This window comes from Streptomyces sp. NPDC030814, assembly GCF_055572155.1.
Genome location: NZ_JBVIDX010000027.1, coordinates 40315 through 96653, shown reverse-complemented (window position 1 = coordinate 96653; position 56339 = coordinate 40315). Strand labels below are relative to the sequence as shown.

Here is a 56339-nt window from a genome sequence, read left to right as displayed (position 1 = left end):
TCCTCAAGCCCTTCACCTTCGCGACCCTGCGCGACCGGCTGATCCGCTACGCCGAGTTCCACGCGGCGGCCGGCGAGGCCAGCGGCCAGGACGAGGTGGACCGCGCGCTGGCGACCCTGCGGGCACCGGGCCCGGCCGCCCTGCCCAAGGGCCTGAGCGCGCCGACCCTGGAACGGGTCACCGTCGCCCTCCGGGACACCGCGGGGGGTCTGACCGCGGCCGGTATCGCCGAGGCCGTGGGCATCTCCCGGATCACCGCCCGCCGCTATCTCGAACACCTGGTGGACGCGGGCCGGGCGAGACGCGAACCGCAGTACGGGCAGGTGGGACGGCCGGAACTGGTGTACCGCTGGGTGCGCCAGGAGTAGCCGGCCGCGGGGCGAGCCACTGCAGACTCATTGACCTGACTAGACCATTCCTCGTACGGTCACCGGGCACCCACCCAGGCCACCATGTCGTAGCCAGCAGGAGGTCGTGCCCGTGCGCCCCACCGCACCCCCCAACTCCCTCCGCTCCCCCTTACGCCTCCTCCTCGTCGCCGCCGTCGCGGTCAGCGCGCCCGGTGCCCTCGCCGCCTGCGGCAACGGTTCCGGCAGCGACCCGGACACGGTGGAGGTCTCGTACAAGCAGTCCACGGACAACTCGGTCCGGGTCATGGACACCTTCCTCGGGGACGTGAAGAGGCAGTTCGAGAAGACGAACCCGGGCAAGAAGGTGAAGCTCGTCCCGGTCAAGGCCCCGGACTCGGAGTACTACACCAAGGTCCAGCAGATGCTGCGGTCCCCGAAGACGGCCCCCGACCTGGTCTACGAGGACACCTTCCTCATCAACTCGGACATCACGAGCGGCTATCTGAAGCCGCTGGACGACTATCTGGCCGACTGGAAGGACTGGGACCGGTTCATCGACACGGCCCGGGCCGCCGCGAAGGCCGAGGACGGGAGGACGTACGGCGTCCCGGACGGCACGGACACCCGCGGACTCTGGTTCGACAAGGCGATCTTCGCGAAGGCCGGTCTGCCCGCCGACTGGCAGCCGAGGACCTGGGACGACGTCCTGTCCGCCGCGCGCACCATCAAGCGGAAGGTCCCCGGCGTCGTCCCCCTGAACGTGTACACGGGCAAACCCGCGGGCGAGGCCGCCACCATGCAGGGCTTCGAGATGCTGCTCTACGGCACCGAAGGGGCCACGGACGACGGGGGCGATCCCCTCTACGACGAGAAGTCCAAGAAGTGGAAGGCGGGAACCCAGGGCTTCAAGGACGCGCTGGCCTTCGTGGAGACAGTCTACCGGGAGAAGCTGGGCCCGGACGTCTCCGACGCCCTCGACCCGAACATCGCGACCCGGGTGCGCGGCGAACTCCTCCCGGAGGGGAAGCTCGGCATCAACCTCGACGGCTCCTGGCTCCCGCAGGACTGGCTGCCCGGCAGCGGCCATGAATGGCCGGACTGGTCGGAGAAACTCGGCCTCGCCGCCATGCCCACGCAGAACGGCCAGGCACCCGGCAGGGTGAGCATGTCCGGCGGCTGGACCTGGGCGATACCCGCGAAGGCCGCCAACCCGGACCTCGCCTTCGCGTTCATCAAGACGATGCAGACCAAGGCGAACGCCCAGAAGTGGTACATCGCCAACTCCGGTATCGCCGTCCGGGAGGACGTCGCCGAGGACCCGGCCTACGCGAAGGCCCGGCCCGGCCTGGAGTTCTTCACCGATCTGGTGGCCCACACCCACTACCGCCCCGCCTACCCGGCGTATCCGAAGGTCTCCACCGCCATCCAGGAGGCGATGGAAGCCGTGACGACGGGCGACGCGTCGGTGGCCGAGGCGGCCGAGAAGTACGACGAGGAACTCAGAGCGGCCACGGACGACGAGGTGATCGAGGAATGACCGGCCGCTCATGACGCGACGACCGGGCCGCCCGCCGCACCCCGCCCTCCGCTCCCTCACCCGAGCTCTCCCCGTCACCCCCGCGACCCTCCTCCTGCTCCTCTTCCTCGCCGGGCCCATCGCCTACTGCGCCTACATCGCCTTCACCGACCTCCAGCTCACCGGCCAGGCCGAGGACTCCTTCATCGGCTTCGAGAACTTCCGCACGGCCTTCGGCGACGAGGCCTTCCTCGACGCCGTGTGGCTGACCCTCGTCTTCACCGTCGTCTCGGCGCTGCTGGGCCAGAACACCCTCGGTCTGGCTCTGGCCGCGCTGATGCGGCGCGCCTCGAAACCCGTCCGCACCCTCGTCGGCGGCATCGTCATCACGGCGTGGGTGCTGCCGGAGGTGGTCGCCGGCTTCCTCCTGTACGCCTTCTTCCGCCGCGAGGGCACCCTCAACGCCGTCCTGGAGTGGCTCCGTCTCCCCACCCAGAACTGGCTGTACACGCTGCCGATCCTGGCGGTCTCGTTCGCGAACGTCTGGCGGGGGACGGCGTTCTCGATGCTGGTGTACTCGGCCGCGCTCAACGAGATCCCGAAGGAGATCACGGAGGCCGCGGAGGTTGACGGCGCGGGCGGCCTGCGCCGCCTGTGGCACATCACCCTCCCGATGATCCGCCGCTCCATCGGCACGAATCTCATGCTCATCACCCTCCAGACGCTCTCCGTCTTCGGGCTGATCTGGGTGATGACGAGAGGCGGCCCCGGCGGCAGGAGCCAGACGCTCCCGCTCTTCATGTACGAGGAGGCCTTCCAGAAGAGCATGATCGGCTACGGCACGGCGGTCGCCCTGCTGCTCCTGGTGGTGGGTTCCCTCTTCTCGGCCGTGTACCTGCGGCTGCTGCGGACGGAGGTCTGACCCGGTGCCGAGAAGAACCCGTACACCCGCCTCGCGCAGGACCCGGCGCCGCCGGCTGACCGCCGACGCCGGACTGGTCGTCGTGGCCGCCGCGTTCGTCCTGCCCCTGGCCTGGGTGGTCCTCTCGTCCGTGGACGCCCACGCCGACCTCAGGGTCCGGCTCCCGGACGGTGTGACCCTCGCCAACTACGAGGCGGTCCTGACCCCGGACATCACCGTCACCCCGCTGCTGAACAGTCTGCTCCTGTGCGGCGGCGGCACCGCGCTGACCGTGGTGTGCGCGGCCCTCGCCGCCTATCCCCTGTCCCGTTTCCGCTCCCGTCTGAACCGCCCCTTCCTGCTGACGATCCTCTTCGCGACGAGCCTCCCGATCACGGCGATCATGGTCCCGGTGTACGCCCTGTTCGTGCGGGTGAATCTGATCGACACCCACGAGGGCACGATCCTCTTCTTCGCCGCCTCCCAGCTCCCCTTCGCCATCTGGCTGATGAAGAACTTCATGGACGGTGTGCCGAAGGAGCTTGAGGAGGCGGCGTGGACGGACGGTGCCTCGCCCTTCCAGTCGCTGCTGCGGATCGTGCTGCCCCTGATGGGGCCCGGCGTCGCGGTCGTGACCGTGTTCTCGTTCGTGATGATGTGGGGCAACTTCTTCGTCCCCTTCATGCTGCTGCTCACGCCGGAACAGATGCCGGCCGCCGTGAGCATCAACGAGTTCTTCGGCAACAAGGGGACGGTGGTCTACGGGCAGTTGGCGGCGTTCTCGGTGATCTACTCGACTCCGGTGATCCTGCTGTACGTGGGCGTGGCGCGGCGACTGGGCGGGGGTTTCGCACTGGGCGGGGCGGTCAAGGGCTGACCCCGGAAGCGGGCGCGGCCGCCGGCACCCGCTGCCCGCCGTGCCTCTCGTCCAGCACCCCGCCCGGAACGACGTCCGTGACGTCCCACGTCACTCGGACCACAAGAATCACAGAACCCGTAGGTTCCCACAATCCGTGATTGTGGCCGAACAGCCTGTAGTCACCGCAGTCCCGCGCCCCTACGTTGTGCGCGTGCACCGACGCTCAGCCCGTGAACGGCAGCCCCAGCACCCGCACCGTCGACCGACACGTCCGAGCCCCGATCCGATCCGGACCCCGGCCCCTGAGTCCGGCCCGTACGGAGAGCCGGACCTCCGAGCCCCCACCCCACCGTTCGACACCGCCGCCGCCCGCAGACTCCGCGCCGCCCTCGGCATGGGACCCGAGCACGTCGCCTACGGGATGCGGTCCTCGTACGGTCTCCCCTATGTCACGCCGGACCTGGTGAACGCCTGGGAACGGGGCACGGTGGCCCCCACAGGCCCCGAACTCACCGCCCTCGCTGGTGTGTTGTGGTGCTCACCTAGCGAACTCTTCGGGACGCCACGGACGTTGCGCGAGCACCGCATGGCCCGGGGGACGGCCCCCGAGGACGTCGCCCGCGTGATCGGCGTGGACCTCTCCGCCTACCTCCACATGGAGATGACCGGTGAATGGCACGGCACCGACCGGCAGTCCGCCGCCCTCGCCGACCTGTTCGACCTCTCGCTCCCTGAGCTGGTCGTCGTCACCGGACGCGAGGCGCGGCTGGCCGAGCTGCTCCGCGACGCGGTCGCCAGCCGCTGGCAGGCGTACGTCCGGCCGGCCGCCAAACTGCTGTCCCTCGACCGGCGTGTGCTGGAGGACGTCCTCCGCGAGATGCACACCGACTACCAGGGCCGGATGACCGCCCGGCTCGCCTGGGCGGGTGGCACCACCGTGACCGGGGCCGGTGACGCCGGCCGCGACCATCTCGACCGGATCGTCGACCACTTCTGGTCACTGGTCCGGCGAGCGACGGCCTACTAGTGCACTACTGGTGCCGCGACCGGAGAGGTGTGCCGGACAGCTCGCGGCGCCCGGTGAACCTTTCCGGTCACAGCACTGGCCGGCCGACGGCCATGGCCTGCTCCGCGGTCTAGAAGACCGACTCCGCCTCGTCCATCCGGTCCTTCGGGACCGTCTTCAGCTCGGTCACGGCCTCCGCGAGCGGCACCATCACCACGTCGGTGCCCCGCAGGGCGGTCATCCGGCCGTACTCACCCCGGTGCGCGGCCTCGACCGCGTGCCAGCCGAAACGCGTGGCGAGCACCCTGTCGTACGCGGTCGGGGTGCCGCCCCGCTGCACATGGCCGAGGATGACCGGCTTGGCCTCCTTGCCGAGGCGGCGCTCCAGCTCGTACGCGAGGGCGGTGCCGATGCCCTGGAAGCGCTCGTGGCCGAACTGGTCGATCTCGCCATGGCCGTAGTCCATCGAGCCCTCGGCGGGATGGGCGCCCTCGGCGACGCAGATGACGGCGAACTTCTTCCCGCGCGCGAAGCGCTCCTCGACCATCTTGACCAGGTCGGCCGGGTCGAAGGCGCGCTCGGGCAGACAGATCCCGTGCGCGCCGGCGGCCATCCCGGACTCCAGGGCGATCCAGCCCGCGTGCCGGCCCATGACCTCGACGACCATCACGCGCTGGTGGGACTCGGCGGTCGTCTTCAGCCGGTCCATCGCCTCGGTGGCGACCCCGACCGCCGTGTCGAAGCCGAAGGTGCGGTCCGTCGACGAGATGTCGTTGTCGATGGTCTTGGGCACGCCGACGACCGGCAGCCCGGCGTCACTCAGCATCCGCGCCGCCGTCAGGGTGCCCTCGCCGCCGATCGGGATCAGGACGTCGATACCGAACTGGTGCGCCATGTCCTGCGCGTTCTCGCAGGCCTCGCGGAGGCGGTCGCGCTGAAGGCGGGAGGAGCCGAGGATCGTGCCGCCCCGGGCGAGGATGCCGCTGACGGACTCCAGGTCGAGGGCCCGGTAGCGGCCGTCGAGCAGCCCGGCGTAGCCGTCCTCGAAGCCGATGACCTCGTCGCCGTACTGGGCGACCGCTCGGTGCACGACCGACCGGATCACTGCGTTCAGGCCCGGACAGTCGCCGCCTGCGGTCAGAACTCCGATACGCATCGTGCTGTGTCTCCTGCTCGTCCTGCTGGGTGCTGGTACTTGTGAGCCGATCCGATTGTTTCACGCCTCGCAGGGGGCTGCCGCGCCCGCGGAAACCGCCTCGGGCCGCTCGCGGGGCCGTCCCCCGCCCCGCCGACCTGATGGGCGCCTTATCCACCCCCGGAGGTATTGTCAAGAGGGTTTCCGTCCGCCGCGGCGGTGATTTCCGCACACCCGTGGTACCCCGCGGGGAAACCCCTCGAAGCGCCACCGAAGTACCCCTCGCAGCACCCACCGAACCCGACATGAAACGGAGAGCCCACGTGACGCGCAGCGTGTACGTGACCGGGATCGACCGCGGCGACGGCCGCCAGGTCGTCGAGCTGGGGATCATGGAACTCCTGACCCGCCAGGTCGACCGGGTGGGGGTGTTCCGGCCACTGCTGCACCACGGCCCGGACCGGCTCTTCGACCTGCTGCGCGCCCGGTACCGGCTCTCGCAGGACCCGGCCACCGTGTACGGCATGGACTACCACGAGGCATCCACCCTCCAGGCCGAGCACGGCACGGACGAGCTGGTGTCGGCCCTCGTCGACCGGTTCCACACGGTGGCGCGGGACTACGACGTCGTCCTGGTCCTCGGCACCGATTTCGCGGACACCCAGTTCCCGGACGAGCTGTCCCTCAACGCCCGCCTCGCGAACGAGTTCGGGGCGTCCGTGATCTCCGTGGTGGGCGGTCGCAAGCAGACCGCCGATTCGGTGGTCGCCGAGACGCACAACGCGTACCGCGCGTACGAGGGCCTCGGCTGCGATGTGATCGCCATGGTGGTGAACCGGGTCGCGCCCGCCGACCGGAACGAGATAGCCGACCGGCTCACGGACTCCCGGCTCCCGCTGCCCGTGCCCTGCTACGTGCTCCCGGACGAGCCCGCCCTGTCGGCGCCGACGGTCGCGCAGATCACCCACGCGCTCGGCGGCAAGGTCCTCCTCGGCGACGACTCGGGGCTCGCGCGTGACGCGCTGAACTTCGTCTTCGGCGGGGCGATGCTGCCGAACTTCCTCAACGCCCTCACTCCCGGCTGTCTCGTCGTCACCCCCGGCGACCGCGCCGACCTGGTCGTGGGCGCCCTCGCCGCCCACAGCGCGGGCACCCCGCCGATCGCCGGTGTGCTGCTCACCCTCAACGAGCGGCCCAGCGACGAGGTCCTCACCCTGGCCGCGCGGCTCGCACCCGGCACCCCGGTGGTCGCCGTGGAAAGTGGCTCCTTCCTCACCGCCTCCGAACTCTTCTCCATGGAGGGGAAGTTGAGCGCGGTCACCCCGCGCAAGGCGGAGACCGCGCTCGGGCTCTTCGAGCGGCACGTCGACACGGCCGAGCTGCGCGGCCGGGTCTCGGCGCCCAGCAGCGACCGGATCACCCCGATGATGTTCGAGCACCAGCTGCTGGAGCAGGCCCGTGCCGAGCGGCGCCGGGTGGTCCTCCCCGAGGGCACCGAGGAGCGCGTGCTGCACGCGGCCGAGGTGCTGCTGCGGCGCGGGGTCTGCGACCTCACCCTCCTCGGTCCCGTCGACCAGATCCGCAAGAAGGCCGCCGACCTGGGCATCGACCTCGGCGACAGCATGCTGGTGGACCCGGCGACCTCGCAGTGGCGGGACTCGTTCGCGGAGAAGTACGCGCAGCTGCGCGCCCACAAGAACGTCAGCATCGAGCTGGCGTACGACGTGGTGTCCGATGTGAACTACTTCGGCACGCTGATGGTCCAGGAGGGGCTCGCGGACGGCATGGTGTCGGGGTCCGTGCACTCCACGGCCGCCACCATCCGGCCGGCCTTCGAGATCATCAAGACCAGGCCGGACGCGGGCATCGTCTCGTCGGTTTTCTTCATGTGCCTCGCCGACAAGGTGCTGGTCTACGGCGACTGCGCGGTGAACCCGGACCCGAACGCCGAGCAGCTCGCCGACATCGCCGTCCAGTCCGCCGCGACAGCACAGCAGTTCGGGGTGGAGCCGCGGATCGCGATGCTGTCGTACTCCACGGGGACGTCCGGCTCGGGCGCCGACGTCGACAAGGTGCGGGAGGCCACCGAGATCGTCCGCTCCCGGCGGCCCGACCTGCTGATCGAGGGGCCGATCCAGTACGACGCCGCCGTGGAGCCCAGTGTCGCGGCGACCAAGCTGCCGGGCTCCGAGGTCGCCGGCCAGGCCACCGTGCTGATCTTCCCGGACCTCAACACCGGCAACAACACCTACAAGGCGGTGCAGCGCTCGGCCGGCGCCCTCGCGGTCGGCCCGGTGCTGCAGGGCCTGCGCAAGCCGGTCAACGACCTGTCCCGGGGCGCCCTGGTCCAGGACATCGTCACGACCGTCGCCATCACCGCCATCCAGGCCCAGACCCCCGCGGCCAAGTGACCCCCACCGACGACAGAAGGCATTCGACCACCGTGACCGCCACCCGCGTCCTCGTCCTCAACTCCGGCTCCTCCTCGGTGAAGTACCAACTGCTCGACATGCGGGACAGCAGTCGGCTGGCCGTGGGCCTGGTGGAGCGCATCGGGGAGCAGAGCTCCCGGCTGAAGCACACCCCGCTGACCGACGGGGGCGAGCCCCGGGAACGCACCGGCCCGATGGCCGACCACTCGGCCGCCCTGAAGGCCGTCGCCGAGGAACTCGCCAAGGACGGGCTGGGCCTCGACTCCCCGGAGCTGGCCGCCATCGGGCACCGCGTGGTGCACGGCGGGCAGAGCTTCACCGCGCCGACGGTGATCGACGACGCCGTGCTCGCCGAGATCGAGCGGCTGATCCCGGTGGCGCCGCTGCACAACCCGGCGAACCTGACGGGCATTCGTACGGCTCAGGCGCTGCGCCCGGATCTGCCGCAGGTCGCCGTGTTCGACACCGCGTTCCACACGACGATGCCGGAGTCCGCGGCGCGCTACGCGATCGACGTGGAGACCGCCGACGCCTACCGGGTGCGCCGCTACGGCTTCCACGGCACCTCGCACGCGTATGTCTCCCGGGCCACGGCGGCGTTGCTGGGCAAGGCGCCGCAGGACGTGAACGTCATCGTGCTGCACCTCGGCAACGGGGCGTCCGCGTCGGCCGTGCGCGGGGGCCGGTGCGTCGACACCTCCATGGGGCTGACACCTTTGGAGGGGCTCGTGATGGGTACGCGCTCGGGAGACATGGACCCGGCCGTCATCTTTCATTTGATGCGCGTTGGCGGAATGTCCACGGACGAGATCGACACTCTCCTCAACAAGAAGAGCGGTCTGATCGGGCTGTGCGGCGACAACGACATGCGGGAAATAAGCCGGCGTATCGACGAGGGCGACGAGCGGGCGAAGCTCGCCTTCGACATCTACATTCACCGGTTGAAGAAGTACATCGGCGCCTACTGCGCGGTACTCGGCCGGGTGGACGCGATCGCGTTCACCGCGGGGGTCGGCGAGAACGCGGCACGGGTGCGGGAGGCCGCCCTCGCGGGCCTGGAACCGCTGGGCCCGGCGGTGGACGCCGACCTGAACGCCGTACGGAGCGACGAGCCGCGGCTGATCTCGCCGGCCGGTGCCCGGGTCGCCGTCGCGGTGGTGCCGACCGACGAGGAGCTGGAGATCGCAGCACAGACGTACGCCCTGGTCGACAGATGAGCAAAACAGTCGGGAAATACACGCCGGTAACACGACTGAGCGCATAGCCGCCCATGTGCATTCCGCCAGACGGAATATTCCGCAGCGAAACAAACCGATAGGATCGTCCCCATGCGCCGTTCGAAAATCGTCTGTACTCTCGGCCCCGCGGTCGACTCCCACGAGCAGCTTGTCGCCCTGATCGAAGCCGGCATGAATGTCGCCCGCTTCAATTTCAGCCACGGCAGCCACGCCGAGCACCAGGGCCGGTACGACCGGCTCCGGGCCGCGTGCGCCGAGACCGGCAAGGCCATCGGTGTCCTCGCCGACCTCCAGGGCCCCAAGATCCGTCTGGAGACCTTCGCCGAGGGTCCGGTGGAGCTGGTGCGCGGTGACGAGTTCACCATCACCACCGAGGACGTGCCGGGCGACAAGCACATCTGCGGTACGACGTACAAGGGCCTGCCCGGTGACGTCTCCGCCGGCGACCAGGTCCTCATCAACGACGGCAACGTCGAGCTGCGGGTCATCGAGGTCGACGGCCCGCGGGTGCGCACGGAGGTCGTCGAGGGCGGCGTCATCTCGGACCACAAGGGCATCAACCTGCCCGGCGCCGCGGTGAACGTGCCCGCGCTGTCCGAGAAGGACGTGGAGGACCTCAGGTTCGCCCTGCGGATGGGCTGCGACCTGGTGGCGCTCTCCTTCGTACGGGACGCCGACGACGTGCAGGACGTCCACAAGGTGATGGACGAGGTGGGCCGCCGGGTCCCGGTCATCGCCAAGGTGGAGAAGCCGCAGGCGGTCGAGAACATGGAGGACGTCGTGATGGCGTTCGACGGCGTGATGGTCGCCCGTGGCGACCTGGCCGTCGAGTACCCGCTCGAGAAGGTCCCGATGGTGCAGAAGCGGCTCATCGAGCTGTGCCGCCGCAACGCCAAGCCGGTGATCGTGGCGACCCAGATGATGGAGTCGATGATCACCAACTCCCGCCCCACGCGCGCCGAGGCGTCCGATGTCGCCAACGCGATCCTGGACGGGGCGGACGCGGTCATGCTGTCGGCGGAGTCCAGTGTGGGCGCGTACCCGCTGGAGACGGTCCGCACGATGTCGAAGATCGTCGCGGCGGCCGAGGAGGAACTGCTCTCCAAGGGCCTCCAGCCGCTGGTGCCGGGCAAGAAGCCGCGCACGCAGGGCGGTTCGATCGCCCGTGCGGCCTGCGAGATCGCCGACTTCCTCGGCGGCCGGGCGCTGGTGGCCTTCACGCAGTCCGGTGACACCGCCCGCCGGCTGTCCCGCTATCGCGCCTCCCAGCCGATCATCGCGTACACCACCGACGAGTCGACCCGGAACCAGCTGGCGCTCAGCTGGGGCGTGGAGTCGCACGTGGTGCCGTTCGTGAACAGCACCGACGAGATGGTCGACCTGGTCGACCACGAGATGCTCAAGCTGGGCCGCTTCAACGAGGGCGACATCGCCGTCATCACCGCCGGCTCGCCCCCCGGTGTTCCGGGCACCACCAACATGGTCCGGGTGCACCACCTGGGCGGCGGCGCCCGCGACTGACGCCGACGCCGTACGACAGCACCGAGGGCGCCCCCTGCGAGCAGGGGGCGCCCTCGGTGTGTTGCGGCTCCCGGACGGGTCCGGTACGGCGCCGGGGGGCTGTACGCGGTATCAGTCGGTGGTGAACTGGTGCAGCCCGGGCACCGTGAGCGTGCCGCCGAACTGGCCCGCCTGGACGACCTTCACCTTGGTGAAGTAGATCAGCGGGATGTTCAGCGGCGGCGGGTGCTTGGGATCGAAGGTCACCGGGATCAGACCGAGCAGATTGCCGGAGATGCTCTCGGTGTACATGATCGTTTTTCCGTCGCGGATCGTGGACGTGCTGCCCTTGCGGGCCTGCACGTGATAGGTGACGCCGGCCTGCTTGTCCTCGACCGTCTGGTGGAGGTCGCCGATGTCGGTGCCGTCGGAGATGACGTACTTCAGCACCTCCTTGACCGAGCCGTCGGCGGTCCGCACCTTGACGATGCCCTGGTAGTCGGCGCCCTTCAGCAGCAGGGAGCTGGCGTTCAGGTACCAGGGGTCGTTCGGCAGCGCGGGGATGCCCCTCTCGACTCCGCTCTCGTCCTCCGTGGCGACCGGGCAGTCGTCGGCGTTCACCTTCTCGCTCGGCGACGGGGTCGGGCTCGGCGTCGTGGTGACGTCGCCGCCCGTGTCCTCGGCGTCGTCCTTCGTGTCCTTCACCGTGTCGGTGACGTCCTTGGCCGTGTCGGTCACCTTGTCGGTGGCGTCGTCGGCGGTGTCCCGGGCGTCCTTGCCGGAGTCCTTCCCGGCGTCGGAGCCGGTGTCCCCGGCGGTGTCGTCGGAGGCGGAGGGGGACGGGGTGGTGGACGGCTCGGGAGTGGTGTCGGCGGTGTCGTCCTCGGGCACGAAGATGTCCTCGAGCGCGTCGCCGATGTCCTCCAGGACGTTGCCGCCGCCCGCCTCCTCGGAGGGCGTGGGCGCGGGGGTGTCCGTGGTGTCGGAGGCGGACTTGTCGGCGGGGTCCGTGGTGGACTCGTCCACGTCGGCCTTGTCGTCGGAACCTGAATCCGACGAAGAGGAGTCGTCGTCCGCGGAGTTGTCGCCCGACGCCGAGTCGCCGGCGCCTTCGCCGGCGCCGGTGGAGGTGTCCTCCTCCTTCGTGCCCTCGTCCGTGGACGTGTCGTCGCTCTCCGGGGCGGAGGCGGACGGGGTGGGCGTGGGCGAGGCGGAGGTGTCCGTGCCCTCCTCGGCGGCTTCCAGGGCCGCCACGCAGTCCTTGTACTCGTCGGCGGTCAGACTCTGCTTCGTCGGGTCCTCGGCGCGGGCCAGGGTGGGCGTGAAGCCCATGCCCATGAGGACCGCCGTCGGCATCGCCGCCAGGGCTATCGCCTTGCCCGCCGGCACGTTCAGCCGGGTGAGAAGGGGCTTCTTGGGCGCCGCGTGCCGCGGTCCGGTTCTCGCACGGGACTCTCCCACCGAAGTCCCGTGGGTCACCTTGTCAGCCGGCACTGTGCCTCCCGTTCGTCCCGTTCGTGGGGGTGGTACCTGACAGGTCGTCGCCCTCGCCGTGCGCCGCCCCGCTCGTGGAGTCCGCCGTCGCGGGCTCCGGGGCGTCACCCTTGGTCAGGGGAACCGCACCTGGTTGTGCCGTGTTCTGAGGGGCCGTGTCCTGGGCAGCCGTGCCCCGGGGGGCCGGAGTGTGCGTCGGCGTCTTGTAGGTGGACGACACCCGCTCCTCCTCCTGACCGGGCGCCCAGGCGATGGCCAGCGCACCGCCGATCAGGGAGAGCAGGAAGCCGAAGCCGAAGCCGCCGAGGTTGGAGACCGGGATGGACACGAGCGCCAGGAGGATCGCCGCCGTACCGGCGAAGGTGCGTACATGCCGCTGGAACCACAGACTGATCCCGAGCACCACCAGCAGCACGCCGATGATGAGCGAACCCGCGCCGCCCGTCGTCGACATGGCGAGCGTGAGGTGACCGATCTGCAGGTTCGCGTACGGCAGGTACATGATCGGGAAACCGCCGAGCAGTACCAGAAGGCCCGCCCAGAAGGGACGAGAGCCCCTCCAGTCGCGGAAGCGCCGCCGAAAGGCGCGGAGATAGTCTTCGTTCTGCCCCGTTGACTCGGCGCTCATGGACAACAGCTCCCTGGAACGGTGTTGCTGTGAGAAGTTCGCGTACGGCACGTAGTACGAGGCGCGCGTACGGGAATTCACGTACGGAGATGGCGCGCGGGACGCCCCGCGCCGCCAGAGGGACGGGCGGGCGAAGAAGCGCAGGCCCCCTCACCCGCCCAGGGAGTGCTTAGTAGCACTCCACGGTGCCCTTGTGGAGCGACATCTTGAGGTTGCTCAGCTTGAAGGTTCCGGCGGTGGTCGCCCACGCCGTCTGCTTCACGTCGCTCAGCGTGGCCGAGTCGGCCTGCTGGGCGAACCCGTAGGGGTTGGCCTGCTCCGAGCCGCCCTTCATGCCCGGACCCTTGTTGGCGTCCTTGGCCGCTACACCGATGTCGATGTTCTTGAAGACGGCATCGGCCGAGAGGTCCTCGACGTCGATGTAGAGGTTCTCGGCCTCGACCTTCTTGCCACCGGTACCGGCGGTCAGCTTGAGGCTGACGCTACCGAGGAACGGGACACCGGGGGTCACGACCGACTGGCACATGTTGGTGATCGACGCGCTCTTGAACGCCGAGACGGCGACGGGGTGAACCGTCTTCTCGCCCTTGAGGGTGTAGCCCTCGTCGAGCGCCCCGTACTGCGAGAAGCCCTGACCTTCGAGCTGACCCGCCGTCACCTTGAACGACTGTCCCGACACACTGAACGACGCGGCAAGAGCGCCCTGCGCGAGGGCGACACCTATCGCTGCCGTGGCGGCGACGCTGGGCACCATGACCACAGCGAACCGCTTCCATCTGGTCCCGCCACGCACCTGGGACTCCATATTTCCTCCTTCTCGGACGTACATCTCCTGACACCGGCTCGCCCGTTGACTGCGGCTCGGCCGGGCAGGGATGGGAGAAGTGCTACGTCCTCGGGAATGGGGAGCGCCCGCGCTCTGCAGCGCCAAAGCGCCCGAGTCACCGGCGATCACCCCCGAGCGACAACCACTGGTCGCGCCTGACACGCATCACGCACAACCTGCTGGACAGGCTCCGCCGTTGAGCGGAGACCCCCCTGCCCAAGAGCCGGCGCCACTGTCGCCGGCTCTACTCGGTGGGGACCCAGAAAACCCGTTGACCCGACTGGCCGGCGGGGAACGGGATTGGACCGAGCGTCGCCGATCGTGGTGCATTCTGGCCGCCCCCGCAAGGGGGTTCGTTACTCGCTAGTAACGGACGGATAACCGAACAACGACCCATTGGCATCGGGGAGCGACCCTGGGTCGCCCCCAGTGAGGCGACAGAGTGGTTGACAGTCGGACAGAGTCCGACACATCGACGCGGTTCTCTTACTGCCAGTAACAGCAGCTGATATTACCAAGATTTGGTAAAGCGCGGCCAGGATGTCGCCGTGTCGCCAAATCTCTTACTCCGCCAACACGCGTTGCGGCACATCACAGCCGTGCGCCCACGCCGAAGCGTGGGCGCCCAGGGAGAACCGGAACGCGCCGACACGGCACGCCCCGGAGCCCGCCTCAGAACAACGCCCGCGCCAGCGCCCGGCGGGCCGCGGTCACCCGCGGATCGTCGGACCCGACGACCTCGAACAGTTCGAGCAGCCGCAGCCGCGCGGTCTCCCGGTCATCACCCGCCGACCGCCGGACCGTCTCGACGAGCCGCCCGAAGGCGTCCTCCACATGCCCGCCCACGAGGTCGAGGTCGGCCGCCGCGATCTGCGCCTGCACATCGCCGGGCTTCTCCGCCGCGGCCTTGCGCACCTCCTGCGGGTCCACGCCCTGCACCCGCTGGAGCAACTCGGCCTGCGCGAGGCCCAACTTGGCCTCGCTGTTGCCCGGGTCGTCACTCAGCACGTTCTTGTACGCCTGCACGGCGCCGCCGAAGTCGCCCGCGTCCAGGGCCTGTACGGCGGCGGCGAGCAGGTGGTCGTAGGGGCCGGCCGGGATCTGCGGGGACGGCTCGACGGCACCGGACTCGGCGTCGGGGTCGACCACGAGGCCGGTGAGGCCGAAGCGTTGCTCGGCGACCTGCACGAGCTGGTCGAGGGTGGCGCGGATCTGCTGCTCGGGGGCGGCACCCTGGAAGAGGGGCAGTGCCTGCCCGGCGACGACGGCGAACACCGCGGGGATCCCCTGGATCCCGAACTGCTGCATCAGCATCTGGTTCGCGTCGACATCGATCTTGGCGAGGACGAACTTGCCGTTGTAGTCGACGGCCAGCCGCTCCAGCACGGGGCTCAGCTGCTTGCAGGGCTGGCACCACTCGGCCCAGAAGTCGATGACGACGGGCACCTCGGCGGAGCGCTGGAGAACCTCCCTCTCGAACCCGGCCTCATCGACGTCGATGACCAGGTCGGCCGGGGAGACCGCTCCCGCGCCGCCCTGCCGGGCCGCGTCGGCACGCGCCTGCTCCGCCTTCGCCTTGGCCTCCTGGGCCGCCTTCACCGCGGCGAGGTCGACGACTCCGCTCATGGACATGTTCCGTGGCTGCATGAGTACATCCTCCCCCCTCCGGGCGCGCGCGTGAAAAGCGTCGCGAAGCCGACCGTCCCCATCGTGCCCGAGCTTTCGCTACGACCCGTAGCGTAACTGCACCCGCGACTCCTATGTACCCAGCCCGCGGTGATCTGGCTCACGGCGCCGGGCACGACATACGGGGACGGCGAAGAACGGCCGGATATGGTCGGCGGCATGCAGAGCCGCACCCCTGCCTCCCGCGCCACGGGGCGCCCGCGCAGTGCCACGGCGGACGCCGCGATCCTGGCGGCCACCCGGGAGGCTCTCGTGGAGCTGGGCTGGTCGAAGCTGACACTGGGCGACGTGGCGACGCGCGCCAAAGTGGCCAAGACGACCCTCTACCGCCGCTGGGCGGGCAAGAACGAGCTCGTGGTCGACGCGGTGGCCGAACTCTTCGACGAGCTGGAGATCCCCAACCGGGGCAGCCTCGCGGCGGACATCGAGGGCGTGGTGCTCCAGTTCGCGGCGATCCTCGCCCGTCCCGAGGCCAGGAGCGGCCTGATGGCCGTCATCGCCGAGTCGACCCGCGACGACGCGCTGCGCGAACGCATCCGCACGTCCATCGTCGAACGTCAGAAACGACTGGTCCTGGAGGGCCGCACCCGCGCCCAGGCCCGCGGTGAACTCCCCCCGGAGTCCGACCCCACGACCGTCGACCTCATCTTCGACGTCGTGGCCGGCGCGGTGGTCCACCGCACCCTGGTGAGCGCGGAACCGGCCGACGAGCAGTGGGTCCGCGCCTTCACCAGGCTCCTGCTGGTGGGCCTGGGCGGGACGACGGACTGAGGGGATGCGGGGGACCGTGACGACCGGCCACCACACCCCCCCTCGGCACACGGCGGCGCCCAGTGCGCCGACGGGCAGACGTTGCCCGCCGGGGCGCTAGAACCCCGCCGGCTCCGTGTACACCCCCCACTCGTCCCGCAGCGCCCCGCAGATCTCGCCCAGCGTGGCCTCCGCGCGGACGGCGTCCAGCATCGGTCCGATCATGTTCGACCCGTCCCGGGCGGCGCCGAGCATGGCGTCCAGCGCGCGCCGCACCGCCGCGTCGTCACGGGCGCTCTTGCGCCCGGCCAGCACCCGCACCTGCTCGCGCTCGACCTCGTGACTGACCCGCAGGATCTCCAGGTCCCCGGTCACGGAGCCGTGGTGGACGTTCACGCCCACGACCCGCTTCTCCCCCTTCTCCAGGGCCTGCTGGTAGCGGAAGGCGGACTCCGCGATCTCCCCGGTGAACCAGCCGTCCTCGATGCCGCGCAGGATCCCGGAGGTCATCGGCCCGATCGGATGCCGCCCGTCGGGGTGGGCCCGCAGCCCCCGCTCCTTGATCTGCTCGAAGATCTTCTCCGCGTCGGCCTCGATACGGTCCGTCAGCTGCTCGACGTACCACGAACCACCCAGCGGGTCGGCGACGTTGGCGACGCCGGTCTCCTCCATGAGCACCTGCTGCGTGCGCAGCGCGATCTCGGCGGCCTGCTCCGAGGGCAGCGCGAGGGTCTCGTCCAGCGCGTTGGTGTGCAGGGAGTTGGTGCCGCCGAGGACCGCGGAGAGCGCCTCCACCGCCGTGCGCACCACGTTGTTGTACGGCTGCTGCGCGGTCAGCGAGACACCGGCGGTCTGGGTGTGGAACCGCAGCCACTGGGCCTTCTCGGTCCGCGCCCCGTACACGTCACGCATCCAGCGCGCCCAGATCCTGCGCGCCGCGCGGAACTTGGCGATCTCCTCGAAGAAGTCGACGTGCGCGTCGAAGAAGAAGGACAGCCCCGGCGCGAACACGTCCACGTCCAGCCCGCGGCTGAGGCCCAGCTCCACGTACCCGAAGCCGTCGGCCAGCGTGTACGCCAGCTCCTGCGCGGCCGTGGCCCCGGCCTCACGGATGTGGTAGCCGGAGACGGACAGCGGCTTGTACGCGGGGATGCCGTCCGCGCAGTGCTCCATGAGGTCGCCGATGAGCCTGAGGTGCGGCTCGGGCTGGAAGAGCCACTCCTTCTGGGCGATGTACTCCTTGAAGATGTCGGTCTGCAGGGTGCCGTTCAGCGCACCCGGGTCGACGCCCTGCCGCTCGGCGGCGACGAGGTACATGCAGAAGACGGGAACGGCCGGTCCGCTGATGGTCATGGACGTCGTGACGTCCCCGAGCGGGATGTCCTTGAACAGGACCTCCATGTCGGCGGCGGAGTCGATGGCGACGCCGCAGTGCCCGACCTCGCCCAGCGACCGGGGGTCGTCGGAGTCCCGCCCCATGAGGGTCGGCATGTCGAACGCCACCGACAGGCCCCCGCCGCCGTTGGCGAGGATCATCTTGTACCGCTCGTTCGTCTGCTCGGCGTTCCCGAACCCGGCGAACTGCCGGATCGTCCACGTCCGTCCCCGGTAGCCGGTCGGATAGAGCCCCCGGGTGAACGGGAACTCGCCCGGCCACCCGATCCGGTCGAACCCGTCGTACACGTCCCCGGGCCGGGGGCCGTACACGGGCTCCACCGGATCGCCGGAAAGCGTGGTGAAGTCGGCCTCGCGCTTGCGGGCGGCGTCGAACCGGGCCTGCCAGCGACGGCGACCCTCCTGGATGGCGTCAGCGTCCATGGAAGTCAATTTACTAGGACGTCCTAGTAAATGATAGTGGTGCAGGTCAGGACGCGCCTACGGGATCCACGAAAGCACCCGTTACGCTCAACGCCATGAAGAAGAGCGTCTTGACCCGCTACCGAGTGCTGGCCCTCGTCACGGCCGTGCTGCTGATCCTGCTCACGGCGGGCGTGATCGGGAAGCGCGTGCTGGGCCTGGACGGTTTCGACACCTTCGTCACCGTGGTGGGCTTCGCCCACGGCTGGCTGTACGTGCTGTACCTCGTCTTCGCCTTCGACCTCGGCAACAAGATGAAGCTGCCGGTGGGGCGCCTGCTGTGGGTCCTCCTCGCGGGCACGGTCCCGACCGCCGCCTTCTTCGTCGAGCGCCGGATCACCCGCGAGGCCGAGCCCCTCGTCATCGAGGACACGGCGACCGGGACCGCCGCGGCCTGACCCCGGCGGTCGCCGTTCAGCTCTCCTCGAAGTCGCCCGCCGCCACCCGCAGCGGGCGGAGCATCGCGAAGATCTCCGCGCATTCCTCGGCGTCGTAGACGCCGAGACCGAAGTCCATGGCCATGAGGTCGCGGGTGGCGGCGTCACAGACCTCACGGCCCTTGTCGGTGATCGAGGCGAGGGTGCCACGCCCGTCGTTGGGGTTGGGGCGCTTGTCGACGAGGCCGGATCTCACCAGGCGGTCCACCGTGTTCGTGACGGACGTGGGGTGGACCATGAGTCGCTCGCCGATCTTGGACATCGGCAGCTCACCCTTCTGGGAGAAGGTGAGCAGCACCAGCGCCTCATAGCGCGCGAAGGTCAGCCCGTACGGCTTGACCACCGCGTCGACCTCCGCCAGCAGGATCTGCTGGGCCCGCATGATCGAGGTGATCGCGGCCATGGACGGGACGTTCCCCCAGCGCTGCTTCCAGTGCTCGTCGGCGCGGGAAATGGGGTCGAAGGAAAGGCTGAGCGGCTTCGGCACGCCATCGACCTTACCGGCCGGTCACATGCTGGTCAGCCCCGTCTCGCCTTTCGGTCGCCCGGCAGGGCCGCGATCCTCTCCCGAGCGGTGTCGCAGTCGAGTCGATTCATCACCTTGTGTAACGCTTGGCGATAAATCGTCACGGGACGTCACCGTCCAGGGAGCAGAGGGAGCATCATGTCCCGGCCGACCCGTACGTCGCTCCGTACCCTTGCCGCCCTCTCGGCCCTCGTCGCGCTCTGGTCGGCGACGGGCTGCTCGTCGCCCGGGTCTGACCGCGGCGGCATCGGCGACGCGTCCGTCGGCGGCGACGCCACCGCGAAGGCCGGTGAGGGGGTACGGCCTGCTGCCGGGTCCCCCTTCTGGGTCGACCCGTCGAGTCCCGCGGCCCGGCAGATCGACCGCTGGGAGCGCGAGGGCCGCGACCGGGACGCCGCCCTGCTGCGCCGCATCGCCGAGCGGCCGACCGCGACATGGCCGGCCGGCGACGACCCGGTGCCGGCGATCAAGAAGGTCATCGAGGCCGCGGGACGGGAGAACCGCACGGCGGTCTTCGTCGCGTACAACATCCCGCACCGTGACTGCGGCCAGCACTCCGCGGGCGGTGCCCACGACTCCGGCGCCTATCTGGAGTGGATCGGCGCCTTCGCCGACGCGATCGGGGACAGCGACGCCCTGGTCGTCCTGGAACCCGACGCGGTCGCCCACATCGTGGACGGCTGCACTCCCGGCGAGTACCACGCGGAGCGTGAGGGGCTGCTGGCCGAGGCCATCGAGCGGCTCAAGGAGCAGCCGAACACCAGCGTGTACCTCGACGCCGGCAACCCGGCCTGGATCGACGACCCCGGTGCGCTCGTCGAACCACTGCGCCGCGCCGGCGTCGCCCGCGCCGACGGCTTCTCCCTCAACGTCTCCAACTTCCAGACCGACGCCACCACCAAGGCGTACGGCCTCAGGCTGTCCGAGGCCCTCGACGGCAAGCACTTCGTCGTCGACACCAGCCGCAACGGCAACGGCCCTCTGAACGGCGAGCGCGGCACCGCCTGGTGCAACCCGCCGGGCCGGGCCCTCGGCACCCCTCCCACCACCGACACCGGGGAGCCGGCCCTCGACGCGTATCTGTGGATCAAGCGTCCCGGGGAGTCGGACGGGGAGTGCCGGGGCGGCCCGGCGGCGGGCACATGGTGGCCGGACTACGCCCTCGGCCTGGCGCGCAACGCGAAGGCGTAGGGCCCCGTCGCCGGGCGTCACCGCACCTGGATCCACTTCGCCACGGACGGCGTCCCCTGCGCGTCGGTCACGAACAGCATGTACCAGCCCGGCGGGACGAGGGTCCGGTCCGCCGGGACGTCGACCGTGATCGAGTCACGGGTCCTGGTGATCTCCAGCGCGATGGACCGCTGTTCGACGTCGGTGGTGTGGGTGACCGCGCTGGGCCGTATCAGCCGCGCGGCGGCGATCCGCTCGGGGTGGACGGTGGCGAAGGTGGCACGGCCCTTGGCGTCGGTCTCCTGGGGGCCGTCGCCGAGGACGGGACGGCTCTTGCCGTACTTGTGCAGCGACGGCGGTGTGTAGATCTCCATGCGCTGCTCGAAGTGGCCCAGCTTGGTGTTCTGCTGGTCGTCGAAGAGCGGGTCGGAGCCGAAGGTGGCGACGCGGCCGTCCGGCAGGAGCAGGGCCTCGGAGTGGTAGTTGCGGCCCACCCGTGGGGCGGCGGCGCCCCGGAAGGAGTTGGACTCGGGGTCGTAGAACTGCGCCTTGAGGATGTTGCTGGCGCTGCGGCCGCGGTAGTCACGGGAGCCGTTGGAGGTGAAGACGGTGTCGTCGGGCATGATCACGCTGTTCAGGTAGCGGGTGCCCTGGGGGAGGTCGGGGCCGTCCCGGAAGGCCGGGGCGTCCTTGCTCAGGTCGACGACCGCCGTGCGCGAGGTCGCCTTCCTGGACTCGCCGACGCCTCCGCCGCCGAGGACCATCACCTTCTGGTCCTGGGCGGGTGGCAGCAGCACGGAGGCCGAGGTCTCCGTCTGGTCGGCGTCCGTCAGGCCCGGAACCTTCTCGAACTTGTTGTTCTTCAGGTCCCACAGGCCCGGCGCCCGGCCCGCGCCGGCGGGGCCGTAACCGGCGTTGGAGGCCGGGTAGAAGAGCTTGCCGCCCTTGGTGAGGAAGAGGGCCGGGTACGTGGGGAAGTACCGCTTGGGGCCCCGCTTCCACGTTCTGCTCGTCGGGTCGTAGATCTCGTTGTCGCCCGGGTCGACGACCCCCACGTCGTCGAGCCCCGACACGGCGAGCACCCGCCCGTCCCCCAGACCGACCAGCGTCGGGTACCAGCGGGCCTTCTCCATCGGGGCGACCGGCACGTACTTCTCCGCCACCGGGTCGAACTCGTAGGCCGCCCTGATCCCCTGGAAGTCCTGCTTGTCCATGGTGATCTTCTCGGAGAGCCCGTACGTGTTGGCGGCGGCCTCGCCCTTGAGCCCGACGATCTCGTACTGGGCCTGCTTGTCCGTGACGAACCTCGGCCCTTTCTCGACGGCCTCGACGAAGACCCGGGCCTCGCTCGCGGTGACCTTCGTGTTCCACGGCTGCATCACGCCGGCCGCGTCGTAGGTGATGCCGAAGGTGCGCCTGGCCTTGGGGACGGTGACGTCGAACCGGCTGACGTACTCGGTGCCGGTCGGCGAGCGGAAGCGGGTCCCCTTCTTCAGGAACACGGCCTGGTCGGGGTTCTCGTTCTTGACGCGCATGCCGCCGCCGGCCCGTTCGACCTCGCCGTCGAGCAGCTCGTAGCGGGCGGTGCCACCGGCCACCAGGAGCCGGCCGGAGGGGAGCTGGGCGTGGCCGGCGCAGAAGAAGTCGACGGGGGTGGGGATCTTCTTGAAGGTGTTCCGCGCCGGGTCCCACAGGACGGTGTCGAAGGACCCCTTGTCGAATTTCTTCTGCTCGTTGCCCGATCCGGCGACGATCAGCACCTTGCCGGTGTGCAGCAGGGCCGCGTGGATGGCGTTGGTGCGGTACTCCTTCGGGATGTCGACCTGCGACCAGGAGCCGTACCGGGCCTTGTAGCCGGGCTGCGCGATCTTCCACTCGTGGTACTGATCCTGGGCGAAGTCGACGGCCGCCGGGGCGTTCAGCCCCGCGAGGAGGGTGACGCCTCCGATGCCCAGGGCGGTCTTCTTGTTCTTCTTCGAGAGCTGGTACGCCATGGCCTAGTTGCCTCCCGTCGTTGTGCCGGAGACCGAGGGGGCCGAGGTGGGGGTGGGCGCCAGAACGGGCTCGCTGCCGTCGGTGACCCTCACGGTGGGCGGCGTGCCCGCCGTCCGCCGCATCGAGTCCGTGGCGCCCGCCCGGCACTCCCGGTACCGGGTGGCGGCCCACACCCCGACGGGCGCCAGCGAGATGGCCGTGGCGAGGACCGCCCAGGTGCGCATGGCCACATGGCTGTGGTCGAACAGGAACGAGACGGTCAGTGACGAGCCCAGCACGGCCGCCCAGAACAGATGGATGCGGAAGGTCAGCAGCCGGTCGGGGCTGGCGTCCCGGCCCTTCGGGGTGACCACGAAGCGGCAGGGCAGCCGGAGCAGCGCGGCACCGAGGGACTTCAGATAGATGGGCGCGGAGAGCGCGGACATCGCCATCCCCGCGAGCCCGCCCGACCCCTCCGGCTCGTGCGGCGAGACGTTGTGCCTGCGGTTCCACAGGTAGAGCCCGACCTGGAGGGCGGCCGCGTCGCTGTAGAGCATCAGCCACACGGAGGCGGTGACCTCCGTGCCGGACGCCCCGAAGCACAGGAACAGCACGCAGCTGACGATGCCGAGCAGCCAGTTCACGGCCGTCATCGGGTAGTAGACGAGCATCAGCGTGTACGAGAAGAGGCGGCCCCAGGGCATCGTGAACGGCGCCTTCCAGTACTGCTTGAAGAGCGTCTCGTACGTGCCGCGCGACCAGCGCATCTGCTGGGTGAAGAAGTCCGTCCAGGAGGCGGGCCCCTCGCCGACGGCCAGCACGTCCGGCGTGTACACGGACCGCCAGTACGCGCGCGTTCGGGGGTTGCGGTGCCGGTGCAGCTCGAAGCCGGTGGCCATGTCCTCGGTGATCGAGTCGCAAAGTCCGCCGATCTGCCGCACGGCGGCGACCCGTACGACGTTGTTGGTGCCGACGAACATGGGGGCGCGGTAGCGGTTGCCGGCGCGCTGGATGAGGGCGTGGAAGAGGAATTGCTGCGACTCGGCGGCCTTGGTGACGGGGGCGGTGTAGTTGCCGTACACCTGGGGACCGACGACGAACGCGACGTCCGGGTCCCGGAAGTACCCCATCATCCGTTCGAGGAAGTTCGGCAGCGGTATGTGGTCGGTGTCGACGGAGGCGAAGAACTCGTACTCCTCGCCGTGCAGGGCGATCCACGCGTTGTAGTTGCCGTGCTTGGTACGGGCCTTGTGGGGACCTTTGGGGAGGTTCCACTCGGGTATCCCCTTGCGGGAGAAGTGCCGGACGCCGAGTTCCGCGCAGAGGGCCTTGGCCCGGTCGTCGTCGCCCTCGTCGAGGAGCCACACGTCGAGGTGGCCGTCGTGCCGTACCTGGGTCGCGCCCTCCAGGGTGGCCCTGACCATGGAGAGGGGTTCCTTGCCGGGGACGTAGGTGGTGAGGAAGGCGACGCGGGTGCCGGGTTCGGGGACCACGGGTATGGGGTCGCGGGCGGCCATCGTCGCGTGGGCGATCGACACGACGTTGACGACCATGAAGAGCTCGATCAGCCCGATGGCGGTCAGCATCGCGAGGTCGAGCCCCACCAGCCAGGTGTCCGCGCCCTCGCGCTCGACCCAGTGGGTCGGCCACACGAGGTAGACCAGCAGGACGCCGGTGAGGACCGGCGCGAGCGTCATCAGCAGGACGGCCCGTATGCGGTGCGGCTCTTTCGAGAGGAGCTTGGTGTACTGCACCCGGTAGGCCGCCCCCGAGGGCTGCGTCAGCGGTCCAGCCAGTCGGCTGTGGGTGTCGTAGTCATAGCCCTCCGGTCCCACAGCGCCCTCCAGTGATCGAACAAGGCGATACCTACACGAAAGAGGGCATCTGGCGGTATGTCGATCTGGGGAGGGCCGAACGGAGGGCTCTCGGCGCCTACGGCGGATGGGGGTACCACCCGGGGCGACCGGACCCGGTTCGCCGCCCTACCTCATCGCGCGGCGGTGCGCCGCAGGTGGTGGCGCACCGCGCGCTGAGCCACGGGCCCGAGCGTCTCGAGCGCGGCCACGAGCCCCGTCAGCTGTTCCAGCGCGGCCAGGGCGGAGTCCGCACCCTCCGGGTCGACGCCCTCGTACAACTCCAGCCCCACGAAGGAGGCCGCGACCGCGCGGGCGAGCCCGGAGGGGTCGGTGAACTCCCCGAGGGGCGAGAGGGCCAGCACGCGTCGCAGGACGTCCTCGATCTCGGTGATCCAGAGGTCGAGCCCCGCCGCTGTCGCGGGGGCGAGCCTCGAATGCGTCTGGGCACCGGCGAGGAGCTGGCCGAGCACGGCCACATGCCCCTGCGCGCGTTCCTCCGCGTGCATCTCCCGGCCGAAGGCGAGCAGTTCGGCCAGCGAGTCGATCCTCGCCAGCCGCTCCCGGTGGCGGGCGACCCGCTGTTCCGCGCCGTGTCGGCACGCCGCCGCCAGCAGGTCGTCGACCGACCCGAAGTGGTAGAAGACGAGCGCCTGGTTGACCCCGGCGGTGGCGGCGATCGTCCGTGCGGAGGTCTTGGCGATCCCCTGCTCGACGAGCGTTCGCAGGGCCCCCTCCAGCAACTTCGCCCTGGTCGCCTCGCTCACGCCCGCGCCTCCTCGCGGACCGGCCGCAGACCTGGCCGGACGCCGCGGACGCGGACGTCGTCGTACGTGGCGGTGAAGGAGCCCTCGTAACCGAAGAGCGGCCCGAAGTGCCGGTTCACCACCCGGACGCGGATCCGGAAGCGTCCTGTCCGCTCGTCGAACCGTTCCCGTACCTCGGCCTCACCGCCGATGACCTCGGGTACGCGTACGTCGACCGGCCCCTCCCGGAAGCGGTGCTCGCCGGAGCGGATGAGCAGCGACCCGTCGGGCTCGGCGGTGAAGTACAGATCGCTGGCGAGGTGCTGGTGGGTGCCGAGGTAGTCGAGCACGCGGTCGCCCCGCGGGCCGAGCACCATCTGGGCGTCGAAGCGGCGGGGGCGGCCGGGCAGGTCGAAGGTACGCACGAAGGTCACCGTCTCACGGCCGTGGGTGTCCAGGTACGGCACGTTCTCGATGACGAAGGGGACGTTCCGTCCCTCGCGCGGGACGAGGATGTTGCGGGTGCCGCCGAGCGCCAGGAACGGCTTCACCAGGCCCCGGCCGTGCCAGACGCGGTCCATCGTCCCCCGGCCGGTGCACGCCTCGCCGCCGGCCAGGCCGACGGAGAAGCGGCGGCGCAGCTCCGGGTGGAGCCGGTCGAAGTCCGCTCCCATCACCGTCCGGAAGATCGAGGGCGAGGACGGCGTCGCGGAGGCCTTCGGGGTCAGGAGTTCCATGGCTGTCAGCGCTCCAGGGTCGCGAGGAGACGTGGGGCACGCGTGCGTGCGGGTGGCGTGCGCAGACAGCGCCGGGCCGACGGCGTACCGGGCAGGGGCGGCACGATCAGGGCCGCCAGGACCGCCGCCACGGCCGTCACGGGTGTCGCGAACAGCGCCGGCGAGGCCAGGGGACCCGCCGGGTCCCACAGCGCCCCGTACACCAGGCCGGCGCAGGCCGCCGCGATCACGAGCGCGCGTACGACGACCTCGGCGAGCCAGCGGCGCAGCGCCCGCTCGGGGGTGATGTCGCGCTCCAGCCACAGCCTCAGACGGTCGAAGGACCAGGCGGTGGCCCAGCCCATGAGCGGGCGGAACAGCAGCCGGTCGGCGACGGCGCCGGGACGGCCCCAGCGGGGGCGGTAGTCGTAGCCGGTGAGGAAGCGGACCCCGTCGCCGTCGGGTACGTAACGCCAGTAGCCGCTGCCCTCGGCGAGCAGCGAGAGCGGATGCGCCGAGGCGAAGCGCAGGGCGGAGGTCCGGGTGCCGTCCGGCCGCTCCTTCTCTCCGGCCGAGATGCCCGTACCGGCGATCATCAGACCGGGGAGCACCCGGGTCGCGTACCGGAAGCGCTGCGGCTCGCCCTCGGCGCGCGGAAGGTGGGCGATCTCGGTGAAACGCAGGTCCCAGCGCTGGTGCCGGTGCGGCTCCTGGGTGCGCGCCCACAGGTCGTCGAGATCGGCCCGGATGCGGGCCTCTACGTAGAGACTCTTCTGTCTCATCTGCGTCCCCCCAGGTCCGTACGGGTTTTGAGCGATCGCTCAAAACGACTGATCGAAACCGTACACGGGTTTGAGCGATCGCTCAAACCTCTGACACGGGAAAACCCCGGCCCAGGGGACCGGGGTTCGGGGGATTCTCTGGTCCGGCCTGCGAGGCACCGGAACAGCGGGACGCCCTACTCGGCGAGGTGCCGCTCGACCGTCTCCACCTTCGACGTCAGACCGTCCGTCACGCCGGGGCGGATGTCCGCCTTCAGGACCAGGGAGACCCGCGGGGCGCGCTCCTCGACCACGGCGACGGCGCGGCGGACGACGTCCATGACCTCGTCCCAGTCGCCCTCGATGGACGTGAACATGGCGTCGGTGCGGTGCGGCAGACCCGATGCGCGGACGACACGGACGGCATCGGCGACGTACTCCCCCACGTCCTCGCCGACGCCGAGCGGTGTCACGGAGAAGGCGACGATCACGCGTTCACGATCCCTTCCTTGCGGGCACGGGAGGCGATCACCGCGTGCTCGGCCTCACGACGCAGCCTGCGCTCCGCGAAGAAGCCGCCGGCGGGCAGCACGGAGAGGGCGAAGTAGAGCGCGGCGGTCTTCAGCGACCACTTCGCGCGGTTCCAGGCGTCGGCCCAGAAGAGCAGGTACAGCAGGAACAGGATGGCGTGGACCCAGCCCATGACGGGCACCGCGTTGAACTCCGTGGTGCGCTTCAGCACCGAGCAGACCAGCAGCAGCAGGAAGGAGACGGCCTCGGGGGCGGAGACGAGGCGCAGGCGGCGGAGGGCAGAGGCGGTCTTGATGTCCACTGGTCACCTTCGGTGGGGTCGGCGGGCGAGTCGTCGAGCTTTGTGAACGCATGCACAAGCGTTGTCCATTCTGGCATCCGTCAACCTCCCGAATGCCCTAGGGGGTCCCTCAGGGTCGAGATCACCCTCTGGACCCTGTCCTGTCCGGCCATCGGCCGGTTACCGTCCTCCCGTGGCAATGTTCCGACTTCAAGGCAGCAAAGTGCTCGCCGTCGACATGACCGGGGACGCCGTGAAGGCGAAGAACGGCTCGATGGTCGCGTACGACGGTCAGATGTCGTTCAAGAAGCTGAGCGGCGGCGGTGAGGGCCTGCGCGGGATGGTGACGCGGCGCCTCACGGGTGAACAGATGACGTTGATGGAGGTCACCGGGCAGGGGACCTGCTGGTTCGCGGACCGGGCCTCCGAGATCAACCTCGTGAATCTTCAGGGGGACAAGCTGTACGTGGAGTCGAGCAATCTGCTCGCGACGGATTCCGGGCTGCGGACGGGCACGAGCTTCACGGGGCTGCGTGGCGCCTCGCAGGGCAACGGGCTGTTCACCACGACCATAGAAGGCCACGGCCAGGCGGCGATCATGTCCGACGGCCCGGCGGTGGTCCTGCGCGTGAGTCACCAGTACCCGCTGACGGTGGACCCGGGGGCGTACATCGCCCACCAGGGCAACCTCCAGCAGTCGTTCCAGTCCGGTGTGACGTTCCGCACGTTCCTCGGGGAGGGCGGCGGCGAGGCCTTCCAGATCCGCTTCGAGGGCGACGGCCTCGTCTACGTCCAGCCGAGCGAGCGCAACACGATCGCGGGAGACGTGTGAGATGCCCTTCCGCGAGATCAACTCGAAGATGATCGAGGCGACCGTCATGCCCGGCCAGCGGCTGTTCAGCCAGCGCGGGGCGATGCTCGCCTACAAGGGCGAGGTGTCCTTCACACCCAACATCCAGGGCGGCCAGGGCGGTATCGCGTCGATGATCGGCCGCCGGGTCGCGGGCGAGGCGACGCCGCTGATGACCGTCGAGGGCAGCGGCACGGTCCTGTTCGGTCACGGCGGCCACCACATCCAGGTGATCAACCTGACCGGTGACACGCTCTACGTCGAGGCCGACCGTCTGCTGGCCTTCGACGGCACCCTCCAGCAGGGCACGATGTTCATGGGCTCGCAGGGCGGCGTCATGGGCATGGTCCGCGGCCAGGTGACGGGACAGGGTCTGTTCACCACCACCCTCCAGGGCCACGGCGCGGTCGCCGTGATGGCGCACGGCGGCGTCATCGAGGTCCCGATCACCCCCCACCGCCCGGTCCATGTGGACCCCCAGGCGTATGTGGCCCACCACGGCGACGTACGCAACAAGCTGTCCACCGCGCTCGGCTGGCGCGACATGGTGGGCCGCGGCTCAGGCGAGGCGTTCCAGCTGGAGCTGAGCGGTAACGGCGCGGTGTACGTCCAGGCCTCGGAGGAGAAGCTGTGAGCATGTACGGGGGCCCCGTCGCCGGCCCGACCGTCTTCGACCCGATGACGCTGCCGAGCGACGACAACGTCAACAACTACACCTTCTGCGTGGAGCTCAAGGGGAGCCAGTGGTTCCTGCAGAAGGGGAAGATGATCGCCTACTACGGGCAGATGGAGTTCAACGGCGTCGGGCACGGCCGGCTGGACCGTCTTGTCCGTACGTCCTTCCATTCGCCTCTGCACGCGAGCGACTGGGTCGTCGCCGAGGGCTCCGGGAAGATGCTGCTGGCCGACCGGGCCTTCGACGTCAACTCGTATGACCTGGACGACGGCAACCTGACCATTCGCTCCGGCAACCTCCTCGCTTTTCAGCCAAGTCTCGCGCTGAAGCAGTCCATCGTTCCGGGGTTCCTGACGCTGATCGGAACCGGGAAGTTCGTGGCCGCCTCCAACGGCCCGGTGGTGTTCATGGAACCCCCCATCCGGGTCGACCCGCAGGCCCTGGTCGGGTGGGCCGACTGCCCCTCCCCCTGCCACCACTACGACCACGGGTACATGACCGGGGTAATGGGCGGTCTACGTGCACTGACGGGGATCGGCGGCGCCTCCGGCGAGGAGCACCAGTTCGAGTTCGTCGGGGCGGGCACGGTACTGCTCCAGTCGTCCGAAACCCTCATGGCCGAGCAGGCCACGGGCATGGTTCCGCACGAACCGGGGGTACCCGGCGGTGGAGGGGTACCGGGCCACCACGGGCAGCAAGGCGGCGCACCGCGCCTTCCCGGACAGCTGGGGGACCTCCAGCGTCGCTTCGGGCTGTGAGCGGTAGTCTGCGGAGTGTGACATCGAACGTGTGCACGCCGGCATGTTCCGACACGCACCACCACAACCCCTCACTAGTTCACCTTTCAACCTTTTAGGTAGACTTCATTCATGGAGACCGAGACGGCCACGCGCTGGCTGACCGAGGCGGAGCAGTGCGCTTGGCGCACCCATCTGGACGTCAACCGACTGTTGACGCACCAGCTCGAAAGGGATCTGCAGCCGTTCGGCCTGACAATGAACGACTACGAGATCCTGGTGAACCTTTCCGAGTCGGAGGGCCTGCGGATGCGGATGAGCGATCTCGCTTCCGCGACCCTCCAGTCCAAGAGCCGCCTCTCGCACCAGATCACCCGCATGGAGAACGCGAACCTGGTGCGCCGGGAGAACTGCGAGTCCGACCGGCGCGGGCTGTTCGCCGTGCTCACCGAGCACGGCCTGGAGACCATGCAGCGGGTCGCGCCGCATCATGTGGCCTCCGTGCGGCGGCACTTCATCGATCTGCTGCCGGAGGAGGCGCTGGAGGACCTGCACAAGTCGCTGACGCCGGTCGCGGAGCACTTGCGGAGCCATCGCGGCAAGCCGTAGCGCTCCGCTTGGGGGTCGGGAAACGACGGGGGCTGCGGGTCTCTTCTCGACCGCGGGCACGTCGTGGCTGGTCACGCAGTTCCCCGCGCCCCTGGGTTGCTCGGGGGCCCCGTAGGTCGAGGAAGGCGCCCTCAGGTCTCCTTAGGGAGGCGTAGTTCGAAGAGGGCGCCGCCTTCCTGGGCGTCCCGGACGGTCAGGGTGCCTCCGTGGCGTCGGGCGATGTCCCTGGCTATGGCCAGGCCCAGGCCGGCGCCGCCGTCGTCGCGGGCCCGCGACTCGTCCAGGCGGACGAAGCGTTCGAAGATGCGGTCGCGGTCGGCGAGGGGGACCCCCGAGCCGTCGTCGACGACCTGGAGGACCGCCTGGCCGGCCTCGGAGCGCAGGGTGACCGCGACCCGGTCGCGGGCGTGCCGGGCGGCGTTGTCCAGCAGGTTGCCGAGGACACGGCAGATCTGGTTGCGGGAGCCGCGCACCTCCAGCGACGCCACGCTGTCGAGGGCCACCCCCGTACGGGAGTCCACCTCTTCCCGTACGACCCCCGCCAGGTCGAAGCGCGCGTCCGGTGGCGGCCGCTCCCCCGCGTCGAGGCGGGCGAGGAGCAGCAGGTCGGCGGCGAGACTCTGCAGCCGTACGGTGTCCTCCAGGGCCCCGTCCAGGTCCAGCAGCCCCGGGTGCGCGGCACCCACTTCCAGCTGGGTGCGCAGGGACGCGATGGGGCTGCGCAGTTCGTGCGAGGCGTCGGCGACGAACGCGCGCTGCCGTTCGACCGAACTCTCCAGCGCGGCGAGGGTCTCGTTCGTCGTTCGGGCCAGGCGGGCGACCTCGTCGTGGGTGTCCGGTTCCGGAACGCGCCGCGACAGGTCCTCGGAGGCCGTGATGGCGGCCATCTCGGCGCGGATGCCCTCGACGGGGCGCAGCGCCCGCCGGGTGACGAGGTACGTCACCCCGCTGACCGTCAGCAGGAGCAGCGGCAGCCCGATGAGCATGGTGGTCAACGCGGTGTCGACGGCGTCCCGTTCGACGGAGAGCGGCGCTCCCGCGTAGACGGTGAGCGGAACGCCACCCTTCGTGATCACGTCGACGGCGGCGAACCGGTAGTCCGCCGTCTGCCCCTCGACGGTCGCGGTGCCCTCGCCGTACCAGGTCTCGTCGGCGACCTCCCCGGCCTTGAGCCGGTCCGCGTCCTCGGCCTCCCGGTCGCCCTCGGCCCGGTCGTCGGCGTCGTCGTTGGTCTCGGAGTTCAGCCGCTCCGAGGCGACGGCGCTGACGCTGATGCCCTCGACGTCCTCGCCGACCACGACGGGCTGCTGTCTGCGGTCGAGGATCTCGACGGGGTTCTCGTCGCCGTCCGGCAGGTTCAGCTTGTCGTACGCGAAGCCGTGGGCGAGCGCCGATGCGGCGCTGCGGGCCACGGAGTCGGCCTCGGCGTCCGCCTTGTCGACGAGGGTGAACCGCAGCGAGAGCAGCACGGCGGCGCCCGCGGCGACCAGGGCGACGGCGACGACGACGGTCGCGGCGAGGGTGGCACGGGCCCGTACGGAGCCGAGACGGCGCTTCACGGGCGGGCCTCCAGCCTGTATCCGGCGCCGCGGACGGTCTTGATGAGCGTCGGGCCCAGCTTGCGGCGCAGGGTGCTGATGTAGACCTCGACTATGTTCGGGTCGCCCTCGTAGGCGAAGTCCCAGACGTGCTCCAGGACGGCAGCCTTCGAGACGACCTCACCCGCTCTGAGCACGAGCTGTTCGAGGACGGAGAACTCCTTCGCGGTCAGGGTGACCTCGTCGTCGGCGAGGAACACGCGCCGGGCGGCGGTGTCGACCCTCAGATCACCGACCGTGTGCACGGGCGCGGCCCGGCCGGCCGGGCCGCGTCGCCTGAGCAGCGCCTTCACCCGGGCGACGAGAACCACGTACGAGAACGGCTTGGTGAGGTAGTCGTCGGCGCCCGTGTCGAGTCCCTCGGCCTCGTCGTACTCGCCGTCCTTCGCGGTGAGCATCAGGATCGGCACGTCGTGGCCGGCGGCGCGCAGGGCGGCACACACGCGGTAGCCGTTCATGCCGGGGAGCATGATGTCGAGGATGACGAGGTCGTGGACGCCCTCGCTCGCCAGGTGCAGGCCCTCCCGACCGTCGTGGACGACGTCCACCGCGAAGCCCTCGGCCGTCAGCCCCTTGGCCAGGGACACCGCGAGCCGCTTCTCATCTTCCACGATCAACAGGCGCATGGGTTCAGCTTGGCAAAACGAACCTGAAGCAATCTTCAGGGGGCTTCAGGTCCGCTTCAGCGTCGCTCGGCCAGATTGGTTCCCGTCGAAAGCAGACGAGGCACACAAGCCAGCACAACCGGTGACATCCCCTGCCACCGGTTGCGACCAGTCGCATTCCGGAGGAATCCCATGAAGCGCAACATCGTCATCGCCACCGTCGCGGCCGCTGCCCTGATCGGCGGAGGCACAGCGACCGCCATCGCGGTCGCGGGTGACGACGAGGCGCCGGCGAAGAAGACGGTGACCGTGTCCAACAACGACGACAACGACCGCGACGACGCCCAGGACACCGACGACACCGCCGAGGACAAGGCGGAGGACCAGGCCGAGGACCGGACCGCCCGCGACAAGGACGAGGACGCCGAGGACAAGACCGAGAACGCGGCCGACGCCAAGGCCGCGCAGATCACGGCCGCCGACGCGATCAAGGCGGCGCTGAAGCACACGTCCGGTACGGCGGTCTCGGCCGACCTGGACGACGAGGGCACGACCCATGTGTGGGACGTCGACGTGCTGACGGGCGGCGGTGCCTGGCACAGCATCCAGATCGACCCCGCCACCGGGAAGGTCCTCGGCTCGCACACCGAGAAGGACGACGACGGTGACGACGCCGCCGAGACCGCGCAGATCCGGGACGCGCTCCAGGGCAGCTCCGTGACCGCGGCGGAGGCCGCGGAGGCCGCCGCCGCCAAGGGCACGGTCACCTCGGTCGACCTCGACGAGGAGAGCCGGGACCGGGCCTGGGAGGTCGGCACGACCGCCGCGGACGGGACGGGCAGCGACTGGCGCGTCGCGCTGGACACGGGGAAGGTCGCCGCCGACCGCACGAACGACTGACGGGGCGTTCGGGCCGTGGGTCAGCCGCGGCCCGGTGGGGGCCGGTCGCGCCCACGCGGCGGAGCCGCACCTGTCACCGCCCCGCGCCCCTGAAAAGCGACCGGGGCTGCGCCCCGTGCTTCCGGATGAAGGGCGGGCCGCAGGCCCGACCTTCAGGGGCGCGGGGACCTGCGCGAGAAACCACGCACCACCCGCCCGCCGAAGCACGCGCCCCCCAACCCCTGAGGCGTCCTACCCCTCCGTCAGGCCGGCGACCAGTTCGTCGGCCGCCCGGTAGGGGTCCAGCTCCCCCGCCATGATCCGCTCCGCGAGCGCGCTCAGACGGCGGTCACCGTGCAGGTCCCCGATCCGTTCCCGCAGCGCGGTCACCGCGATCGTCTCGACCTCCCGCGCCGCCCGCGCGAGCCGCCGCTCGGCGAGCACCCCCCGCTCCTCCATCCACGCCCGGTGCTTCTCCAGCGCCTCGACGACCTCGTCGACGCCCTCGCTCCGCGCCGCGACCGTCTTGACGATCGGCGGCCGCCAGTCGCCGGGGCCCCGCGACTCCCCGAGCCCCAGCATGTGGTTCAGCTCGCGCGCGGTCGCGTCGGCGCCGTCCCGGTCGGCCTTGTTGACGACGTAGACGTCTCCGATCTCCAGGATCCCGGCCTTGGCCGCCTGGATGCCGTCGCCCATGCCGGGCGCCAGCAGCACCACCGACGTGTCGGCCTGGGAGGCGATCTCCACCTCGGACTGGCCGACACCGACCGTCTCGACCAGCACCACGTCGCAGCCCGCCGCGTCGAGGACGCGGATCGCCTGCGGCGCCGCCCAGGCGAGGCCGCCGAGGTGGCCGCGGGTCGCCATGGAGCGGATGTAGACGCCGGGGTCGGAGGCGTGCTCCGACATCCGGACGCGGTCGCCGAGCAGCGCGCCCCCGGAGAACGGCGAGGACGGGTCGACCGCGAGCACGCCGACCCGCTTGCCGGCCCTGCGGTACGCGGTGACCAGCGCCGACGTGGACGTGGACTTGCCCACGCCCGGTGAACCGGTCAGACCCACCACGTACGCCCCGCCGGTCAGGGGGGCCAGCGCCGCCATCACCTCGCGCAGTTGCGGGGACGCCCCCTCCACCAGGGAGATCAGCCGGGCGACGGCACGCGGCCGTCCTTCCCTGGCCTGGGCCACCAGCGTGGGGACGTCCTGCATCACAGCTCCGTTCGGAATAGCCACGTACACCTGAGAAGGGAAGGCCTCAGGCCTTGGGTACCCGCACGATCAGCGCGTCACCCTGACCACCGCCACCGCACAGCGCGGCCGCGCCGACGCCGCCGCCGCGCCGCCTCAGCTCCAGCGCGAGGTGGAGGACGAGACGGGCACCGGACATGCCGATCGGGTGACCGAGGGCGATGGCCCCGCCGTTGACGTTCACCTTTTCCGGGGACACCCCGAGGTCCTTCATTGACTGTACGGCGACCGCCGCGAAGGCCTCGTTGATCTCGATGAGATCGAGGTCCGCCACGTCCAGGCCGTCCTTCTTCAGGGCGTGCTGGATCGCGTTGGACGGCTGCGACTGCAAAGAGTTGTCCGGTCCGGCGACGTTCCCGTGGGCACCGATCTCGGCGAGCCACTGAAGGCCGAGCTCCTCGGCCTTCTCCTTGCTCATCACGACCACGGCCGCCGCACCGTCCGAGATCTGCGAGGCCGAACCCGCGGTGATCGTGCCGTCCTTGGCGAACGCCGGCCGCAGCTTGCCCAGCGACTCGGCGGTGGTCTCGCCCCGGATGCCCTCGTCCTGGCTGAAGACGACCGGCTCGCCCTTGCGCTGCGGGATCTCCACGGGGGTGATCTCGGCGTCGAAGATGCCGTTCTTCTGCGCGGCGGCCGCGCGCTGGTGGGACAGGGCGGAGAACTCGTCCTGCTCCGGCCGGAGGATGCCGAGGCGGGTGTTGTGCTTCTCGGTGGACTCGCCCATGGCGATGCCCTCGAAGGAGTCCGTCAGCCCGTCGTACGCCATCGCGTCGAGCATCTGGATCGCACCGTACTTGTAGCCCTCACGGGACTTCGGCAGCAGGTGCGGGGCGTTGGTCATGGACTCCTGGCCACCGGCGACGACCACGTCGAACTCACCGGCGCGGATCAACTGGTCGGCGAGCGCGATGGCGTCCAGGCCCGACAGACACACCTTGTTGATCGTGAGGGCGGGCACGTTCATCGGGATGCCCGCCTTGACCGCGGCCTGGCGCGCCGGGATCTGCCCTGCCCCGGCCTGGAGCACCTGGCCCATGATCACGTACTGCACCTGGTCGCCACCGATCCCCGCACGGTCGAGGGCGGCCTTGATCGCGAAGCCGCCGAGGTCGGCTCCGGAGAAGGACTTCAGCGAACCGAGCAACCGCCCCATGGGCGTACGCGCGCCCGCGACGATCACCGAGGTCCTGCCGTTCGTTCCAGTCATGAGGTGCGATCCCCTTCCAGCCTGTACGGCCGAGGAGTGAACGAGGGTTTACTTCGAATGTACTGAGTGGCACTCCGTGCCGTCACCGGGCGGTGAGTGTGATCGCTGGCACGTTGCGTAACGGCGCGAGGAGCGCTGCACTGACACCATGCTGACGCGAATCGACCACATCGGGATCGCCTGTTTCGACCTCGACAAGACCGTCGAGTTCTACCGGGCCACATACGGCTTCGAGGTGTACCACTCCGAGGTCAACGAGGAGCAGGGCGTGCGCGAGGCCATGCTCAGGATCAACAGCACGGACGACGGCGGCGCCTCCTATCTGCAGCTCCTGGAGCCGACCCGCGAGGACTCCACCGTCGCCAAGTGGCTGGCGAAGAACGGCGAGGGGGTGCACCACATCGCCTTCGGCACGGCGGATGTGGACGCCGACGCGGCCGCGATCAAGGACAAGGGCGTCCGCGTCCTGTACGAGGAGCCGCGACGCGGTTCCATGGGGTCACGGATCACGTTCCTGCACCCCAAGGATTGTCATGGAGTACTGACGGAACTGGTCACTTCGGCGCCAGTTGAGTCACCTGAGCACTGACCCCCGTACATATGGGCCGGTAGGGTTGGGGGCGGCCGTCCCCTTTACCGGGCGACGGCCCGGGTCCTGCCGCCTTCCGACGGCGGGACCCAAGGGCCGGGGTCCAGGTTTCGGGGGACGAGGGTTAGGGCGGCAGCCCGTGCTCCGCCGTTGATCTGACACCATTCCCCGGGGGCCCCGTTCGCCGGTTGGACGGAGCTCGTTTGTCAGAGGTTGCGACCAGGGGACGGATGGGACCGCGCAGTGCGGGGCTACGAACGCCAGGAGCGAGAGCCGGCGGCTGACGTCGACCACCTCTCTCGGTTCGAGGCCGAGATGGAGCGGCTGAAGACCGAGCGGGAGAAGGCGATCCAGCACGCCGAGGACCTCGGCTACCAGGTCGAGGTGCTGCGCGCCAAGCTGCACGAGGCGCGCCGCACCCTCATGTCCCGGCCCGCCTACGACGGCGCCGACCTCGGATACCAGGCGGAGCAGATGCTCCGCCAGGCCCAGATGCAGGCCGACCAGTTGCGCGCCGACGCCGAGCGCGAGCTGAGCCAGGCCCGGGCGCAGACGCAGCGGATCCTCCAGGAGCACGCCGAGCAGGCCGCGCGCCTCCAGGCGGAGCTGCATCAGGAGGCGGTCACCCGTCGCCAGCAGCTCGACCAGGAACTGTCCGAGCGCCGCCAGACCGTCGAGTCGCACGTCAACGAGAACGTGGCGTGGGCCGAGCAGCTGCGGGCCCGCTCCGAGCAGCAGGCCCGCCGGCTCGTCGACGAGTCCCGCGCCGAGGCCGAGCAGGCGCTGGCCGCCGCCCGCGCCGAAGCGGAGCGGCTCACGAACGAGGCCCGCCAGCGTCTCCAGAGTGACGCCGAGGCCGCCCGCGCCGAGGCCGACCAGATCCTGCGCCGCGCCCGGGCCGAGGCCGAGCGGCTGCTGAACGCGGCGTCCACGCAGGCCCAGGAGGCCACCGAGCACGCCGAGCAGCTGCGCTCCTCCTCGGCCACCGAGTCGGACAGCGCCCGCCGTCAGGCCGCCGAGCTGAGCCGGGCCGCCGAGCAGCGCATGGCGGAGGCCGAGGCGGCGCTGCGCGAGGCGCGGGCCGAGGCGGAGAAGGTGGTCACCGAGGCGAAGGAGAACGCGGCCAAGGCCCTCTCCTCCGCCGAGTCGACCAACGAGCAGCGCACCCGCACGGCCAAGGAGCAGGTCGCCCGGCTGGTCGAGGAGGCCACGAAGGAGGCCGAGGCCACCAAGGCGGCCGCCGAGGAAGTAGTCGCCGACGCCAAGGCCGAGGCGGAGAAGCTGCTCGCCGAGGCGGCGGAGAAGGCCCGCTCGCTCACCGCGGAGGAGTCCGCCTCCCAGCTCGCCAAGACGGCCAAGACCGCCGAGGACGTGCTGAACAAGGCGTCCGAGGACGCCCGCAGGACGACCAAGGCGGCCGCCGAGGAGGCCGAGCGGATCCGCAAGGAGGCCGAGGCCGAGGCGGACCGGCTGCGCGCCGAGGCGCACGACCTCGCCGAGCAGCTCAAGGGCGCGGCGAAGGACGACACCAAGGAGTACCGCGCCAAGACGGTCGAGCTGCAGGAGGAGGCGCGCCGGCTGCGCGGCGAGGCCGAGCAGCTGCGGGCGGACGCGGTCGCCGAGGGCGAGCGGATCCGGTCCGAGGCGCGGCGGGAGGCCGTCCAGCAGATCGAGGAGGCGGCGAAGACCGCCGAGGAACTGCTCGCCAAGGCGAAGGCGGACGCGGACGAGCTGCGGCAGACGGCCACCGCGGACAGCGAGAAGGTCCGCACGGAGGCCATCGAGCGCGCCTCGGCGCTGCGCCGCCAGGCCGAGGAGACGCTGGAGCGCACCCGCAAGGAGGCCGAGCGGCACCGGGCCGAGGTCGAGGAGCAGTCCGAGGAGCTGAAGGCCGACGCCGAGCGCGCCGTCCGTGAGCTGCGCGAGGAGGCCGAGCGGGGCATCGCGGCCCGTGAGGCGGAGGCCGCCGAGGGGCTGGCCCGGCTGCACACGGACGCCGAGCAGCGGCTCACCTCCGCCGAGGAGGCGCTCACCGACGCCCGCGCGGAGGCGGAGCGGATCCGCCGTGAGGCCGCCGAGGAGGCGGACCGGCTGCGCACCGAGGCCGCCGAGCGCATCCGTACGCTCCAGGCGCAGGCCGAGGCCGAGGCCGAGCGGCTGCGGGACGAGGCCGCGTCGGACGCGTCCGCGTCGCGTGCCGAGGGTGAGGCCGTCGCGGTACGTCTGCGGTCGGAGGCCGCGGCCGAGGCGGAGCGGCTGAAGTCGGAGGCACAGGACACCGCGGACCGGGTGCGGGCGGAGGCGCAGGCCGCCGCCGAGCGGCTCGCCGCGGAGGCCTCGGAGACGCTGGCCGCCGCGCAGGAGGAGGCCGCCCGGCGCCGCCGCGAGGCCGAGGAACTCCTCGGCTCGGCCCGGCAGGAGGCCGACCAGGAGCGCCGACGGGCCCGCGAGCAGAGCGAGGAGCTGCTGGCTTCCGCGCGCAAGCGTGTGGAGGAGGCCGAGACCGAGGCCGTACGGCTGGTCGAGGAGGCCGAGCGGCGCGCCACGGAGATGGTGTCGGCCGCCGAGCAGCACGCCCAGCAGGTACGGGACTCCGTCGCCGGGCTGCAGGAGCAGGCCCAGGAGGAGATCGCCGGGCTGCGCAACGCGGCGGAGCACGCGGCGGAGCGCACGCGCCGGGAGGCCGAGGAGGAGGCGGACCGGGTCCGCGCCGACGCCTACGCGGAGCGGGAGCGGGCCACCGACGACGCCAACCGGGTGCGCCGCGAGGCCCGTGAGGAGACGGACGCGGCGAAGGCGCTCGCCGAGCGCACGGTTTCGGAGGCCATCGCCGAGGCGGACCGTGTCCGTTCGGAGGCGTCCGAGCACGCCCAGCGGGTCCGTACGGAGGCCTCGGACACCATCGCGCGCGCCGACCAGGACGCCACGCGCACCCGGGCGGAGGCACGCGAGGACGCCAACCGCATCCGTTCGGACGCGGCCACGCAGGCCGACACCCTCATCACCGAGGTCACCGCCGAGGCGGAGCGGCTGACGCGGGAGACCAACGAGGAGGCCGAGCGTGTCCGGGCGGAGTCCGTCGCCCAGGCCGAGCAGCTGATCGCGGAGGCGACCGACGACGCGGAGCGGCTGCGGGCGGAGGCCGCCGAGACGGTCGGTTCCGCGCAGCAGCACGCGGAGCGCCTTCGCAGCGATGCCGAGCGGGTCCGGGCCGAGGCGGAGGCGGAGGCGGAGCGGCTCACGTCGGCCGCCCGCGAGGAGGCCGACCGGACGCTCGACGAGGCCCGCAAGGACGCCAACAAGCGGCGCTCGGAGGCCGCGGAGCAGGTCGACACGCTCATCACGGAGACCGCGGCGGAGGCCGACAAGCTGCTCGCGGAGGCGCAGAAGCAGGCGCTGAAGACCACCGCGGACGCTGAGGCGCAGGCCGACGCCATGGTGGGCGCGGCCCGCTCGGAGGCCGAGCGGCTGCTCTCCTCGGCGACCGTCGAGGGCAACACCACGGTGGAGAAGGCCCGCCAGGACGCCGACGAGCTGCTGGTCGGCGCGCGGCGGGACGCGACCGCCATCAGGGAGCGGGCGGAGGAGCTCCGCGAGCGGATCACGGCTGAGATCGAGGCGCTGCACGAGCGGGCCCGCCGTGAGTCCGCCGAGACGATGAAATCCGCCGGCGACCGTTGTGACGCGCTCATCAAGGCCGCCGAGGAGCAGTTGGAGAAGGCCCAGGCAAAGGCCAAGGAGATCGTTTCCGAGGCGAACTCCGAGGCCGGCAAGGTGCGTATCGCCGCCGTGAAGAAGGCCGAGGGTCTTCTGAAGGAGGCGGAGCAGAAGAAGTCCACGCTCATCCGCGAGGCCGAGGAGCTGAAGGCCGAGGCGATCCGCGAGGCCCGCCGTACGGTCGAGGAGGGCAAGCGGGAACTCGAGGTGCTGGTCCGGCGCCGCGAGGACATCAATGCGGAGATCTCCCGTGTCCAGGACGTCCTGGAGGCGTTGGAGTCTTTTGAGGCCCCGTCGAGCGGCAAGGACGGTGGAGTCAGGGCGGGCGCCGCAGCGGGCGCTACTCGTTCGGGTGGTAAGTCGTCAGACGGCTAGCGGGTGCCGGGCCGTTGCGGGTATGGTCCGCGCCGCCCGGTCCACCGCATACACCTCATTGTGTTGTTCCTGTGCTCGCCAGGGCCTTGACGCAAAGTTTCTGGCAAGTATTCCGATGGTCGGCCACTCAAAAGGGGTGTCATTCTCCAGATCAAACGTGCATCTGCTCGATGACACGCCGCTTCGCCCCCTAGGATTCCACCTATCACCTCACCGGTCTCATTCGACAGGAACCCCATGAGCGACACTTCCCCCTACGGCTTCGAGCTTGTGCGGCGTGGATACGACCGCGCTCAGGTGGACGAACGTATCTCCAAGCTCGTCTCCGACCGTGACTCCGCTCTCGCCCGCATCACCGCGCTCGAAAAGCGCATCGAGGAGCTCCACCTCGAGACGCAGAACGCCCAGGCCGCGGTCACCGACGCGGAGCCGTCCTACGCCGGTCTCGGCGCCCGCGTCGAAAAGATCCTCCGCCTCGCCGAGGAGGAGGCGAAGGACCTGCGCGAGGAGGCCCGTCGCGCCGCCGAGCAGCACCGTGAGCTCGCCGAGTCGGCGGCCCAGCAGGTGCGCAACGACGCCGAGTCGTTCGCGGCGGAGCGCAAGGCCAAGGCCGAGGACGAGGGCGTCCGGATCGTCGAGAAGGCCAAGAGCGACGCTTCGCAACTGCGTGCCGAGGCGCAGAAGGACGCGCAGTCGAAGCGCGAGGAGGCGGACGCCCTCTTCGAGGAGACCCGCGCCAAGGCCGCGCAGGCCGCCGCCGACTTCGAGACGAACCTCGCCAAGCGGCGTGAGCAGTCCGAGCGCGACCTGGCCTCGCGGCAGCAGAAGGCCGAGAAGCGCCTCGCGGAGATCGAGCACCGCGCCGAGCAGCTCCGTCTGGAGGCGGAGAAGCTGCGCACCGACGCCGAGCGCCGCGCCCGCCAGACGGTGGAGACCGCGCAGCGTCAGGCCGAGGACATCGTCGCGGACGCGAACGCCAAGGCGGACCGGATCCGTTCGGAATCCGAGCGCGAGCTGGCGGCTCTCACCAACCGCCGCGACTCCATCAACGCCCAGCTCACGAACGTGCGCGAGATGCTGGCGACGCTCACGGGTGCGGCCGTCGCCGCGGCGGGTACGCCGGCGACCGACGACGAGCCGATCTCCCGTGGTGTTCCGGCGCAGCAGACCCGGTAGCACCGCTGTGTGACGGCGCAAGCCGTGGGTTCTTGAGGGCCCGCACCTCCTTCGGGGGGTGCGGGCCCTTCGGTGTGTGGCCGGTCGCGGAGTTCCCGGTGCCTGTGGAGCGAGCCCGGGAGGCCGATTGCTCCGGTGGCAGGGGTACGGGCCGCGTTCTAGCGTGGCCGCATGATCGAACTCGAGGGGTTGACCAAGCGGTACGGGGAGAAGGTGGCGGTCAACAACCTCTCCTTCGCGGTCAGGCCCGGCATGGTGACGGGGTTTCTCGGGCCGAACGGTGCGGGGAAGTCGACGACGATGCGGATGATTCTCGGGCTCGACCGGCCGACCGCGGGGGACGTACGCATCGACGGAACGCACTACGACCGGCTCAGGGACCCGCTGAAGTACATCGGCGCACTGCTCGACGCCAAGGCCGTGCACGGCGGGCGGAGCGCGTTCAACCATTTGCTGTGCCTCGCGCAGAGCAACTCGATTCCCCGGGCACGCGTGCACGAGGTGCTGGAGACGGTCGGGCTCACCCCGGTCGCCCGGAAGAAGGCGAAGGGCTTCTCCCTCGGTATGGGGCAGCGGCTCGGCATCGCGGGCGCCCTGCTCGGCGACCCGCGGATCCTGATGTTCGACGAACCGGTCAACGGCCTCGACCCCGAAGGCATCCACTGGATCCGCAATCTGATGAAGTCCCTGGCCGCCCAGGGCCGGACGGTGTTCGTGTCGTCCCACCTGATGAGCGAGATGGCCCTGACCGCCGACCACCTGGTCGTGATCGGACAAGGGCGGCTGCTGGCGGACACCTCCATGGCCGACTTCATCCAGCGGAACTCACGCTCGTACGTGCGGATCCGCACCCCGCAGCGCGAGCGGCTGCTCGATGTGCTGGCGAGGGCCGGGATCACCGTCGTGGAGACGGGGAACGGCGCGCTCGAAGTGGACGGCGGCAAGGCCGAGCGGATCGGGGAGCTGGCGGCCCGGCACCAGGTCGTCCTGCATGAGCTGAGCCCGCAACAGGCCTCGCTCGAGGAGGCTTTCATGCGGCTGACGGCGGAGTCGGTGGAGTACCACGCCCATTCCGAGACCACCCCCGCCCCGGCGTGGGGCGAGGGCTGGAAGGGAGGACGCTGACCATGGCCGCCACCCAGGTCGTACGGTCGGAGTGGACCAAGATCCGGTCGGTGGCGTCCACGGTGTGGACGCTGTCCCTCGCCGTGGTCGTCACCGTCGCGCTCGGCATCCTCATCTCGTTGCTGTCGAAGCACGAGTTCGACGACCTGAGCCGCGCGGAGCGGCTCTCCTTCGACCCGACGTTCGTCAGCTTCGCGGGGATGAGCCTCGGCCAGCTGGCGATGATCGTGTTCGGGGTGCTGGTGGTGTCGAACGAGTACAGCACCGGCATGATCCGTACCTCCCTGGCGGCGGTACCGCAGCGCGGCACGTTCCTCCTCAGCAAGCTCACGGTGGCGACCGCACTCGCGTTCGGAGTGGGACTCGCGACCAGCTTCGTGACCTTCTTCCTCGGACAGGCGATGCTCGGCGAGCTCCGGGCCGGCATCGGCGATCCGGGAGTACTGCGCGCGGTCATCGGCGGCGGCCTCTACATGACGCTCATCGCCGTGTTCTCCATGGGGGTCGCGACGATGCTCCGCGGGCCGATGCTGTCGCTCGGCATCCTGATGCCGTTCTTCTTCCTGATCTCCAACATCCTGGGCAACGTCGGCGCCACGAAGAAGGTCGGCCGCTATCTGCCCGATCAGGCAGGCAGCAGCATCATGCGCGTGGTCACCCCGGTGGACGACGACACGCCGTACGGGCCCTGGGGCGGCCTCGGCATCATGGCGCTGTGGGTGCTGGCCGCGCTGCTCGGCGGGTTCCTGCTGCTGAAGAAGCGCGACGCGTGATCAGAGGCCTGACCAGGAGAAACGTACATGCCAAGGCGGCACCCCTGTGACCTGCGCGGTTTTACTTACTCTTGAGCGGAACCGTCAACGCCCGGATAAGCTCCTACACCTTACGGGGGCGTGCGCCCCGACGTCCTGAGACGAGACGTCCTGAACCGTTCGATGGGTGCGGAGCATGATCGAGGCAGTCGGCCTGACTAAGCGCTATGGCGCAAAGACAGCCGTGTACAACCTTTCCTTCCAGGTGCGGCCGGGGGCCGTCACCGGCTTTCTGGGGCCCAATGGCTCCGGCAAGTCGACGACGATGCGCATGATCCTCGGCCTGGACAACCCCACCTCCGGGCAGGTGACGATCGGCGGCTACCCGTACCGCAAGCTGCCGAACGCCGCCCGCCAGGTCGGTGCCCTCCTCGACGCCAAGGCGGTGCACGGCGGCCGGTCCGCCCGCAACCATCTGCTGTCCCTGGCCCAGCTGTCGGGCATCCCGGCCCGCCGGGTGGACGAGGTGCTCGGGGTGGTCGGCCTCCAGGACGTGGCCAAGAAGCGCTCCAAGGGCTTCTCGCTCGGCATGGGCCAGCGGCTCGGCATCGCCGCCGCCCTGCTCGGCGACCCCCAGGTGCTGCTCTTCGACGAGCCGGTCAACGGCCTCGACCCCGAGGGCATCCTCTGGGTGCGCAACCTGATGAAGGCGCTCGCCGCTGAGGGCCGTACGGTCTTCGTGTCCTCGCACCTGATGAGTGAGATGGCGCTGACCGCCGACCACCTGATCGTGATCGGGCGCGGCCAGCTGCTCTCCGACATGAGCGTCAAGGACTTCATCTCGGCGAACTCCGCCGACTTCGCGCGGGTGCGCACCCCGGACACCGAGCCGCAGCTGCGCGAGAAGCTGACGTCCGCGCTGACCGAGGCGGGCGGCCAGGTGCTGCCCGAGCAGGACGGCGCGCTGCGGGTCATGGGGCTGCCGCTGCCCCGCATCAGCGACCTCGCGCACGAGGCCGACGTACGGCTGTGGGAGCTGTCCCCGCACCAGGCCTCCCTGGAGGAGGCGTACATGCGGATGACGCAGGGCGCCGTCGACTACCGCTCGACGACCGACCAGAAGGCCGGGCTGCAGCAGCCCCTGCCGCCCGGCGCACAGCCGCCGATGCCGGTGCCGGGCCAGGGCCAGCCCGGCTGGTACGCGCCGCCCGCGCCGCAGCAGGGCGGCCAGCCGTTCGCGCCGCCGCAGGGGCAGCCGCCGGCCGGTCCGTACGGGGCTCCGGCGCCCGGCGCCGCGCCCGCCCCGGCTCCGGGCCAGCAGCCGAACCCGTACGCCCAGGCCGCGCCCCAGGCCCCCGCGCAGCCGGCCGCCGCCCCTGCCGCGCCGGCCCCTGCCCAGCCGTCCGCCGCGCCGGCCGCCGCGCCCGCGCCCGCCGCCGATCTGACCAAGTCCGAGGACGCCCGATGAGCACGCCCCAGCCGCAACTCGCCCAGCAGCCACCCGCCCCGCACTGGCAGGGCGCGCCGGGCACGTCGTACACCTCGCCGATCCCGGTGGTGCGCACGCACCTCGGGCACGCGATCGTCTCCGAGTGGACGAAGATCAAGTCCGTGCGCTCGACGATGTGGACCCTGGGTGTCTTCGTCGTCCTCCTGCTCGGTCTCGGTCTGCTCTTCGCCGTCATCGCCGCGTCCGCGGACATGAACCTGGAGGGTGAGTCCCCCCTGGGGCTCGGCCTGTTCGGGGTGATGATCGGCAGCGTCTGCCTCATCACGCTCGGCGTGCTGACCACCGCCTCGGAGTACGGCACCGGCATGATCCGGACCACGCTGACCGCGTGCCCGAGCCGCAGCCGGGTGCTGGCCGCGAAGGCGATCGTGTTCTTCGCGCTGGCGTTCACGATCACCCTGGTGGCCACCTCGCTCGTCGCCTTCCTCCAGGTGGCGATCCTGGAGGGCACCAACGCGGCGGACCCGACCGGCGAGGAGTGGGTCAAGGCGACCGTCGGCGTGAGCCTGTTCCTCGCGCTGTTCGGTCTGCTGTCGCTGCTCGTCGGCTCGCTGATCCGCCACTCGGCGGGCGCGATCACCATCATGCTGGGTGTGTTCCTGGCGCCGCTGGTCATCGCGATCTTCATGTTCGCGGAGTCCCTGCGGGACGTGCAGGAGTTCCTGCTCAACTACTCGATCCCGAGCCAGCTCGGCGTCTTCTACGGCGCTGAACTCGGCGCGTCCGGCCCGTCCGGCTGGGACCCGCTGTGGATCATGCTGAGCCTGGTGGCTGTCACGTTCGTCGGCGCGTTCGCCCTGTTGGAGAAGCGGGACGTGTAACCGGGGGACGGACGCCCGGAGTCGGGGTTCAGCACCTCGGTGCGTTGCGGGACCGCTGCACCCGCGTGGTGCGGCGGTCCTTCGCGTTCCAGCAGGCCTTGTGCCAGTGGCGGCGCTCGTCGACACCCGAGTGCTCGGGCCAGGCGACGACGTGCGGGACCCCGGAGGGGATCATCTGGTCGCAGCCCGGGCAGCGATAGGTCTTGCCGGCCGCGCTCGCGCCCGCCACATGGCGCACGTTCCACTCCTCGCCCTGCCAGCGCTCGCTGGACTGCCAGCCGCCGTACCGGTCCGAACGGTCCTCGTCGGCGCTCCGGGCCGACGGACCCGACCGGCCATCGTCCTTGGGACGGTTGCGACGCGGGGACACGGGACACCTCACGGGGCTATACAGGGAGCAGGGTGGGTGTCCAGCCTACGCGGGCCCGAGGGGGGTACGCGTACGGCACCAATCGCCTCAGAACGCCCTCCGCTCGCCGCATTCTGCAGACAATCGGCAAATCTCGCCGCCAGGCCGTGTCTTCGGCACGTGTCAGAGGGTTATGCCGGGTGGGGGAGCTCCCGAGTCGGGGCCGAGGAAGCAGGAAGTGCGATGCGCGTAGGAACATTTGTACTGGGAGCCCAGTTCCCCGGCCAGGGGCAGGGAGAGGCTCTCCACCGGACGGTGCGGACGGCGGATGTGGCCGAGGAGGCCGGGCTGGACTCGGTCTGGCTGGCCGAGCACCATTTCGTGCCGTACGGGACGTGCCCGTCGGCGATCACCCTCGCCGCGTTGCTGCTGGGGCGCACCCGGCGGATCCGCGTCGGCACGGCGGTCAGCGTGCTGCCCACCGTGCATCCCGTCGCCCTGGGCGAGCAGGCCGCCCTGCTGCATGTGACGTCCGGGGGACGCTTCTCGCTGGGCGTCGGGCGCGGCGGCCCCTGGGTGGATCTGGAGGTGTTCGGCGCCGGACTCCAGGCATACGAGCAGGGGTTCCCTGAATCACTCGATCTGCTGTTGCGCTGGCTGAGGGAACCCTCGGTCGCGGCCTCGGGGGAACGATTCAGCTTCCGTGAGGTCCCCGTCGTCCCGAGGCCGTCGGAGGCCCTGCACGACACACCCGGTCCCGAGGTCGTGGTCGCCTGCACCTCGCCGACGAGCGTACGGCTGGCGGCCGAGCGGGGGCTCTCGATGCTCCTCGGCATGCATGTCGGGGACGAGGAGAAGGCGGAGATGGTGGCGATGTGGCGCAGGTGCGCCCGGACCGCAGGCCGTTCGACGGAGGAGATCTCCGCCGCGGCCCATGTGTCCGCCGGCGTCTGCCAGGTCGCGGACCGGCGCACCGACGCCGTGGAGGCACTCACCAAGGCCATGCCGGGCTGGCTGAAGCAGGGCCTGGACGCCCATGTGACCGTCGACGGCCGCGCCCGCACCATGCGGGACCCGGTGGCGTACACCGAACTGCTCTGCGGGCTCCATCCGGTGGGGACGCCGCGGCTGTGCGCCGACCGGCTCGCGGCGACGAGTGAGCGCACGGGCATCTCCCGCTTCGCCCTGCTCGTCGAGGGCTCCGGCGATCTGGCGGCGACGGAGGAGAACGTACGGCGACTCGGTGCCGAGGTGCTGCCTCACCTCGGCTGAGCCTTGCCGTGTCGTACCGGGTAGCTTGCCGCCCCGCTCTACTGATGCACCTCCCGCGGTTGGAGCGGCAAGCCGCGCAGCGTCACCGCCTCAGCAGTCCCGGAGTTCCGGGGACTGGTTGAGGAGCTGACCACGGACCGAGGTGAAGCGGGCCAGCCTGTCGTCCACCGACGGGTCCAGCGGGAACACCGCCACCCGGTGGCAGTTCTGGAAGGCCAGCCGCACGCCGAAGTGCCGCTGCAGGGCGCCGCGTATCGCGTCGCTGGCGAGCGCGCGCAGCAGCTGTCCGCGTGCCTGCTCGTCCGGCGGGGGCGTCTGGTTGTCGGCGAACTCTCCGCCTTCGACCTTCAGCTGGACCACCAGGGAGCTGATCATCTCCCACGCGTAGGGCAGGGAGGTCCGGACGCAGTCGACGAAGGCGGCTTCGTCGACCTCGCCTCGCTCGGCCTGTTCGAGTAGGGCCGGTGAGACGTCGAGCGACATGGGTACTCCTCTCGCACCCCCGCAACAACAGGGGTTGACGGACAGGGTCGGGGTTCGCGTTACCGAACACGCAGAGTGCACGGTTCGCGACCTCCCGTTTCTACGTTAAGCAACCGAACGTGACCGCACCAGGAGATTGCGCGCACCGACCTCACGCGGGACGCACACAATCAGCCAATGCCGAACGAGAGTTGACAGCGGCACATGCCACAGGACGACAAAACCCCGCGGACGGGCGCCGGGAGGGGTGACTCAGGGCGACAGACGCCGACGGGGTCGTCGTGACGGTCGAATCGCGCGCACCCACCGCCGTCGAGTAGCGTTGCCGACCATGCGTCTCGTCATTGCCCGCTGCTCCGTGGACTACGCGGGCCGGCTCACCGCCCACCTCCCCTCGGCCCCCCGTCTGATCCTGGTGAAGGCGGACGGCAGCGTCTCGATCCACGCGGACGACCGGGCCTACAAGCCCCTCAACTGGATGTCGCCGCCGTGCACCTTGAAGGAGGACACGGGAGACTCCGACGGCACGGCGGCCGTCTGGACCGTCATCAACAAGGCGGGCGAGAAGCTCATCATCACCATGGAGGAGGTCCTGCACGACTCCTCGCACGAGCTGGGTGTCGACCCCGGTCTGATCAAGGACGGCGTGGAGGCGCATCTGCAGGAGCTGCTCGCCGACCGCATCGAGACCCTGGGCGAGGGCTACACCCTCATTCGCCGCGAGTACATGACGGCCATCGGCCCGGTCGACATCCTGTGCCGGGACGCCGAGGGCATGACCGTCGCGGTGGAGATCAAGCGGCGCGGCGAGATCGACGGCGTCGAGCAACTCACCCGTTACCTGGAGCTGTTGAACCGCGACCCTCATCTCGCGCCGGTCCGCGGCATCTTCGCCGCGCAGGAGATCAAGCCCCAGGCCCGGGTTCTCGCCACCGACCGGGGCATCGGCTGCCAGGTCCTCGACTACGACGCCCTGCGCGGCATCGAGGACGACAAGCTGCGGCTGTTCTGAGCCATTTCACGACGAGGGGCCGGGTCCGTGGAAACGGACCCGGCCCCTTCTCGGTGATCGGGACGTCAGGCCGCGGACTCGCCGGGCGTCTCGGCGCCGCTCTGCGAGGCGCTCGCCGAGATGCCGTTGGACGGCGAGGTGCCGCTGGTGGTCCCCGCGGTCGTCCCGCTGTCGGCGCCGCCCGTGGTGCCGTCGGTGGTCGTCCCGCCGTCCGTGGTGCCCCCGGTTGTTCCGCCGTCGGCGCCGCCCGTGGTGCCGTCGGTGGTCCCGCCGTCGGTGCCGCCGGTCGTTCCGTCCGTGGTTCCGCCGTCGGCGGTACCGCCGTCCGCACCGCCGGTGGAGCCGTCCGTGGTCCCGCCGTCCGCACCGCCGTCGGCACCGCCCGTGGTCCCGCCCGTCGTTCCTCCGGTGCTCCCGCCGGTCGTCCCTCCGTTCGTGCCGCCGCCGGAGGAGCCCGAGGAGCCGCCCCCGCTCGTCCCGCCGTCCGACGAACCGGACGATTCGGAGGGCGACGGCTCGGCGTCGTCCGACGGCTTGGCCGTCTCACTGGGCGTCGGGTCGTCGGCGGTGCCGTACGTCCCGTCGGGGCCGGGATCGCTCGGCTCGGGAAGCACGCCGGGGCCGTCGTCGCCCTCGCCCTGCTTGGCGCGGTCGGCGCCGAGGCCACCGCCGTCGGCGCCCTCGCTGGCGGAGGGGTTGACGCCGATCCGCTCGGCGGGGGTGTTGTTCTTGTCCGAGGTCGCGCCGAGGGTCACCACGGTGCCGAGAACGGCGGCGAGCAGGGCGCCCGCCCCGGCGGCCACCAGGTTGCGCCGGGCGCCGCCGACGAAGCCCTTGAGCACACCGCCCTTGTGGGCGGGTGAGCCGCCTCCCGTGTGACGGGTGACGAGGGTGGACGCCCCCGTCGACAGGGTCGGGCCGACCGCCGTACCGAAGGCGGCCGGGGTGTGCCCGGAGGGCACTCCACCGGGCGGTGCGGCCGACTCCTCGCGCCGGGCGTCGGGCACCTCCTCCCCCGCCGCCGTGCCCCCGCCGGGCGGGGTCGCTCCGGAGCGGTCGGCGACCAGGGCGAGGGCCCTGCGGCCGGCGACGGTGCCGCGCTTGTCGGCGAGGGCACCGCGCAGCCCGATGGACGCCTCCAGCTCGGTGCGGGCCTCGTCGAGCCGGCCGAGGCACAGCGCGAGGACACCCAGCTCGTGGTGGAAGTAGGCCTGCTCGCCCGCCTCGCCGGCGAGGCGGGCCGCCTCCACGCCCGACCTGAGCGCCCGCTCCCAGGCGTTCCAGTGCAGGCCCGCCGCGAACGCGGGCGCCGCCTGCCGGGCGAGTTGCACCGCGACGCTCTCCTGCTCGTCCCCGGAGGGCTCGGTGAGCGGCCCGAGAGCGGTGAGCGCGGCGAGCAGGGCGTCCGCCTCGGCGGAGACCCTCTCGGGGGTGACCGACGGGTGTCCGGCCCACCAGGCGTAGTGCTGTGCGGCCGTACGGGCTCTGTCCTCGGCGCCGTCGCCGTATCCGGCGGCCATCAGCTGGGTCCGCACGCCCGCCGCGAGCCGGTAACGCGCGCCGGCCGGGGTGACCAGGGCGCAGCCGACCAGCTCGCCGAGGGCGGCGTCGGCATGGGTGTCGCCCACGAGGGCGGGCAGATGTGCCTGGTGCGGGACCTCCCCGTCGAGGACGACCGCGAAGCGCAGGGTTTCGCGCGCCGAGGCGCTCAGCCGGGAGGCGAGCAGCGCGGCGGGCGCGGCCCCCTCGGCGAGCGAGGGCAGCGGTATGTCGTCTCCGTCCGCGGCGGGCTCGGAGTGCGCCTCGACCGGCGGCGCGTCCTGGAAGACCCCGAACTCGTCGACGGCGTCCTCGCCGGCCCGCTGCCGGTCCCGTTGCCTGAGCAACGCCCCGGCCTGGGTGAACCGCAGCGGCAGGCCCTCGGACTCGAACCAGAGGTCACCCGCCCAGTTCGCCTCGTCCTCGGTGAGGCTCCGTCCGACGGCGCGCTCCAGCAGCTCCACGCTGCCGGCCCGGTCGAAGCCGCCGAGGACGATCTCCTCCAGGGGCGCGTCGGGGGACGGCAGGGGGGTTTCGGGGGTGGCGGCGATCAGGAAGGCGCACTCGGGGGTCGCGTCGAGGAGTTCGTCGAGCTCGGCGCCACCGAACTCCAGGTCGTCCAGGACGACGACGGCGCCGATCTCCCGCACGAGGGCGAGGAACGGCTCACGGCCGAGCCGGTGCGCGGGCGCGCTGTGCACGGTCGCGAACAGGTCGTGGAGCAGGTCGTCCGCGGTGCGCCGGAATCCGGAGAGCCGGACGACTCCGTCGGGCGCGAGGTCGGCGCAGTCCTCGGCGACGGCGTCGAGGAGGGTGGTGCGGCCCGAGCCGGGGGCGCCGGTGAGGCGGACGGAGCGGCCGCGCGCGAGCAGCCGTACCAGCCGTCCCCGTTCGTCGTCCCGCTGGAGCAGGGGCAGCTTGGGCAGGGTGGGGCCCGGGGGCACCGGTGGCCGGGCGGCGCGGTCGATCTCGGCGCGCTCGGCCGGGGCGTGCTTATCGGGCCGACCGGGCAGCTCGCCGGGCGGGCAGTTCTCGATCTCGCTGCCGTCCACGGGGTTGACGGTCAGCAGGAAGTCGCCCGAGACCAGCTGGACGGTGCGGGCGAGTGCCGGAGCGTGCCGGTCGAAGTCCTGGGTCAGCGCCTCACGTGGTGGGCGCCTGCCGGACGCCTGTGCGTCGTCGTGGCCGTGCTCGGATGCCCGGTTCGTCGGGTCCATAGGTTCTAGCCCCCCAAAAGCGTCTCGTGTGCTGGAGCCCCTCCCGGCCTTGTCGCACACCGCGCTGTCGCTTCTGGTCCGGAACCCGCTCGAGGGTTGCTGGCAGCGGGCAGCCGAACCCTAAACCTTCGCACAGTATCTCCGACAGTCCGGGGTACCGCGCCGCCCGAGACTTCACAGTCTCGTGAGAATTGGGCGTGTGGTGCGTTTCGCCCCCATGGTCCTCACGGCCCCCGGGGACAGCCGTGACGACCGAGTGTCCCGCACACACCGGGCCATACGTACGAACCCGCACGTCTGTTCACACCCGGGGCAGTGACTCCAGTCCGATGCCGCCCTCGATCGCCAGGATCCGGTGCAGTCGTGTGGCCACGAGCAGCCGCTGCATCTGCGGCGGTACACCGCGCAGCACCAGCCGCCTTCCGCACCGTCCCGCCCGCCGGTGGGCTCCCATGATCACACCGAGTCCGGTGGCGTCCCAGGAGTCCAGCTCTGACAGGTCGAGCACCAGGTCGCCGGCTCCGTCGTCGACGGCCGAGTGCAGGACCGTACGGGCGTCCGCCGCGCTGCGTACGTCGAGGCGGCCCCCGACGACCAGCTCGGCGTGGTCGCCCCTGATGTACATAAGCGCTCCCGTGAGTGCGTCTCGTACTCCGTGGTCTGAGTGATGCAACGTCTGACGGCGTTTGACACCGCCAGGTTGCCGTCTGTGAGCGAACCGATACCGAATTCACCTCAAGGGGTGAGGCCCCGGAGGCCCGTGCGTTCACTCGCGCGGCTCATGCCGACGGGTGACGCGTGTGCCGGCGTCAGTGCTTGTAGAAGCCCTGCCCGCTCTTGCGGCCGATGTCACCGGCGTCCACCATCCGGCGCATCAGCTCCGGCGGGGCGAACTTCTCGTCCTGGGACTCGGTGTAGATGTTGCTGGTGGCGTGCAGCAGGATGTCGACGCCCGTCAGGTCGGCGGTGGCCAGCGGTCCCATCGCGTGGCCGAAGCCCAGCTTGCAGGCGAGGTCGATGTCCTCGGCGGTGGCGACGCCCGACTCGTACAGCTTGGCGGCCTCGACGACCAGCGCGGAGATCAGACGGGTCGTCACGAAGCCGGCCACGTCGCGGTTGACGACGATGCAGGTCTTGCCGACCGACTCGGCGAACTCCCGCGCGGTGGCGAGCGTCTCGTCGCTCGTCTTGTAGCCGCGGACCAGTTCGCAGAGCTGCATCATCGGGACGGGCGAGAAGAAGTGGGTGCCGACGACGCGCTCCGGCCGCTCCGTCACCGCCGCGATCTTGGTGATCGGGATGGCGGAGGTGTTGGAGGCGAGCACGGCGTCCTCGCGGACGACCTTGTCGAGCGCCCGGAAGATCTCGTGCTTCACTTCGAGCTTCTCGAAGACGGCCTCGACGACGATGTCCGCGTCGGCCGCCGCGTCGAGGTCGGTGGTGGCGGTGATCCGCCCCAGCGCCGCCTCGGCGTCCTCGGCCGCCAACTTGCCCTTGCTCACGAACTTGTCGTACGACGCGGTGATGCCGCCGATGCCACGGTTCAGCGCCTCGTCGGTGACATCGCGCAGGACGACGTCCCAGCCCGCCTGCGCGGACACCTGGGCGATACCGGACCCCATGAGTCCGGCTCCGATGACGGCGAGCTTCCGTGCCACTGTGCGACTCCCCTGATACGCGCTGTTGATGTGTTGCCTCTCGGGCGGACACTAGCGCCCGTGAGGGGCCGTGTGACCGCTTAGTAATGCGAGTCACGTCTCAAGGGACGGACATCACACCGGCAGCGCTCACTCGGAGGGTCGGACGGCGTAGTTGAGCACCGCCTCGCTCAACAGCCCTTCCATGTCGTCCAGGAGGAGAAGCACCTCTCGGGACACTTCGTCCGGATTGTGCCCGGCGAGCATCCGGCGGCCGACGACGGCCATCGTCGTCTGGTGAACCCAGTTGATCTGACCGGCGATCAGGGTCGGCGCGGGGTCGCCGGCCGGGGCGCCGGTCTCCTCGCGAAGGACCCCCTCCAGGTTGTCCTGGATCTCCTGCTGGATGCTCCACAGCCGGGAACGCAGGGCGGGCGCCTCGTGGATGACCGTCATGAAGCGGTCGTACCCCTCCATCAGGCCGACGCGCGGTGAGACGGCCTCGACCTCGGCGCGCAGTTCGCGCAGCACGGCCGCGACGGCCGACTCGCCGGGGTCGCGGCCGCGCACCCAGCGGGCGAGGCGCTCGACGACGCCCGCGCTGCGGTCGAAGAAGAGATCCTCCTTGGAGGGGAAGTAGTTGTAGACGGTGTTCACCGAGACGTCGGCCGCGTCGGCCACATCCTGCATCGTCACCGTCACGAAGCCGTGCTCCAGGAACAGGCCGGTGGCGATGTCCGAGATCCGCTGCCGCGTCTCGCGCTTCTTGCGCTCCCTGAGCCCCTCCGCCATGCCCACATCCTAGGCACCGCCTTGATCATTGGACTCGGTGAAAAATTGGTGTCATTGCAAATTTTCAGGGACTCTGTTTTTCTGGAGCCATGCCCATCATCAGTACGGCCGGTCTGGCCCGTACCTTCCAGACGAAGCGCGGCCCCGTGGAGGCCGTGCGAGGAATCGACCTCACCGTCCGCTCCGGCGAGATCCTCGGCTTCCTCGGCCCGAACGGCGCCGGGAAGACCACCACCCTGCGGATGCTCACCACCCTGCTGCCCCCGACCGGCGGCGCGGCCACGGTCGCGGGCCACGACCTGGCCGGCGACCCGGCCGGGGTCCGCCGGGCCTGCGGCTATGTGGCGCAGTCGGGCGGGGTGGACCCGCAGATCACCGTGCGGGAGGAGCTGGTCACCCAGGGGCGGCTCTACCGGCTGACGAAGTCCCAGGCGGTGGGACGAGCCCGGGAGTTGGCCCACGATCTCGACCTGAGCGAGCTGCTCGACCGCAAGTGCGCCGCGCTCTCCGGCGGCCAGCGACGCCGTCTCGACATCGCCATGGCGCTCACCCACCGGCCGCGGGTGCTGTTCCTCGACGAGCCGACGACGGGACTCGACCCCGGAAGCCGCGCCGACCTGTGGGACCTGGTCCGCCGCCTGCGCGACAAGCACGGCACCACGGTGTTCCTGACCACGCATTACCTCGACGAGGCGGACGCCCTCTCCGACCGGCTCGTCGTGGTCGATCAGGGGCGGATCGTCGCCGACGGCACGCCGAGCGCGCTCAAGCTCCGCCACGCCGGGTCGGTCGACGCCTCGCTCCAGGACGCCTTCCTCGCCATCACCGGCCGCGGTCCCGCGCCGGCGGAATCCGCTCCCGTAGCTGTTTAGGACTCCCGATGCTTCTTCACGACACGGCGCTGATCTTCGGACGTTATGCCCGCCAGACCCTGCGCTCCCGTTTCGCGATGCTGTTCGGCGTGCTCATGCCGCTGTTGTATCTGCTCTTCTTCGGCCCGCTGCTCACCGGCCTTCCGCTCGGTTCACGTGGCAGTTCCTGGCAGGTGCTGGTGCCCGGCCTGCTGCTCCAGCTGAGCCTGTTCGGCGCCTCCTTCGCGGGTTTCATGGTCATCCTGGAGAAACAGTCCGGTGTGACCGAGCGGATGCGGGTCACACCGGTGAGCCGCCTGGCCCTGCTGCTGGGCCGGGTGCTGCGGGACGCGGCGGTCTTCGTCCTCCAGGCGGTGCTGCTGGTCCTCGCGGCCCTGGTCATGGGGTTGCGCGCCCCCGTCGCCGGCATCCTGATCGGCTTCGTCTTCGTCGCCCTGCTGACGGTCTCCCTCGCCTCGCTGTCGTACGCGCTCGCCATGAAGGCCCGCTCGCAGCACGAGTTCGGTCCCGCGGTCAACGCCCTGACGATGCCCTCGATGCTCCTGTCGGGCCTGATGCTGCCGATGTCCCTGGCCCCCGGCTGGCTCGACCTCCTGTCCCACTTCGTACCGTTCCGCTATCTGGTCGACGCGATGCGGGACGCCTACGTCGGCGTGTACACGACCTCGTCCATGCTGTACGGCGTCCTGGCCGCCGTCGGTCTCACGGCGTTCGCCGTGACGGTGGGCACACGGGTCTTCCGGACGGCCGGGGCGTAACTACGCTGGCCACATGGTCAATCTGACGCGCATCTACACCAGGACCGGCGACAAGGGCACCACCAACCTCGGGGACATGAGCCGGGTGCCCAAGACCGACCTGCGGATCTCGGCGTACGCGGACGCCAACGAGGCGAACGCGGTGATCGGTACGGCGATCGCGCTGGGCGGGCTGGACCAGGAGGTCGTGAAGGTCCTCACCCGGGTGCAGAACGACCTCTTCGACGTCGGCGCCGACCTGTCCACGCCCGTCGTCGAGGACCCGCAGTTCCCGCCCCTGCGTGTCGAGCAGTTCTACATCGACAGGCTGGAGGCCGACTGCGACCGCTTCAACGAGCGACTGGAGAAGCTCCGCTCCTTCATCCTGCCGGGTGGTACAGCCGGCGCGGCCCTCCTCCACCAGGCCTGCACCGTCGCCCGCCGCGCCGAACGCTCGACCTGGGCCGCCCTGGAGGCCCACGGCGACACCATGAACCCCCTCACCGCCACCTACCTCAACCGCCTCTCCGACCTGCTGTTCATCCTGGCCAGGACCGCGAACAAGGAGACGGGGGACGTGCTGTGGGTGCCGGGCGGAGAACGCTGACCGGATGACACCGGCGCGGGCAGGCGCACGGAAAGGGGCGTGGGGGGGGGGGGGGGGGGGGGGGGGGGGGGGGGGGAAGGGGGGGGGGGGGGGGGGGGGGGGGGGGGGGGGGGGGGGGGGGGGGGGGGGGGGTCCTGGGGTTCCCAATAAGTGTAGTGATTCTCTATGAAGAA

Annotated in this window: 52 protein-coding genes (1 of these 52 running past the window's edge); 28 read left to right on the top strand and 24 right to left on the bottom strand. The window is 70.6% G+C overall.

The genetic code is table 11. The features are described from left to right. The 5 genes from ACZ43N_RS35965 to ACZ43N_RS35945 all read left to right on the top strand — a co-directional run. On the top strand, positions 1–368 hold the 3' portion of the coding sequence (locus ACZ43N_RS35965) for a response regulator (protein WP_468103247.1). Its footprint begins 319 nt before the window's first position; the window shows 368 of its 687 coding nt (coding positions 320–687); its start codon lies beyond the left edge, outside the window; it ends in the stop codon at positions 366–368. A 112-nt stretch (positions 369–480) separates the two neighbouring features. Continuing rightward, positions 481–1887, top strand: coding sequence for an extracellular solute-binding protein (locus ACZ43N_RS35960; protein ID WP_468103246.1), 1407 nt, complete (start codon positions 481–483; stop codon positions 1885–1887). Positions 1888–1897: 10 nt separating this feature from the next. Further along, positions 1898–2788 (top strand): carbohydrate ABC transporter permease, encoded by an 891-nt coding sequence (locus tag ACZ43N_RS35955; protein ID WP_468103245.1) that lies wholly within the window; start codon positions 1898–1900, stop codon positions 2786–2788. A gap of 4 nt (positions 2789–2792) precedes the next feature. Beyond that, the gene (locus tag ACZ43N_RS35950) at positions 2793–3644 is read left to right on the top strand and encodes a carbohydrate ABC transporter permease (protein WP_468103244.1); all 852 of its coding nucleotides are present in this window, start codon (positions 2793–2795) and stop codon (positions 3642–3644) included. A 268-nt stretch (positions 3645–3912) separates the two neighbouring features. Beyond that, positions 3913–4653, top strand: a complete 741-nt coding sequence (locus tag ACZ43N_RS35945) for a helix-turn-helix domain-containing protein (protein ID WP_468103258.1) — start codon at positions 3913–3915, stop codon at positions 4651–4653. A gap of 109 nt (positions 4654–4762) precedes the next feature. Here ACZ43N_RS35945 and ACZ43N_RS35940 read toward each other — a convergent pair whose 3' ends face one another. Further along, positions 4763–5788: an ATP-dependent 6-phosphofructokinase gene (locus tag ACZ43N_RS35940; RefSeq protein ID WP_468103243.1), complete on the bottom strand. Its 1026-nt coding sequence runs from the start codon at positions 5786–5788 to the stop codon at positions 4763–4765. A 302-nt stretch (positions 5789–6090) separates the two neighbouring features. Between ACZ43N_RS35940 and pta the strand changes: the two genes are divergently transcribed. From pta to pyk, 3 genes are all read left to right on the top strand, one after another. Further along, complete coding sequence (pta, locus tag ACZ43N_RS35935) at positions 6091–8178, top strand: phosphate acetyltransferase (protein ID WP_468103242.1); 2088 nt, start codon at positions 6091–6093, stop codon at positions 8176–8178. A gap of 32 nt (positions 8179–8210) precedes the next feature. Further along, positions 8211–9416: an acetate kinase gene (locus ACZ43N_RS35930; RefSeq protein WP_468103241.1), complete on the top strand. Its 1206-nt coding sequence runs from the start codon at positions 8211–8213 to the stop codon at positions 9414–9416. Between the two features lie 111 nt (positions 9417–9527). Continuing rightward, positions 9528–10958: a pyruvate kinase gene (gene pyk / locus ACZ43N_RS35925; protein WP_468103240.1), complete on the top strand. Its 1431-nt coding sequence runs from the start codon at positions 9528–9530 to the stop codon at positions 10956–10958. 111 nt (positions 10959–11069) lie between these two features. Here the strand turns inward: pyk and ACZ43N_RS35920 are convergent, their stop codons facing one another. The 4 genes from ACZ43N_RS35920 to ACZ43N_RS35905 all read right to left on the bottom strand — a co-directional run bounded on the left by ACZ43N_RS35920 (position 11070) and on the right by ACZ43N_RS35905 (position 15532). Next, entirely contained in the window at positions 11070–12431 is a 1362-nt protein-coding gene (locus ACZ43N_RS35920; RefSeq protein ID WP_468103239.1) for a hypothetical protein, read from the bottom strand. Next, positions 12421–13059 carry a DUF6114 domain-containing protein gene (locus ACZ43N_RS35915; protein ID WP_468103238.1) on the bottom strand — a complete coding sequence of 213 codons (639 nt, stop codon included), beginning with the start codon at positions 13057–13059 and terminating at the stop codon, positions 12421–12423. The genes ACZ43N_RS35920 and ACZ43N_RS35915 overlap by 11 nt, the downstream gene beginning before the upstream one ends. A gap of 169 nt (positions 13060–13228) precedes the next feature. Further along, positions 13229–13864, bottom strand: a complete 636-nt coding sequence (locus ACZ43N_RS35910; RefSeq protein WP_468103237.1) for a DUF6230 family protein — start codon at positions 13862–13864, stop codon at positions 13229–13231. A 693-nt stretch (positions 13865–14557) separates the two neighbouring features. Next, entirely contained in the window at positions 14558–15532 is a 975-nt protein-coding gene (locus ACZ43N_RS35905) for a tetratricopeptide repeat protein (RefSeq protein WP_468103236.1), read from the bottom strand. Positions 15533–15730: 198 nt separating this feature from the next. Between ACZ43N_RS35905 and ACZ43N_RS35900 the strand changes: the two genes are divergently transcribed. Next, positions 15731–16342 (top strand): TetR/AcrR family transcriptional regulator, encoded by a 612-nt coding sequence (locus ACZ43N_RS35900; RefSeq protein WP_468103235.1) that lies wholly within the window; start codon positions 15731–15733, stop codon positions 16340–16342. 96 nt (positions 16343–16438) lie between these two features. Here ACZ43N_RS35900 and ACZ43N_RS35895 read toward each other — a convergent pair whose 3' ends face one another. Further along, complete coding sequence (locus ACZ43N_RS35895) at positions 16439–18139, bottom strand: acyl-CoA mutase large subunit family protein (RefSeq protein ID WP_468103234.1); 1701 nt, start codon at positions 18137–18139, stop codon at positions 16439–16441. A gap of 95 nt (positions 18140–18234) precedes the next feature. On the opposite strand from ACZ43N_RS35895, the gene ACZ43N_RS35890 reads away from it, so the two are divergent. Beyond that, positions 18235–18576, top strand: coding sequence for a DUF3817 domain-containing protein (locus ACZ43N_RS35890; RefSeq protein WP_468103233.1), 342 nt, complete (start codon positions 18235–18237; stop codon positions 18574–18576). A 16-nt stretch (positions 18577–18592) separates the two neighbouring features. Here the strand turns inward: ACZ43N_RS35890 and ACZ43N_RS35885 are convergent, their stop codons facing one another. Beyond that, positions 18593–19102: a MarR family winged helix-turn-helix transcriptional regulator gene (locus ACZ43N_RS35885; protein WP_033529321.1), complete on the bottom strand. Its 510-nt coding sequence runs from the start codon at positions 19100–19102 to the stop codon at positions 18593–18595. Positions 19103–19279: 177 nt separating this feature from the next. Here ACZ43N_RS35885 and ACZ43N_RS35880 point away from each other — a divergent pair, with 177 nt between their 5' ends. Further along, positions 19280–20332: a glycoside hydrolase family 6 protein gene (locus tag ACZ43N_RS35880; protein WP_468103232.1), complete on the top strand. Its 1053-nt coding sequence runs from the start codon at positions 19280–19282 to the stop codon at positions 20330–20332. A 17-nt stretch (positions 20333–20349) separates the two neighbouring features. On the opposite strand, the gene glxA is transcribed toward ACZ43N_RS35880, so the two are convergent. The 7 genes from glxA to ACZ43N_RS35845 all read right to left on the bottom strand — a co-directional run bounded on the left by glxA (position 20350) and on the right by ACZ43N_RS35845 (position 27193). After that, positions 20350–22305, bottom strand: a complete 1956-nt coding sequence (gene glxA / locus ACZ43N_RS35875) for a radical copper oxidase GlxA (protein WP_468103231.1) — start codon at positions 22303–22305, stop codon at positions 20350–20352. Between the two features lie 3 nt (positions 22306–22308). Next, positions 22309–24120, bottom strand: coding sequence for a glycosyltransferase family 2 protein (locus ACZ43N_RS35870; protein WP_468103230.1), 1812 nt, complete (start codon positions 24118–24120; stop codon positions 22309–22311). A gap of 152 nt (positions 24121–24272) precedes the next feature. After that, entirely contained in the window at positions 24273–24905 is a 633-nt protein-coding gene (locus ACZ43N_RS35865; RefSeq protein WP_468103229.1) for a TetR/AcrR family transcriptional regulator, read from the bottom strand. Continuing rightward, entirely contained in the window at positions 24902–25621 is a 720-nt protein-coding gene (locus ACZ43N_RS35860; protein WP_468103228.1) for a DUF4166 domain-containing protein, read from the bottom strand. The genes ACZ43N_RS35865 and ACZ43N_RS35860 overlap by 4 nt, the downstream gene beginning before the upstream one ends. A gap of 5 nt (positions 25622–25626) precedes the next feature. After that, a complete protein-coding gene (locus ACZ43N_RS35855; protein ID WP_468103227.1) occupies positions 25627–26382 on the bottom strand; it encodes a hypothetical protein in 756 nt (251 codons plus the stop codon). 176 nt (positions 26383–26558) lie between these two features. Further along, a complete protein-coding gene (locus ACZ43N_RS35850; protein ID WP_468103226.1) occupies positions 26559–26852 on the bottom strand; it encodes an MTH1187 family thiamine-binding protein in 294 nt (97 codons plus the stop codon). Beyond that, on the bottom strand, positions 26849–27193 hold the full coding sequence (locus ACZ43N_RS35845) for a DUF3817 domain-containing protein (protein ID WP_468103225.1): 345 nt from the start codon (positions 27191–27193) through the stop codon (positions 26849–26851). The genes ACZ43N_RS35850 and ACZ43N_RS35845 overlap by 4 nt, the downstream gene beginning before the upstream one ends. Positions 27194–27371: 178 nt before the next feature. Between ACZ43N_RS35845 and ACZ43N_RS35840 the strand changes: the two genes are divergently transcribed. From ACZ43N_RS35840 to ACZ43N_RS35825, 4 genes are all read left to right on the top strand, one after another. After that, positions 27372–28004, top strand: a complete 633-nt coding sequence (locus ACZ43N_RS35840) for an AIM24 family protein (RefSeq protein WP_468103257.1) — start codon at positions 27372–27374, stop codon at positions 28002–28004. A 1-nt stretch (position 28005) separates the two neighbouring features. Further along, positions 28006–28656, top strand: coding sequence for an AIM24 family protein (locus tag ACZ43N_RS35835; protein WP_468103224.1), 651 nt, complete (start codon positions 28006–28008; stop codon positions 28654–28656). A 2-nt stretch (positions 28657–28658) separates the two neighbouring features. After that, complete coding sequence (locus ACZ43N_RS35830) at positions 28659–29456, top strand: AIM24 family protein (protein ID WP_468103256.1); 798 nt, start codon at positions 28659–28661, stop codon at positions 29454–29456. 111 nt (positions 29457–29567) lie between these two features. Further along, on the top strand, positions 29568–30044 hold the full coding sequence (locus tag ACZ43N_RS35825) for a MarR family winged helix-turn-helix transcriptional regulator (RefSeq protein WP_468103223.1): 477 nt from the start codon (positions 29568–29570) through the stop codon (positions 30042–30044). 131 nt (positions 30045–30175) lie between these two features. On the opposite strand, the gene ACZ43N_RS35820 is transcribed toward ACZ43N_RS35825, so the two are convergent. Both ACZ43N_RS35820 and ACZ43N_RS35815 read right to left on the bottom strand, forming a co-directional pair. Next, positions 30176–31603 (bottom strand): sensor histidine kinase, encoded by a 1428-nt coding sequence (locus tag ACZ43N_RS35820; RefSeq protein WP_468103222.1) that lies wholly within the window; start codon positions 31601–31603, stop codon positions 30176–30178. Beyond that, positions 31600–32268, bottom strand: coding sequence for a response regulator transcription factor (locus ACZ43N_RS35815; protein WP_468103221.1), 669 nt, complete (start codon positions 32266–32268; stop codon positions 31600–31602). The genes ACZ43N_RS35820 and ACZ43N_RS35815 overlap by 4 nt, the downstream gene beginning before the upstream one ends. 171 nt (positions 32269–32439) lie before the next feature. Here ACZ43N_RS35815 and ACZ43N_RS35810 point away from each other — a divergent pair, with 171 nt between their 5' ends. Next, the gene (locus ACZ43N_RS35810) at positions 32440–33147 is read left to right on the top strand and encodes a PepSY domain-containing protein (RefSeq protein ID WP_468103220.1); all 708 of its coding nucleotides are present in this window, start codon (positions 32440–32442) and stop codon (positions 33145–33147) included. A gap of 231 nt (positions 33148–33378) precedes the next feature. Here the strand turns inward: ACZ43N_RS35810 and meaB are convergent, their stop codons facing one another. After that, positions 33379–34335 carry a methylmalonyl Co-A mutase-associated GTPase MeaB gene (gene meaB / locus ACZ43N_RS35805; RefSeq protein WP_468103219.1) on the bottom strand — a complete coding sequence of 319 codons (957 nt, stop codon included), beginning with the start codon at positions 34333–34335 and terminating at the stop codon, positions 33379–33381. 46 nt (positions 34336–34381) lie between these two features. Then, positions 34382–35584: an acetyl-CoA C-acetyltransferase gene (locus ACZ43N_RS35800; protein ID WP_468103218.1), complete on the bottom strand. Its 1203-nt coding sequence runs from the start codon at positions 35582–35584 to the stop codon at positions 34382–34384. 148 nt (positions 35585–35732) lie between these two features. Here ACZ43N_RS35800 and mce point away from each other — a divergent pair, with 148 nt between their 5' ends. From mce to ACZ43N_RS35765, 7 genes are all read left to right on the top strand, one after another. Beyond that, the gene (gene mce / locus ACZ43N_RS35795; protein WP_468103217.1) at positions 35733–36173 is read left to right on the top strand and encodes a methylmalonyl-CoA epimerase; all 441 of its coding nucleotides are present in this window, start codon (positions 35733–35735) and stop codon (positions 36171–36173) included. A gap of 243 nt (positions 36174–36416) precedes the next feature. Beyond that, on the top strand, positions 36417–40265 hold the full coding sequence (gene scy, locus ACZ43N_RS35790; protein ID WP_468103216.1) for a polarized growth protein Scy: 3849 nt from the start codon (positions 36417–36419) through the stop codon (positions 40263–40265). 237 nt (positions 40266–40502) lie between these two features. Continuing rightward, a complete protein-coding gene (locus tag ACZ43N_RS35785) occupies positions 40503–41441 on the top strand; it encodes a coiled-coil domain-containing protein (RefSeq protein WP_159773153.1) in 939 nt (312 codons plus the stop codon). 171 nt (positions 41442–41612) lie between these two features. Next, complete coding sequence (locus ACZ43N_RS35780) at positions 41613–42566, top strand: ABC transporter ATP-binding protein (RefSeq protein WP_468103215.1); 954 nt, start codon at positions 41613–41615, stop codon at positions 42564–42566. Between the two features lie 2 nt (positions 42567–42568). Next, positions 42569–43339 carry an ABC transporter permease gene (locus ACZ43N_RS35775; RefSeq protein WP_468103214.1) on the top strand — a complete coding sequence of 257 codons (771 nt, stop codon included), beginning with the start codon at positions 42569–42571 and terminating at the stop codon, positions 43337–43339. 175 nt (positions 43340–43514) lie between these two features. Continuing rightward, complete coding sequence (locus tag ACZ43N_RS35770; protein ID WP_468103213.1) at positions 43515–44786, top strand: ABC transporter ATP-binding protein; 1272 nt, start codon at positions 43515–43517, stop codon at positions 44784–44786. After that, complete coding sequence (locus tag ACZ43N_RS35765; protein WP_468103212.1) at positions 44783–45649, top strand: ABC transporter permease subunit; 867 nt, start codon at positions 44783–44785, stop codon at positions 45647–45649. The genes ACZ43N_RS35770 and ACZ43N_RS35765 overlap by 4 nt, the downstream gene beginning before the upstream one ends. 28 nt (positions 45650–45677) lie before the next feature. Here the strand turns inward: ACZ43N_RS35765 and ACZ43N_RS35760 are convergent, their stop codons facing one another. Next, entirely contained in the window at positions 45678–46019 is a 342-nt protein-coding gene (locus ACZ43N_RS35760) for an ATP/GTP-binding protein (RefSeq protein ID WP_468103211.1), read from the bottom strand. A gap of 222 nt (positions 46020–46241) precedes the next feature. Here ACZ43N_RS35760 and ACZ43N_RS35755 point away from each other — a divergent pair, with 222 nt between their 5' ends. Continuing rightward, entirely contained in the window at positions 46242–47270 is a 1029-nt protein-coding gene (locus ACZ43N_RS35755) for an LLM class flavin-dependent oxidoreductase (protein WP_468103210.1), read from the top strand. Between the two features lie 90 nt (positions 47271–47360). On the opposite strand, the gene ACZ43N_RS35750 is transcribed toward ACZ43N_RS35755, so the two are convergent. After that, positions 47361–47753, bottom strand: a complete 393-nt coding sequence (locus ACZ43N_RS35750) for an SCO5389 family protein (protein ID WP_468103209.1) — start codon at positions 47751–47753, stop codon at positions 47361–47363. 331 nt (positions 47754–48084) lie between these two features. Here ACZ43N_RS35750 and nucS point away from each other — a divergent pair, with 331 nt between their 5' ends. Next, positions 48085–48765 carry an endonuclease NucS gene (gene nucS, locus ACZ43N_RS35745; protein ID WP_468103208.1) on the top strand — a complete coding sequence of 227 codons (681 nt, stop codon included), beginning with the start codon at positions 48085–48087 and terminating at the stop codon, positions 48763–48765. 65 nt (positions 48766–48830) lie between these two features. On the opposite strand, the gene ACZ43N_RS35740 is transcribed toward nucS, so the two are convergent. The 4 genes from ACZ43N_RS35740 to ACZ43N_RS35725 form a co-directional block, all read right to left on the bottom strand. Next, positions 48831–51521, bottom strand: a complete 2691-nt coding sequence (locus ACZ43N_RS35740; protein ID WP_468103207.1) for an ATP-binding protein — start codon at positions 51519–51521, stop codon at positions 48831–48833. A gap of 301 nt (positions 51522–51822) precedes the next feature. Then, positions 51823–52146: an STAS domain-containing protein gene (locus tag ACZ43N_RS35735; protein ID WP_009297239.1), complete on the bottom strand. Its 324-nt coding sequence runs from the start codon at positions 52144–52146 to the stop codon at positions 51823–51825. 184 nt (positions 52147–52330) lie between these two features. After that, positions 52331–53179, bottom strand: a complete 849-nt coding sequence (locus ACZ43N_RS35730) for a 3-hydroxyacyl-CoA dehydrogenase family protein (protein ID WP_468103206.1) — start codon at positions 53177–53179, stop codon at positions 52331–52333. A gap of 129 nt (positions 53180–53308) precedes the next feature. After that, complete coding sequence (locus ACZ43N_RS35725; RefSeq protein WP_468103205.1) at positions 53309–53950, bottom strand: TetR/AcrR family transcriptional regulator; 642 nt, start codon at positions 53948–53950, stop codon at positions 53309–53311. 89 nt (positions 53951–54039) lie between these two features. On the opposite strand from ACZ43N_RS35725, the gene ACZ43N_RS35720 reads away from it, so the two are divergent. Genes ACZ43N_RS35720 through ACZ43N_RS35710 form a run of 3 tightly spaced genes read left to right on the top strand, consistent with a single transcriptional unit; the run spans position 54040 to position 56166 of the window. Next, positions 54040–54822: an ABC transporter ATP-binding protein gene (locus ACZ43N_RS35720; protein ID WP_468103204.1), complete on the top strand. Its 783-nt coding sequence runs from the start codon at positions 54040–54042 to the stop codon at positions 54820–54822. A gap of 8 nt (positions 54823–54830) precedes the next feature. Continuing rightward, positions 54831–55580, top strand: coding sequence for an ABC transporter permease (locus ACZ43N_RS35715; protein WP_468103203.1), 750 nt, complete (start codon positions 54831–54833; stop codon positions 55578–55580). Between the two features lie 13 nt (positions 55581–55593). Next, positions 55594–56166: a cob(I)yrinic acid a,c-diamide adenosyltransferase gene (locus tag ACZ43N_RS35710; protein WP_468103202.1), complete on the top strand. Its 573-nt coding sequence runs from the start codon at positions 55594–55596 to the stop codon at positions 56164–56166. Positions 56167–56339: the final 173 nt, after the last annotated feature.

What these genes read in the sequence shown, in the direction of transcription:
- ACZ43N_RS35955 (WP_468103245.1), top strand. Translation starts at nt 1,898, where the DNA reads ATGACGCGACGACCGGGCCGCCCGCCGCACCCCGCCCTCCGCTCCCTC.
- ACZ43N_RS35940 (WP_468103243.1), bottom strand. Translation starts at nt 5,788, where the DNA reads ATGCGTATCGGAGTTCTGACCGCAGGCGGCGACTGTCCGGGCCTGAAC.
- pyk (WP_468103240.1), top strand. Translation starts at nt 9,528, where the DNA reads ATGCGCCGTTCGAAAATCGTCTGTACTCTCGGCCCCGCGGTCGACTCC.
- ACZ43N_RS35915 (WP_468103238.1), bottom strand. Translation starts at nt 13,059, where the DNA reads ATGAGCGCCGAGTCAACGGGGCAGAACGAAGACTATCTCCGCGCCTTT.
- ACZ43N_RS35910 (WP_468103237.1), bottom strand. Translation starts at nt 13,864, where the DNA reads ATGGAGTCCCAGGTGCGTGGCGGGACCAGATGGAAGCGGTTCGCTGTG.
- ACZ43N_RS35905 (WP_468103236.1), bottom strand. Translation starts at nt 15,532, where the DNA reads ATGCAGCCACGGAACATGTCCATGAGCGGAGTCGTCGACCTCGCCGCG.
- ACZ43N_RS35900 (WP_468103235.1), top strand. Translation starts at nt 15,731, where the DNA reads ATGCAGAGCCGCACCCCTGCCTCCCGCGCCACGGGGCGCCCGCGCAGT.
- ACZ43N_RS35895 (WP_468103234.1), bottom strand. Translation starts at nt 18,139, where the DNA reads ATGGACGCTGACGCCATCCAGGAGGGTCGCCGTCGCTGGCAGGCCCGG.
- ACZ43N_RS35890 (WP_468103233.1), top strand. Translation starts at nt 18,235, where the DNA reads ATGAAGAAGAGCGTCTTGACCCGCTACCGAGTGCTGGCCCTCGTCACG.
- ACZ43N_RS35880 (WP_468103232.1), top strand. Translation starts at nt 19,280, where the DNA reads ATGTCCCGGCCGACCCGTACGTCGCTCCGTACCCTTGCCGCCCTCTCG.
- glxA (WP_468103231.1), bottom strand. Translation starts at nt 22,305, where the DNA reads ATGGCGTACCAGCTCTCGAAGAAGAACAAGAAGACCGCCCTGGGCATC.
- ACZ43N_RS35860 (WP_468103228.1), bottom strand. Translation starts at nt 25,621, where the DNA reads ATGGAACTCCTGACCCCGAAGGCCTCCGCGACGCCGTCCTCGCCCTCG.
- ACZ43N_RS35855 (WP_468103227.1), bottom strand. Translation starts at nt 26,382, where the DNA reads ATGAGACAGAAGAGTCTCTACGTAGAGGCCCGCATCCGGGCCGATCTC.
- ACZ43N_RS35840 (WP_468103257.1), top strand. Translation starts at nt 27,372, where the DNA reads ATGTTCCGACTTCAAGGCAGCAAAGTGCTCGCCGTCGACATGACCGGG.
- ACZ43N_RS35835 (WP_468103224.1), top strand. Translation starts at nt 28,006, where the DNA reads ATGCCCTTCCGCGAGATCAACTCGAAGATGATCGAGGCGACCGTCATG.
- ACZ43N_RS35830 (WP_468103256.1), top strand. Translation starts at nt 28,659, where the DNA reads ATGTACGGGGGCCCCGTCGCCGGCCCGACCGTCTTCGACCCGATGACG.
- ACZ43N_RS35825 (WP_468103223.1), top strand. Translation starts at nt 29,568, where the DNA reads ATGGAGACCGAGACGGCCACGCGCTGGCTGACCGAGGCGGAGCAGTGC.
- ACZ43N_RS35815 (WP_468103221.1), bottom strand. Translation starts at nt 32,268, where the DNA reads ATGCGCCTGTTGATCGTGGAAGATGAGAAGCGGCTCGCGGTGTCCCTG.
- ACZ43N_RS35810 (WP_468103220.1), top strand. Translation starts at nt 32,440, where the DNA reads ATGAAGCGCAACATCGTCATCGCCACCGTCGCGGCCGCTGCCCTGATC.
- meaB (WP_468103219.1), bottom strand. Translation starts at nt 34,335, where the DNA reads ATGCAGGACGTCCCCACGCTGGTGGCCCAGGCCAGGGAAGGACGGCCG.
- ACZ43N_RS35800 (WP_468103218.1), bottom strand. Translation starts at nt 35,584, where the DNA reads ATGACTGGAACGAACGGCAGGACCTCGGTGATCGTCGCGGGCGCGCGT.
- mce (WP_468103217.1), top strand. Translation starts at nt 35,733, where the DNA reads ATGCTGACGCGAATCGACCACATCGGGATCGCCTGTTTCGACCTCGAC.
- ACZ43N_RS35785 (WP_159773153.1), top strand. Translation starts at nt 40,503, where the DNA reads ATGAGCGACACTTCCCCCTACGGCTTCGAGCTTGTGCGGCGTGGATAC.
- ACZ43N_RS35780 (WP_468103215.1), top strand. Translation starts at nt 41,613, where the DNA reads ATGATCGAACTCGAGGGGTTGACCAAGCGGTACGGGGAGAAGGTGGCG.
- ACZ43N_RS35775 (WP_468103214.1), top strand. Translation starts at nt 42,569, where the DNA reads ATGGCCGCCACCCAGGTCGTACGGTCGGAGTGGACCAAGATCCGGTCG.
- ACZ43N_RS35770 (WP_468103213.1), top strand. Translation starts at nt 43,515, where the DNA reads ATGATCGAGGCAGTCGGCCTGACTAAGCGCTATGGCGCAAAGACAGCC.
- ACZ43N_RS35765 (WP_468103212.1), top strand. Translation starts at nt 44,783, where the DNA reads ATGAGCACGCCCCAGCCGCAACTCGCCCAGCAGCCACCCGCCCCGCAC.
- ACZ43N_RS35755 (WP_468103210.1), top strand. Translation starts at nt 46,242, where the DNA reads ATGCGCGTAGGAACATTTGTACTGGGAGCCCAGTTCCCCGGCCAGGGG.
- ACZ43N_RS35750 (WP_468103209.1), bottom strand. Translation starts at nt 47,753, where the DNA reads ATGTCGCTCGACGTCTCACCGGCCCTACTCGAACAGGCCGAGCGAGGC.
- nucS (WP_468103208.1), top strand. Translation starts at nt 48,085, where the DNA reads ATGCGTCTCGTCATTGCCCGCTGCTCCGTGGACTACGCGGGCCGGCTC.
- ACZ43N_RS35740 (WP_468103207.1), bottom strand. Translation starts at nt 51,521, where the DNA reads ATGGACCCGACGAACCGGGCATCCGAGCACGGCCACGACGACGCACAG.
- ACZ43N_RS35735 (WP_009297239.1), bottom strand. Translation starts at nt 52,146, where the DNA reads ATGTACATCAGGGGCGACCACGCCGAGCTGGTCGTCGGGGGCCGCCTC.
- ACZ43N_RS35725 (WP_468103205.1), bottom strand. Translation starts at nt 53,950, where the DNA reads ATGGCGGAGGGGCTCAGGGAGCGCAAGAAGCGCGAGACGCGGCAGCGG.
- ACZ43N_RS35720 (WP_468103204.1), top strand. Translation starts at nt 54,040, where the DNA reads ATGCCCATCATCAGTACGGCCGGTCTGGCCCGTACCTTCCAGACGAAG.
- ACZ43N_RS35715 (WP_468103203.1), top strand. Translation starts at nt 54,831, where the DNA reads ATGCTTCTTCACGACACGGCGCTGATCTTCGGACGTTATGCCCGCCAG.
- ACZ43N_RS35710 (WP_468103202.1), top strand. Translation starts at nt 55,594, where the DNA reads ATGGTCAATCTGACGCGCATCTACACCAGGACCGGCGACAAGGGCACC.